A 57,402-nucleotide genomic window follows, 5' to 3' on the forward strand; every position below is an offset into this window, starting at 1 on the left:
GCGGGAATCGGGGGTCGAGGGCGAGCAGGGCAAACGCCGTCGGCGTCGGGCCGGGATCGCGGAGGGCCTGCTCACCTAGTCCGAATCAGCCGGTCAGGCCGAGACCGCGGGCCAGCACCGGCCACGATCGCAGGAACGAATCGCGGAAATAGCCCCATGAGTGGGTTCCGTCCAGGAAGTCGTAGGTGGCCGCGATGCCCAACTCGTCCAGGCGCTCTCGCATGGCGCGGGTGCACTGATCGGTCGCGACCTCGATCGCCCCGCCCACGATCACCTGATTGGCCAGCCCCTCGGATCCGGGCGTCATCAGGAACGGACTGTCGGCCACATCGTGCGGCCCGGGAACACCGCTGCCGGTGGACAGATACAGATTCGTCCCGCGCAGCCGATCGGCATTGACATACGGATCGTTGGCGATCCACATCGGATCCCCGGGCGGCCCATACATATTGTCGGTATTACCGCCCCCGACCTTCACCACGGTCCGAACCATCCGCATACCCGTCTCGTCACTGATCCGCGCGCACCCGCTGTAGGCCGCCACCGACCCGAACAACCCGGGCGCGGCGATCGCCAGCTGCAGCACCGAGGTGGCCGACATCGACATCCCCGAAATCGCCTTGCGCCCATCCGTTCTCAGCGCCGCGTCCATCACCGGCGGCAACTCCACGGTGAGAAACGTCCGCCACTTGTTCACCCCGAGCGCGGGATCGGTTGCGCGCCAATCGGTGTAGTAACTGGACCGCCCGCCCACCGGCTGCACGACATTGATCTCCCGCGTCGCGAGGAAGTCGAGCACATCGGTCTGTTTCCGCCAGGTCGCATCGTCCTCACCGCCCCCGCCGCCATTGAGCAGATACAGCGTCGGCCGCGGCGTCGAGGCATCGACGGGCCGCAGCACATCAATACCGATGACGCGGTCCATCGCGGGGGAGTACACCCGATAGCGGATATTTCGCTCGTCGACGCGCACGGCATCGACGACACGGGCGCGCTCGGGCCCCGCCCCGGCGACGGCCGCTGTCGCGCCGAATACGACGGATACCAGCACGGCGAGGATCGACAGCCGCGTGAGTACGGTCCACTGCTTGGAAGACATACGAATTCCTCGAGATTGCTTTGCTGCGAATATGCAACACAATATAGCAATTTTGCAGCAGCGGCGGCTGCGCCCAAGCGCTGCCGAACGCTCGATCCCGCTCGTGTATCCGCCCTCATGCTGCGGATTCCCGATTTCTCGCCAACTCGAACGATCCGGTAATGTGTCGCAAGTGTCACAGATGCGCCTCATATCCGGCGATCGGTTGACACAACCAATCAGCGGACGACATCCACCGGGCAGCGTCGCCCCGACGGGTGCGCCCGTACGCATCACCGACACTGCGGAGGATCGCTACGTGAGCACGGGGCTGCTCGCCTGTTGCGCGGCATGCGCGCTGGCACTGCTGACGATCGTCCTGCGTGCGAGTCGATGGCATGAGCGCCCGCCGTCGCGGCCCTTCACCGTCACCCTGGCGCTGCTGGTCATCGGTGTGGCCATGCGCAATCCGGAGGTGCTGGCCGGAACCTGGCTCGACAACGGCACCGCCGTCGATCTGCATCTGGCCAACTTCACCGACCTGCTGGGCGATCTGTGTTACGTCGCCGCGGGCTATTTCATCTGCAAACTGGTCGCGCGAGCCTGGGGTATGGCCTGGTCGGTGCGTTGGCTGGCCCGAATCTTCACCGTCGGCGCACTGGTCATGATCGCGCTGTGGGCGCTGTCGGACGCGCCGACCACCCCGGCCGTCTACGTCGGCTATCTGGGCGGCCCGGCGCTCGGATATTCCTATGTCGCGGCCTCGCTGATCCTGATCTCCAACCTGGCCCTGGTCGCCACCGCCGCCATCGCGCAGTCGTCGTGGCGAGTGCGATTGGCGTTGCTGCCGCTCGCACTGGGCGGACTGCTCGGCATGGTCGAGGGCGTACTGCGCATCGGCAGCCATATGTGGCCGCAGCCGTGGGTGGACATCCGCGATCGCATCGGCTGGTATCCCTCGGTGGCGATGATCGTGCTCTACGCGGTATCCGGCCTGATCGGCTACTTCATGTACCCGAGCATCGCGCGCGAACAGCGGCACGCGGTCGCGGCCGAGTAGACGTGCCGGATCGGCTGTCTCAAATGTGAAACAGCTCTCTCCTTCAACCTCGGGCGGGTGCGCCGCCCGCTCGCGTTCTCCCCGCTGGTGAGCCGATTCGCGCGGCACTATGTTGCATTTTTCAATCAATATGATGCAAATCTGGGTTGCAAAGTGTGATGCGCGAGTGCAATAGTTGTTCCCGTAACTGAAACACGGCCCGAACGGGTCACGGCCAGAAGGAGAACGTTGTGAGCACTGCCGCTGTCCTCGGCATCGGAGCCGTCATCGCCGCTGTCGGCGCTGCCCTCGACTTCGTAACCCTGCCGCTGCTCGGCCTTTCGGTCGGCTCGGCGCTCGGCTCGCTGGCACTGCTGGGCTGACCGGCGTGCGCGAGGTCCGCGGGGGATGTCGCCCACCTCTCCGGGCGACCCCCTGCGGGCGCGACGCGGCCCGTTGCATATTCGACCTCATATGATTCGACACTGATGCAGGGATCGGCGGTGAACAACGATGACGGTGGTATCGGCTCACGCGGAACTGGAGAGCTGCGTCGACCGCGCCGTCGCGGGCGAGCGCTCGGCGGTGTGCCGGGTGGTGGAACTCGTGCGCCCGTGGGTGCTGCAGTACTGCCGCGCCCGGGTGGGTTCCGGTGATACGGGCCGCCTTTCGGCCGACGACGTCGCTCAGGAGGTCTGCCTCGCGGTCGTCGACGCACTGCCCCGCTACCGACGCGAGGGCAAACCGTTCATGGCCTTCGTCTACCGCATCACCGCGCACAAACTCTGCGACGCCTTCCGCGCCCTGCGCCGCAACCGGACCTGTCCGACGGCATCGGTCCCCGATGTGATCGATACCGATCGCGGCCCCGAGGCCCACGTCCTGGACCGCGACGCCGCCGACCGGATGCACGCCCTGATCGCCACCCTGTCCCACACCCAGCGCCGCATCGTCTTCCTGCGAGTCGTGGCGGGACTGTCCGCCGAGGAGGTCGCGACCCGCCTCGGCCTGACCCCGGGCGCTGTCCGCACCGCCCAACACCGGGCCCTCGAGCGCCTGCGCGCCCAACTGGCCGACCGTGCCCATCCCCACGCGAAACACTAACCGAGACAACCGATTCGAGCACACCATGCGATTTAGCGCCGGAACCCTGGCGGCCACCCTGGCCGCCGCAGTCACGATCGGCTCACTCGGCCTGCCCAACACCGCCGCCACCGCCGACGCAACCCGATCGATCGTCGACCGTGAGGACGTCGACCGCCCGGGAAACCTCCAACCGCCGGTCGAACCGACGATCCGGTCACCGGCGCGATCCGCATTCGATGTACCGCCGTGACCCCACGACGTGCCGTGGACTCGATAACCGATCGAGTCGCGGTATGCCGCCGCGTTCGCGTGCACCCCGGCCGGCCTCATCCCTCGCCCGGCCGGGGCCGATGATCGCGACGCGGCGGAGACGACCGGATGCGCACGGGCGCCGCCGCCCGGGCCCGCGCGCATCCGGTTTCGTCAGCGCGCCGCCACGCGCAGATCGCCGAAGGTGACGCTGCGGGTCATCGGACGCTCCAGGAAATCGTGCGGGAAGCCGAGCTCGATGGCGCTGGCCGCGCGCAGCCGATCCAGTTGCGCCGCATCGAATTCGACCTCCAGCGCGCCCAGATTGTCCTCCAGCTGCGCCGCGGTGCGAGCGCCGATGATCGGCGCGGTCACACCCGGCGTGCGCAGCGTCCACGCCAGCGCAACCTGTGATGGCGTCCGATCCAGTTCGGCCGCAACCTCTTTCACCACCTCGGCGATCCCGAGCCCGCGTTCGGTGAGCGCCCCGCTGGCCAGCGCGACATTCTTGCGCGTGCCCTCCGGTGAACCCACGGCCTGATCGGCCAGATCGGCGCGGCTGTACTTCCCCGTCAGCACCCCGCTGCCCAGCGGCGACCACGGCACCACGCCCAATCCCAGCTCCCGCGCCATCGGAATCAGATCGCGCTCACCAGTGCGCTCGATGAGGCTGTACTCGATCTGCAAGGCCACCAGCGGAGTCCAGCCTCGCAGATCCGCGATGGCCTGCATGCGCGCGACCTGCCAGGCCGGGGTGTCGGAGATGCCGACATACAGCACCTTGCCCTGCCGCACGAGATCGTCGAGGCCGCGCAGGATCTCCTCGACCGGGGTCCGGAAATCCCAGGCGTGCAGGTACAGCAGATCGATGTAGTCGGTATTCAGCTGCCGCAGACTGTTTTCCACCGAGGCGAACATGCTCTTGCGGTGATTGCCGCCGGAGTTCGGATCGCCCGGCCTGCGCAGCATGGTGTATTTCGTTGCCAGCACCAGGCTTTCACGATTGTCGCGGGTGAATTCGCCCAGCAGCCGCTCCGAACTGCCCGCGGTGTACATATTGGCGGTATCGATGAAGTTCCCGCCCCGCTCGACGTAGGTGTCGAACAGTTTGCGGGCATCATCGGCCTCCGCGCCCCAGCCCCAGTCCGCCCCGAAGGTCATACCGCCCAGCGCGAGCGGGGAGACCCGCAGTCCGGAACGGCCCAGCAGCCGGTAGGTGTCGAGTGTGAGCGACATCGGTCCTCCTGTGTCGTCGTCGCGTTCGAATTCGAGTCTGGGCCGAGGTGAGGGCCGGGGTCAGGGAGGATTCTTCCTGGGATCGCCGATCCCAGGCTGGCCGTAGGATCGAACGATGACGAGTGGCACCGTGGACGCGACCCGGGAACTCGCCGTCTTCCTGCGCACCCGGCGCGAGCGTCTGGACCCCCGCGATTTCGGCCTGCCGCAGCGGCGGCAGTCGCGTCGCACGCCCGGACTGCGCCGAGAGGAGGTCGCCGAGCTGGCCGGGGTGAGCACCGATTACGTCGTCCGTCTCGAACAGGGCCGCGGGCTGCGACCCTCGCCCGAGGTGCTCGAGGCGCTGGCCCGAGCGCTGCGGTTGGCCCCCGACGAGCGGTCCTACCTGTTCGATCTGGCCCGGCAGCGCCCGCCGCAGTTCGACAAGGCCGCGACCTCGGCCGCCCCCGAACTGGTCCGGCTGGTCGGCGATCTGTCCCCGTTGCCCGCGATGCTGGTCAACCATCGCTACGACATCCTGAGTTGGAACCGGGAGATGTCGCTGCTGCTGCTCGACCTCGAGACGTTGCCGTCACCGCAGCGCAACAGCATGTGGTTGTGCGTGCTGCGTCCGCAGATGCGCGAGTTCTTCGTCGATCGCGAGCAGGTGCTGCGCGAGGGCATCGCCGATCTGCGCGCGGCGTGGGCCGCCCATCCGGAGGATGCGACGCTGGCGGAACTCATCACCGAATTCCGCACGCGCGACGCGGAATTCGCGCGCCTGTGGGCCATGCGCGATGTGCGGGTCAACGGGCGCGGGATCAAGGTGATGCGCCATCCCGAGGTCGGCCGGGTGGCGATCCGATTCGAGGTGCTGATGCCGCTGCAGGATCCCGATCAACGGCTGGTGATCTACCGGGCCGCCGACGACGACAGCCAGGCGGCGCTCGACCGTCTGCGCGGGCGCTGAAAAATTCGCCGAAAAATCTTCGCGGGATACGTCGAGCGGGCGTACACGGCTCCGACCAGTGGGTGAAAGCAGGTCATCCGATACCGAGGAGCACATCATGACCACCACCGTCAGCACCTTCTTCTGGTTCGACAATGCCGCCGAGCAGGCCGCCGAGTTCTATGTCTCGCTGCTGCCGGACGCGCGCATCGTCGACATCACCCGCAATCCGAACGGCTCGGCCTTCGTCGTCTCGCTGGAACTGGCCGGACACGCGGTCGTGCTGCTCAACGGCGGTCCCGGCCATCCGTTCAGCGATGCCGCGTCGCTGCAGGTTCTGGTCGACTCTCAGGGAGAGGTCGATCGGCTGTGGCGGGCGCTCACCGCCGACGGCGGCGTGCCCGGACCGTGCGGCTGGCTCACCGATCGCTACGGATTGTCCTGGCAGATCGTCCCGTCCGAGCTGCCGAAGCTGATGAGCGGTGAGCGGGCCGCGGCGGTGGCCGCGGCGCTGCGCACGATGTCCAGGATCGATCTGGCGGCGCTGCGGGACGCGCACGACAACGGGTGACAATCGCGCCTACGCCGTGGTCGTTGCCGCGACCAGTTCCAGATGGCGGGCGAGGATCGGGCCGATGACCGCGACGACCGCTGAGTTGGTCAACTGGGCGTGCGTCGCGTCGACCGGGTGCTCGATGAGTTCACCCGTCACGTACGGTCGCCACAGCTGCGCCCCGAGGGATGCGGTCACGCCGCGGGTCGCCGAGAAGTACAGCAGGTCACCGTCGTAGGCGCCGGGTCGATAGCCGTGTGAAAGCGCGACGCCCGCAACGTATCCGCGATGCAGACGCTCGAGCTGACTGGCCGTCAACCCGGTGCCGAAGGATCGGGGGGCGGCCGCCAGTTCGGCCGCCGCCTCGGCGGAGGTGAGATCGGGGGCGAGGTCGGCGTCCTCGGGCTCGTCGCCGCGCAGATGGGTCAACAGGTCTCGCATGCGTGGTGGCGGCGGCGGTTCCACCCCGGCGGGCACCACGACACTGTCGAGCATGGCCAGCACCGCGACCACGGCCCCGCGAGCCCGCAGCCGAACCGCGACGGCGTGGGCGATCTGCCCCCCGAGCGACCAGCCGAGCAGGTGGTAGGGGCCTTCGGCCTGCACGCCGAGTATGGCGTCGAGGTAGAGCTCGACCAGTTCGTCGATGGAGACATCCTCGGCTCCGGCCGCGAGCATCGGCGCCTGCAACCCGTACACCGGGCGATCGGTGACATAGCGCGCGAGCCCGGCGTAGCACCACGCCAACGGCACTGCCGAATGCACGCAGAACAGCGGGGGGTGGATTCCCTTGCGGCGCAAGGCGAGCAGTACGCCGAGCGCGTCGTCGTCCTCGATTTCGTGACCGTCGTAGGCGGCGATCCGGGCGGCGAGCTCGCCCGCGGTCGGCGTCGCGTAGAGCCAGCGGACGGTCACCGGCACGCCCGTCGACTCGGCCAGATCCGCCGAAACCGCTACGCCGAGTAGCGAATTGCCGCCGAGTTCGAAGAAGTCGGCATCGAGGCCGACCTCGGTATCGAAGGTGGCGGAGAAGCGCTCGGTGACCAGACGTTCCAGATCGGTTTCCGGACTTCGTGAGCTTCGTGCGGTATGGCGGGGCGCGGGTAGTGCGGCGCGGTCGACTTTTCCATTGCCCGCCAGCGGCATTCGCTCCAGCACGGTCAAGGACGAGGGGACCAGTGCGGCGGGCAGTGTCGCGCGCAGCGTGCTCAATGCCGCGGCGGCGTCGAACCGTGCCCGGTCGGCGACCACATAGCCCACGAGCCGCGCGCTGGGCTTTCCCGTGTCCGCGACCGTCACGGCGGCGCAGGCGACCTCGGGTCGGGCGAGCAGGGCCGCCTCGATTTCGGCGGGTTCGATTCGCCGCCCGTGTAATTCGAGCTGACCGTCCAGCCGTCCGAGATACTCCAACGATCCGTCGGGCCCGGTGGTGACCAGATCGCCGGTGCGATAGAGCCGCTGACCGTGACCGAAGGGGCTGGCGACGAATCGAGCCGCCGTGCCCGCCGGGTCGTGCAGATAGCCCTCGGCCAGGGCGGGCCCGCCCAGATACAGCTCGCCCCGGGCTCCGGCGGGCATCGGACGCAGCCTCGAATCCATCACCACCGCAAGCACTCCGGGCAACGCACGACCGATGGTCACGGGCGCGTCGGCGACCATGGGCCCGGTCTCGGTCACCATCACCGTCGCCTCGGTCGGCCCGTAGCCGTTGAACAGCCGCACCCGCGACGCCCACTCCCGCGCCAGCGTCGCCGGGCAGGACTCGCCGCCGATGGCCACGACCTCGAGACTCGGGACCTCGGCGGGGGAGAGGGTCGCGAGTACGGCGGGTGCGGTCTGTAGAACGGTGCTACCGAAAGTCCGAATGAGCCGGGCGAATTCGGGACCAGCCAGCACCTCCGGCGGAGCCACGACCAGCTGCGCGCTCGCGGCGAAGGCGGCCAGCAGTTCCAGCAGATGCGCGTCGAAGATCGAGGTATGTGAATGCAGCAGAACCGAGTTCGGGCCGAGATTATAGTGTTTCACGAGATAGTCGGTCAGCGATCCCAGCCCGTGGTGGGCGACCACGACTCCCTTCGGGATCCCGGTGGTTCCCGAGGTGTGAATGAGGTACGCCGGATGCGACGGCCGCAACGGCTGTGGCCGGTCGGCGTCGGTGATCGGTGTGGCGGCATGTGACCCGCCCGACAGGTCGTCGAGTGCGAGCCAGTCGATCGCATGGTTCGCGGCATCGGGTAGTCCAGCGCGAACGGAGTCGATCGTAATGCCCCAGCGCGCAGCGCAATTCGAGGCGATCGACGCGATACGAGTCGGCGGATCGTCGGGATCGATGGGTACGAAACACGCGCCGGACTTCGCGACCGCGCAGAAGGCCAGGACCGATTCCAGCGACCGGGGGATGACGACGAGGACGAAGGTTCCGGGACCCGCGCCCCGAGCCAGCAGCGCACGCGCCCAACGCGAGGATATTTCGTCCAGCTCCCGGTAGGTCAGCGCGCGGTCGCCGTCTCGTACAGCCGTCGCATCGGATGCCGGGGGCAGCAACTCGGGCAGCATTCGCGCCGGTTCGGGTGGTGACGGTGTGGCCGAAACCTCCCAGTGCAAACCCAAATCTGCGGCAGGACAATCTTTTTCGGCAGCCAAAAACTGGGCGAAGTAATCCAGGAAGAGACGGTGATGCCAGGCCACAATGTCGTACCGGTAGCGCGCCGGATTCGCCTGGAAGTCGATGCGCGCGCAACGCTCGTCCGGCCCGGCCTGATAGCCGTTGATCTGGAGATCCGCGACGGGACCGAGAGCGAGCAGGTGGCCATTGCCGGTGAGCGATCCCAGACGGAGCGGCTCGACGACGCCGAGAACATTGACCACGGGACCGAAATCCACGCGCAGAGTGGAGTGTTCGCGCCGAATGTCCTCGTGGCGATGGCGCTGATGCCGCACCGCGCCGATCACGTTCGCGCGCAACCGGGCGATGACCTCGCCGACGGTGGCGACGTCGAGGCCGGACAGTCGCAACGGGACGACATTCGACATCGACCCCGCCGACCTGCGCAGCGCGGCGGTCGGCCGGGCGGGGACCGGCAGTGTGAGCGTGACCTCGGCACGGCCCGCCACACGCGCGAGATAGCAGGCGAATGCGGCGATGATCAGTTCGGGAAAGGTAGCGCCGTGCCGGGTCTCGGCCTCGGCGAGCAGCCGTGCCGTCGCCTCGTCGAGACCGGCGGTGACGGAATGCGGCCTGGCCTCGGGCGGTGCGTATCTCCCGGCGAGACCGACCGGCTCGACCGATCCGGCGAGCCGGGTGCGCCAGTAGTCCGCATCGGCCTGCGCGCGCGTCGAATTCAGGTAGGCGCGTTCATCTTCCAGTATCTCCGCAATCGACAGCGGCTCGTGCGGATCGTCCGCGTCACCGCGGTAGTGCTCCGCGGTTCGGCGCAGCACAGCGGCCGCGCCGATGCCGTCGAGAACGATGTGATGGCTGCGCAGATACAGCAGATGCCGATCGGAGGCCACCGCGAACAGGACCGCGACGGTCGGTCGATCGGTGCGCGGATCCAGCGGCGCGCTGTGATCGCGTTCCATCCGATCCAGCGCCTCACCGACCGGATCCGACTCATCCGTCAGATCGATCGTCTCGAACGGCAAATGCGTTGTGGTGTCGACATATTGGCGCGGCTCACCGTCGACGACGCATAGGCGCAACAGCGGTGACTGAAGTTCGCGCGCCGCCCGCCGCGCCGACCGCGCCAGCAGATCGATATCGAGAGGGCCCACCAGATCCAGGTACATGGCGACGGTCATGGGCACGCCGGGATGCAGCTGCTGTGCCAGCCACCAGCCCCGCTGGGCCTTCGACAGTGGATGGGTCGGATGTACCGCGGCGTCCGGCGGCACCGTCAACGCGCCTCCCTGAGATTCCGAAATGCTCGGCTGAACGGTTCCCCGAGCAAAGTTACGGCATCGGGTACGGTGGATCCGCGACGTACGCGCGGTTTGTCGGGAAACACGCCCGGCGAGTTCGGTCCCAACCGTTTCTACGTGGTGCGATACTCCACGTTATGCACCGGCTGCTGCATTGTCTGACGGTCCTTCTCAGCACTCTCGCCGCGTTTGCGGCCCTTTTGCCGACGACGGCCACCGCCGATCCCGGCGGCGCGGCGATCCTCGAGGTGCATCCGCTGGGCGGGCGGCAGTATTCGGTGGTGGTGTACTCCGCGGCGATGAACAGGCCCATCACGGTGTGGATTTCGCATCCGGACGGACCCGCGCCCGCGCTGTATCTGCTCAATGCCGTCGACGGTGGCGAGGACGGCGGGCCGTGGACCAATCGCACCGATGTCGCCCGGTTCTTCGCCGACAAACCGGTCAATGTGATCGTGCCGATGGGCGGGCGGGCCAGCTACTACACCGACTGGGTGTCCGATGATCCCGCGCTCGGCCGAAACAAGTGGTCCACCTTCCTGATTCACGAACTGCCGACGGCGCTGCGCGATCGGTTCCAGCTCACCGACCGCAATGCCGTTGCGGGTACGTCGATGTCGGCGACCTCCGCGCTGGACCTGGCGATCGAGGCGCCCGGCATGTATCAGGCGGTCGGCGCGTACAGCGGCTGCCCGCGCACCAGCGATCCGGCCGCCCGCGCGCTGGTCCAGTCACAGCTGAGCATCTTCGGTGCCAATGCCGGGAATATGTGGGGCGCACCGGACAACCCCGCCTGGCCCGCCCATGACCCGATCGTCAATGCCGACCGCCTGCGCGGCTTGGCCCTCTACATCTCCGCGGGCAACGGTCTGCCGGGCGTCCACGACACCCTCGCCGATCCGTCCATCGGCGCGGATCCGGTCAATCTGGCCAATCGGCTCTCGGTCGGCGGCGCGATGGAGTCGTTCGTCAACTCCTGCACCCGCATACTCGTGGATCGCCTTGCGGGACTGGGCATTCCGGCCACCGTCGCGCTGCGTGCGGGCACCCACGCCTGGCCGTACTGGCAGGACGACCTGCACGATTCGTGGCCGGTCTTCGCGGGCGCCCTCGGCGTGTGAGGGCTTACCTGCCCACCTCGCGGCGGTAGGTCACCTTGTCGAATTCACGGCCGTACTCGTCGACCGCGACGACATCCATCTCACTCGAGAAGAAGCCCGGGCGGACGTCTACCCGGATGAAGGAGTAGTTGCGGAAGCGAACGCGCGACCACGGGGCCGCCTCGTCCTGTTTCGTGCCGTCGGGGGTCCAGACATAGCTGTTGGGGACGGTGGTGTCGGGGACCTCGTGGCCTCGATAGGTCTCGGGGGAGCCGGGCTGGAAGCCGTAGCGGGGACGGCCGCCGCCGCCGACGGTGTAGTAGACCGTGCCGTCGTCCTTGGGGTAGACGATCGAGTTGTCGCCCGCGGGCTTGGTCCGCTGGCGGCCGCGGATCGGGTCGGTGCGCTCGAAGATGTGGTTGTGGCCCTGCAGGACCAGATCGACCTGGTGTCGGTCGAACAGTTCGCACCAGGCGTCGCGCACGCCGCCGTCGCTGGCGTGCGAGTCGGTGGTGGAGTAGGCGCAGTGGTGGAAGAAGCAGACGATGAAGTCGATATTCGGATCCGCACGATATGCGCCGAGCGTGCGGTCCACCCAACCCTGTTGGGCGCCACCGGAATAGCCGGTATTGGCCTTGATCTCATAGGAGATGTCGTTGGCATCCAGCGACAGCACCGCGACATTGCCGTAGGTGAACGAGTACGCCGACGGGCAGCCTGCCGGGCCGTTGCCCGGCAGGTCCAGGCGTGCCAGGTGTCCGCCGTACCCGTGGGTGTCGTAGGCGGCCTCCATATCGTGGTTGCCGGTGGCGAACATCCACGGCGTATTCGACGCGCTCAGCTCGATGGCGCCGAAATACACGTCCCACACATAAGGATTGAACTTGTCGAAGCCGCTGGCGGGATCGCCGCCGCCCGAGGCGACGAACTGTGGCTTCTTACCCGCTCCCGAGGGGTCGGCGTAGGCGATATCGCCCGCGAGGACATGGAAGTCCGGTCGGCAGGCCGCGATCTGGTTCAGCACGTTGGCCGTATGCGGCGCGGTCGGATCGTTGTCGGCCTTGTAGTACTTGTCGTCGTAGTCGCCCGGCGTCAGACCCGGTGGCTGCGTGGGCGTTTCGTCCGTGCCCTGATCGCCCATCATCGTGAATCGGAAGGGCAGCACCGCGTTTCGCGCGGTCGGCATGGCCGTGGACGCACTGCGCACATCGCCGACGAAACCGTCGGAGGTTCGCCAGCGGTAGAAGTGCGGCACTCGTCCGGGCAGCCCGTCGACCGGCGCGTGCACGTAGAACTGCTCGGCCGCGAGCACCCCGCCGTCCTTGGCCGGGATCTGAGTGACCAGATTGCGCACCTCGGCCTCGATCGTGCCGCCCAGTGCCGGGGTCGGGCCGTGATCGAGGAAGACCTTGGCGCCCTGCGGATTTCGGGACAGCTGCGCGGCGAAGCGGAGCTGACTGGCCGCATCGGAGCCGAAGCCGACATGGCGGCCCGCGACGGCCAGCTGAGCGTCGTCGGCGTAGGCGCGGGCGGCGAAGGGGGAGGTCCCGACCGCGGCGACCGCGGCCGCGGCCGCCGATCCGCGCAGGAAGTTGCGCCGCGAGACTGCGTGCCGGCGCAGATAGGAGCGATGCCACTCGTACTGCTCGGCCATGGTCATATCGGCGGCCAGCTGCTCGGGAATCCCGGTGTCCGGGACGTCACCGGGAGGATTCAAGCGATTGGACGGCATGAGGTTGGATGCTCGTCCGATCGAGCCCCCGCGGCAACCCGAACGGCCGCAACCCCTGGTAAATCTTGATGAATTCTAGGTGGGCGTGCATATGTGTCGGCGCCACCGTCCACAATGCCCGGTATGGCGTACGACGAGCAGCTGGCCGACCGGATCCGCGACGCGCTGGGCCCCGATCTGCCACAGATGACCGAGAAGAAGATGTTCGGCGGCCTGGCCTTCCTGCTCGGCGGCAACATGACCGTAGCCGCCACCCGAAACGGCGGCATGATGGTCCGAGTCGCCCCCGAGGAGGCCGATTCCATGATCGACGGCGAATACATCACCCCTATGACCATGGGCGGCCGCGAAATGCGCAACTGGCTCCGCATCACCCCCGACCTGCTCACCGACGACAACACCCTCACCGAGTGGATAGCCCGAGCCCTCCGCTTCGCCCGCACCCTCCCAACCAAATAGTCAATCCAACAACTCCCCGTTCCGAATCCGCCCCACCACCGCCTCCCCGGCCAGCTCCCGCCGGGCGTCGGGGTGCTGCCAGTAGAAGCGGACCAGGTGGAGGAACAGCGCGGGATCCATCCCCAATGCCCACGCGGGCAACTCGATCGCGCGCTCCAGAGACCCGCGTTGCATCGAATCGAACCAATTCAGATCCGCGCTCAATTCCACCTTGCGTCCAGGTGCCGGGGCGATGCTGACGATATGGACATTGTTCGCCGTCGCGGGGGAGACACCGCCGATTTCCGACCATGGCAGCCGCCTGCTCGTGCGCCCGAGTCGCTGTACGACTCCGTCGGAGGTCAGCGCCACGAATCCCCTACGCCGCCTGGATGAATACAGATACCAGCCGAGCACGCCGATCATCGCCAGCACGATCACCACGATGACGAGTCCCCCGGCGGACAATCCGGTGCGCGCCGAGCCGCCCGCGCCGTCGATCAGCTGCCGGAGGAACAGCCATCCGCGAATGACGAGGAAGACCGCTCCTGCCGCCAGCCACAGCGCGAGCGTCCTTCGCCATGCGGTCAGATAGGAGATTTTCAGGCCGGACGCGTTGTTCACCGCGACCGCGGTCTCGAGATCGCGCGGCAGACTTCTCCGCCGCACGCGCAGCAGCGGAACGACCACGATGATCGATGACGCCGCCACGAGAACGATCGCCGCGCCGAATGCCGTGCGCACCGGATCGCCCTGATTTGCGGCAGCTATCGAGAAGGGGATGGCGAGGAGGAACAGCAGTACGACGAATGCGAAGACGAAGACGAGGTTTCCGCGTGGTCGCTGCGCACCCCATTCGGTCGCCCACGGTAAGAGCGGGGCCTCGGAGCGGTTGTCGGACAAGGCATCTCCCCTGGGTGATCTCATTTGAACGGTTGTTCGGCAGCCCAGGAGCCGATCGCCCCGCCGCCGAATCCGAGAATGGCCGCGCCGACACCCGCGCAGAACGCCTGGCCGATAACGGGCGCCGGCGAACAGACAGCCATCCCCAGGACCGCACCGGCCTCGGCCCCGGCCCAGCCTCCGAGAGTGCCACCCGCCGCATTGGCTACGGCTTCGTCGCCTGGTTTCCCATGATGCGCCCAATCATCCCAGTTGACGTACGCGTTGACCGCGGTACCGAGCGGTATTCCACCGAGGACTCTGCCCTCGACCTTCAATGCCTGTCCGATTTCTGCCTTGGCGGCCGCGTCGGTGGCGGAATCCATTGCGCCGGTGAAAGCGTGCCCCGCACCCGGGATGCCGGAATCGAGCATCCGCAGGGCCGCGAGCTGCTGGCTGTAGGACTCCGCCATTCGCGACCCCGCCTGTCCGACCATCGATCGGCCGCTCGCGTCGGTCCATTCCGCACCGGCGGCGGTCGCGGCGGAGAAGCCTGTCGCATAAGGATGTTGGTGCGCGGTGTCGGCGGTAGTTCGTACAGGGCCACCCGGGCCAATTCGGACTTCGCCAGATCTATGGCGGCTTTGGTGGCCGTGGCGGTGTTGTCGGCGTTCTGGAGGGCGGTGACCATAGCCAATTGCTGCTGGGCCGCCTCGTATTCGACGTCTAGCAGGGCCTTGGCCAGGTAGCCGGGGTCGCATTTCGGGTTGCGGCCCGCGGCGGCGCGTAGGGCCTGCTGTTTGGCGACGCTGGTGACCGTGCCGTCGTCGGCCACCTCGAATCCCATGTCGACGATGAGGTTTCGTCGGTCGAGGACGAATTGGCGGGCGTGGGTGAGTTGGTCGCGATAGGTGGTCAGGGCGGTTTCCAGGTTGCCTATTCGGGCCATGAGATGGCTGCCCGCGGTTTTCTCCGCGGTGATTCGGGCGGTGGCGGAGTCGGCGCCCGCGCCCTTCCAGGATCGGGCGAGTGCGTCCTGTTCGGTGAGCATCGAGCGGAGCAGTCGATCGCCCTCGGTGACCACCTTGTCGAATTGGGTGGCGTCCGTGCCCAGCACATCGGGACGCCACCTCTCGACCTCGGGAATGCGCAGTGCCGGGCGGCCGTTCGGGCCGGGGCTCACGGCAGCCCGCCCATGGCGCGCAGGTTCGCGGCGAAATCGTCGTCGGTCATCTCGTAGTGATGTCCTGTGCCCGTGGCGATTTCGGACATTTCGCGGGGACGGGCGGCGAAGCAGACCAGGCCCGATCGCACCTGATCGCGCGCGGCGCCGATACTCGCGGCCAAATCCGTGCCGGGAAAGGGATCGCCGATATCGGGCGGTGCGGCCACCCCGTTCCCGAGGCCCTCGATCGCGCCCGACAATCCGTCCAGCCATTTCGCCCACGCGCGCAACGCGTCCGGATCGACCTGGAATGTCACGAGTCCCCCTCCTGATATCTGGACAGCGCGGAGCATTCAGGCAGATATCAATGGTCCTCCCTCCGACGGCGAATCCGGTCGAGGGGGCTTGTCGAGATCGGCTGTGCGCTCAGGCTTCCGGGGGCCGCAGCGCGGGGAACCAGATATCGGTGAGCACCTCCGCGGCCTGCTCGGCGGCGACGTCGATGGTGCCCTGCATGGCCCAGCGGGTGAAGAAGCGTTCCAGTTGGGCGACAAGCAATTCGATGCGCAGCCGGGCCTCGTCGCGGCGCTCGCCGGGCCAGCGCGACAGATAGGAGGTCATGGTGTCGGGCAGGGCCATGATGCCCGCGCGGGCCACCTCGCGGAACTCCGGTTCGATGGCCGTGGCCTCGTCCCAGGCGGGCAGCAGATCCTTGTGCTCGAAGAACCAGCCGATCGCCCGCGTCATCCAGGCCGCGAACTCGGCGCGAGATCCGGTGTCCAGCACCCGATCCAGATCCTCGTAGAAGCGCACGACGCTGGGCAGCGTGCCCTGTTCGGCGATGGCGCGCAGCACCTCGGGCTTACCGGTGAAATGCAGATAGAAGGTGGCCCGGCTACAGCCGACGGCCGCGGCGATGTCGTCGACGCGCACGCCCGAATAGCCCTGGGTCTCGAACAACTGCCGGGCCGCATCGACGATGCGCGCACGGGTCAGCCGCTTCTGTTCGTCACGCAGCGAAGGCATGCCGTCGATACTAGACGATGAGTCATTCACTGGACGCTGTGTCCAGCGAGTGTTACGGTGTGGGCCACATCACCTCCAGGAGAAGTGAGTTGGATACACGCGAACTACCCCGGGTGTGCGTCATCGGCGCCGGTCCGTCGGGAATCACCACCGCAAAGCGCCTAGCCGAGCACGGCATCCCCTTCGACTGTTACGAGGCCTCCGACGAGGTCGGCGGAAACTGGTACTTCCGCAATCCCAACGGCATGTCGGCCTGCTATCAGAGCCTGCACATCGACACCTCCAAATACCGCCTGCAGTTCGAGGATTTCCCGGCGCCCGCCGGGTGGCCGGACTTCCCGCACCACACGCAGCTGTTCCAGTACTTCAGGGACTACGTCGACCATTTCGAACTGCGCGACAGGATCCGATTCGGCACGAAAATAATTGCCGCCGAGCGGGATTCGGTCGGGCTCTGGGTGGTGACCACCAACTCCGGCGAGTCGGCGACCTACGACGTGCTGATCGTGGCCACCGGCCACCACTGGGATCCCAACTTCCCCGACTACCCCGGCGAATTCGACGGTACGCTGCTGCACAGCCACGCCTACAACGATCCGTTCGATCCGATCGATATGCGCGGGAAGCGAATCGTGGTGGTGGGTATGGGCAATTCGGGCCTGGACATCGCCTCGGAGTTGTCGCAGAAGTTCATCGCCGAGCGACTGTTCGTCTCCGCCCGCCGCGGCGTCTGGGTACTGCCGAAATACGTCAACGGCCAGGTCGGCGACCGGCGGTCGATGCCGAGCTGGATGCCGCCCAAACTCGGGCTGCGGCTCAAACAGCGCTTCGTACGCAAATATCGCGGTGAGATGGAGAATTACGGCCTGCCCAAACCCGATCACCTGCCGTTCGAGGCGCATCCGTCGGCCAGCGAGGAATTCCTGCACCGCGCGGGTTGCGGCGATATCACCTGCAAACCGGCGATCACCCGGCTCGACGGCGACCGCGTGCACTTCGCCGACGGCAGCGTCGAGACGGTGGATGTGGTCCTGTGCGCCACCGGCTATCACATCAGCTTCCCGTTCTTCACCGATCCGGAACTGTTGCCGGACAAGCGCAATCGCTTCCCGCTGTTCCAACTCATGATGAAACCCGGCGTGCCCGATCTGTTCTTCATGGGTCTGGCCCAGCCGCTGCCGACCCTGGTGAACTTCGCCGAACAGCAGAGCAAATTCGTTGCCGCGTATCTGACCGGCCGCTACCACCTGCCCGCGCGCGAGGAGATGGATCAGGCCGTGCGCGAACAGGAGATCCGGCGCACGGGCCGCTACTACGACTCCCCGCGCCACACCATCCAGGTCGAATTCCAGCCCTATGTGCAGCGCATGGTCAAGGAACTCGAGCGCGGCGCGAAACGCGCGGCGGCCGCGGGCAATTCCCTGCCCGTCGCGGCCCGCGCCGCACAGGAGGTGCGTCCGTGACCCGATCCTCCGGCTTCTGCCGTGACGAATTCGCCAATGTGCGAGCGGCTTTCGACGAACAGCTCCAATCCGGCGCGGAACTCGGCGCGGCGTTGTGCGTGACCGTCGACGGCGACCCCGTCCTGGATCTGTGGGGTGGCCACGCCGATCCCGAGCGCACCCGCCCGTGGGCCGCGGACACCCTGGTGAACGTCTACTCGGTCACCAAGACCATGACCGCGCTCAGCGCCCTGCTGCTGATCGATCGCGGCGAACTGGACGTGCGCGAGAAGGTGGCGCACTACTGGCCCGAATTCGCCGCGAACGGCAAGGGCGACATCGAGATTCGCCATCTGCTCGCGCACACCTCCGGGGTGTCCGGCTGGGAGCGGCCGATCGAGGTGGCCGATATCTACGACGCCGAACAGGCCGCGTCCCGCCTCGCCGCCCAGGCCCCGTGGTGGGAACCCGGCACCGCCTCCGGCTACCACGCCCTGAACTACGGACATCTGATCGGCGAGGTGATCCGCCGTATCACCGGCCGCACCCTCGGCCGCTTCTTCGCCGAGGAACTGGCCCGCCCGCTCGGCGCGGACTTCCATATCGGCACCGGCCCCGAACATTTCGACCGGATCGCCACCCTGGTGCAGCCGCAACTGCCGAACTTCGATCTGACCGCCCTCGACCAGGACAGCGTCCTGATCAAAACCCTCACCTCCCCGCTGCTGCACGTCTCCGAGACCGCCACAGCCGCCTGGCGGCAGGCCGAGATCGGCGCGGTGAACGGGCACGGCAACGCCCGATCGGTGGCGCGGGTGCAGTCGGTGGTGTCGTGCGGCGGCGAGCTGAGCGGGCGGCGTTTCCTGTCGCCGAAGACCCTGGAGCTGATCTTCGAACAGCAGAGCGACGGTGTGGATCTGGCGCTGCTGGTTCCGCTGCGTTTCGGCATCGGTTACGGACTGCCCCATCCGCAGACCGCTCCCGAGGTGCCGAGCGGGCGGGTGTGCTGGTGGGCCGGGTACGGTGGCTCGATGGTCGTCAACGATCTGGACCGGCGGATCACCTTCGCCTACACCATGAATCGCATGGCCAGCGAGCTGGTGGGCTCCGCGCGCTGCGCGAGCTACCTGAGGGCGACCTTCGCGGCCGTGGCGGGACGGGTGTGATGCGCGCGCTACAACTGACCGGACCCGGCACGCTCGAACTGCGTGAGACGCCCGTCCCCGAGATCGGACCCACCGACCTGCTGCTGCGGGTCGGCGCGGCCGGACTGTGCCACTCCGATCTGCATGTGCTGGCCGTCCCGGTCACGCTGCGCGCGGAGCCGATGACCCTCGGCCACGAGATCGCCGGAACCATCGAGGCGGTCGGCGCGGAGGTCGAGGGCCGCGCGGTCGGCGAGCGCGGCCTGGTCTACCTGTGCTGGTCGTGCGGTGTGTGCCGGGAATGCGTGAGCGGTAACGAGAATGTCTGCCTGGCCGCGGGCCGCGCCGCCATGCCGCCGTGCCCGGGCCTCGGACCCGACGGCGGTATGGCGGAGTACGTTCGGATACCGGCGAATTCGTTCGTCCCGATCGGGGAGATGGAATTCGATCAGGCCGCGCCGCTGGCCGATGCCGCGCTCACCTCCTATCACGCCATTCGCGGCGCGCGCGAGGAACTGCGCCCGGGCGCGACCGCGGTCGTGGTCGGCGTCGGCGGACTCGGACATGTGGCCGTGCAGATTCTGAAGGCCATTACGGCCGTTCGCATCGTCGCCGTCGACATCGCCCCGGACAAGCTGGAATTGGCGGGCGAATGCGGCGCGGATCTCGGCCTGCGGGCCGATGGCGAGACCGCGACGCGAATTCTGGAACTCACCGACGGCCGCGGCGCCGAGGCCGTTTTCGACTTCGTCGGCAATGACGCGACCGCCCGGTTGTCGGTGGAAGCGGTGGCGCCCAACGGCGCCTATCGCATGGTCGGACTGGCCGGTGGCAATCCCGGTATCGATGCCGGTCCCGCCGGGGGACCGGGCCTGCCGTGGGGTGCGACGGTGCGAAAGTCCTACGCGGGCACCAAAAGCGATCTGCTCGCCTGCGTGGCGCTGGCCCGATCCGGCGCGCTGCGGATGTCGGTGGAGCGCTTCGACCTGGCCGACGGGCCCACCGCCGTCGACCGGCTCGAACGCGGCCTTGTCCGCGGTCGCGCCGTGCTGATTCCGTGAGCCCCGATCGACGAGGACGACCATGACCAATGCTGTTGACGCCCAGACGATCGCCGCACAGGCCGCCGCCGCCCTGACCGGCCCCGGCGGCCCGTTCGAGCTGACGGTGGAACCCGTACTGGGCGTGCCGATTCCGGTGCGCCGCGAGCGCCACCGCAGCCTGCTCGAACTGCTCGACGCCGCGCGCGCCTGGGGCGACAAGGATTTCCTGGTCGCCGAGGATCGCCGCCTGAGCTTCGCCGAACACCACGCCGCGGTCGAGGCCCTGGCGCACGCGCTGTCGGAACGATTCGGCGTGGGCCCGGGCGACCGCGTGGGCATTCTCGCCGCGAACACCCCCGAATGGGTCGTGACCTTCTGGGCGGCCCTGCGGCTGGGTGCGATCCCGGTCGGCTACAACGCCTGGTGGGCCCCGCCCGAAATCGCCTACGGCCTGGATCATACGAGCCCGTCGGTGGTCGTCGCCGATGCGAAACGCGCCGCGCTGCTGCCGGATTCGCCGCCCGTTCTCACCATGGAAACCGATCTGCCGGAGCTGATCGCGGCCTACACCGGCCGCCCCGGACTACCGCGCCCGGATATCGCCGAGGACGATCCCGCGGTGATCCTGTACACCAGCGGTACCTCGGGTCGTCCCAAGGGCGTGGTGCATTCGCATCGAAATCTGGTGGCCGTCAGCGACTATCACCGGTTCACCGATGCCATCGCGGCCGCCGTGCGCGGTCAACAGCCGGGAAATGGGCCCAGCGACAAGCGATTCCTGCTCACCTCACCGCTGTTCCACATCGCGAGTCTGCACAATCTGGTGGTGCCCCGGCTGGTGACCGGGGCCACGGTCGTCATCCATCAGGGCTCCTTCGACGCCGACCGGGTGCTGGCCCTGCTGGAACGGGAGCGGATCACCAACTGGGGCGCGGTGCCGACCATGGCCGCGCGCCTGCTCGACGGCGATCTGTCGCGCTACGACCTGTCGGCGCTGACGGCCTTCTCGCTCAATGCCGCACCCTCCTCGCCCGCCTTCCATCGCCGCCTGCGCGAGCGGTTGCCCGCCGCGCAGGTCGCGTTGGCCACCAGCTATGGCCTCACCGAAAGCGGCACCGCCGCAACGGTGGCCGCCCCGGCGGAGTTGGCCGCGTATCCGGAGACGGTGGGGCGGCCCATCATCGGCGTCTCGGTGGAGATCCGCGACCCCGACGGCAAACCCGTGCCCGACGGCGTGGAGGGCGAGATCCACGTCCGCAGCGCGTACGTGATGCTCGGTTACTGGAACGATCCGGCCGCCACGGCCGCCGCGATCGACCCCGAACGTTGGTTGCGCACAGGCGATTTCGGCACCGTGACCGATGGACGACTGCATCTGTCGGGTCGGCGCTCGGATCTGATCCTGCGCGGCGGGGAGAATGTGTACCCCATCGAGATCGAGAACGCCCTGGACGAACATCCGGCCGTGATCGAATCCGCGGTGCTGGGCGTCGCGCACGAGGATCTGGGCCAGGAGGTGGCCGCGGTGGTGGTCGTCGCCGATCCGAATGCGGTGAGCGAGGCCGACCTGCGGGCCTTCGTCGCCGACCGGCTCGCCTACTTCAAGGTCCCCTCTCGCTGGTCGATCACCGCGAAGCCCTTGCCCCGCAATGCGACCGGCAAAGTGATGCGAAGGAATATCGAGATCGACTAGGTTGCTCGCCATGAGTTCACGCTGGGCCGCTGTATTCTCCACCGTCGTCGTCTCCCTGTCCGGGCTGCTGGTAGCCGCGGGTTCGGCCGAGGCGAAACCACCATTGGTGACGTGCGATTTCACCGCGACGCCGGAGAATCCCGCGGCCCGGCCGGTCATGGCCCCGCCCGCGATCGCCCCGGCCGTCGGCACGATCGATGTCACGTTCCGATTCCGCCAGGGCCCGGTCACGGTGCGACTGGATCGGGCGGGCGCGGCGCCGTGCGCGGTGCAGAATATGACCAGCCTTGTGCTGCAACACTTCTACGACCGCAGCCAGTGCTGGCGGCTCACCGACAGTGAGCGCCTCGGCGTGCTGCAGTGCGGCGACATCTACGAGGTGGAGAAGGGCGGGCCCGGTTACGCCTTCCCCGACGAGGTGGATGGCACCGAAACCTATGAGCGCGGCACCCTCGCCATGGGCAATCAGGGACCGGGCACCAACGGCAGCGAATTCTTCATCGTGCACTCGTTCGCGCACATACCCGCCAATTACTCTGTACTGGGCCGCGTCGTGAGCGGGATGGATGTGCTGGACCGCATGGTCGCGGCCGGAATCACCCCGACCGAACGCGGTGCGCGCGATGGCCTGCCCGCCGAACCGGTCCTCATCGACTCCGCTCAGCTGGGCTGAGATATCAGGCGCTCGCGGGCGGCCCGTAGGATTCGCTCCGACAGGTCGTCCCCGGCGCTGGCCCGGGCCAGCATGAGCGCCCCGGCCATCAGGGCGACCTCGACGAGCAGTTCGTCCTCATCGCCCGAACGCTCACCAAGGGTGCCGAGATTGTCGACCAGTTCGCGCAGTCCGTCGAGATAGGCTTGGCGCAGCGGACTTTCGGCCTCGGCGCGCGCGACATCCCCGGCGAGTGCGGCCAGACCGCATCCCTGTCCGGGGTGATCGCGGTGCGCGACCGACAGATACCGCTCGAGGAACAGCCGCCGTGCCGCCTCCGGATCCGGACCGGCCGCGCGAATATCCGCCAGTTCTCGCGACTTCTCCGCGCAGGCGGCCGTGCACGCCTGGGCGACCAGATCCTCCTTGTTGCGGAAATGGCGATAGAAGCCGCCGTGGGTCAATCCCGCCGCGGCCATCAGTTGCGGCACGCTCACCCCGTGCGCACCGTGCGTGCGCACCTGCGCGGCCGCCGCGTCGAGGACCTCGCGGCGATGTGATTCCGCCTGTGCCCGTGATGCCCTCGGCATGTGCTCCCCTTTCGATGGATTCGCTCGGCACAGTCTTGCGCATCGCTTTAGATGATGAGCATAATCTAAAAATGACCAAAGTAGAAGGCGCGGTCGCCCTGGTGACCGGTGGGCAGCGCGGCCTGGGCCGCGCATTCGTCGACGAACTCCTGCTCCGCGGCGCGAGCAAGATCTACGCCACAGCGCGCAGTCCGATCGCGAGCGAGGATCCGCGCGTGGAAACCCTTCGGCTCGAGGTGACCGACCCGGATTCCATTGCGGCCGTGGCGGATCGGGCTACCGATGTGAGCATTGTCGTCAACAACGCCGGGGTCCTGCATCCCGCGCCGTTACTGCTGACCGAGATGGCCGATGTGATCGACACCTTCGAGGTCAATGTCTTCGGCCCGCTGCGCATCGCCCGGACCTTCGCGCCGATCCTCGCGGCCAATGGCGGCGGCGCGCTGGTCGACATTCATTCGGTGCTGTCGTGGAGCGCGGGCGCGGCGGCCTACGGCGCGTCCAAGGCGGCGCTGTGGTCGATGACCAATTCGCTGCGTCTCGAGTTGGCCGGACAGGGGACCCAGGTGGTCGGGGTGCATCTGGGATTCGCCGATACCGAGATGGTCGAGGCGTTCCCGGGGGACAAACTCGTTCCGGAACAGGTCGCGCGAGCGGTGTTCGAGGGCGTCGAGCGGGGCGAGTCCGAGGTGCTGGTCGACGATTTCAGCCGTGACGTCAAGGCGGCCCTGTCCGGTCCGGTCGAGGGCCTGGCCCTGACCATCGATCGCTGAGAGCGAGGCGTAGTCACCATGCCGCTGTGGCAGATCCACCATCCCGTCGGCGCCTACTCCGACGCGGACAAACGTAATCTCGCATCCGATATCACCGCGATCTACACCGCCGTCGGCCTGCCCGCGTTCTACGTGGTCGTGCAGTTCCAGGAGATCGAGGCCGCGAATCTGTATGTCGGCGGGGAGCCCTCCGGCGATACCGTGCGCATCGTCGTGTGGCATCTGGCCCGCCAGGTCGAGGATCCCGATCGCCGCCGGGCGATGACCGAACGCCTCGACGCGACCCTGCGCCCGTATACCGCCGATCGCGGGCTGCACTGGGAATTCCATATCGAGGAGTCCCCGCGCGATCTGTGGATGATCGCCGGGTTCTGGCCGCCCGCCACCGGCTCCGATGCCGAAAAGGCTTGGGCCGCGGCCAACAAGCCCCTGCCGTACTGACAGCGCGGCGCCGCGGATACCGGTGGTATCCGCGGCGTGGCCTGGTCGGAAGGATTCAACGCGCCACCCGAAGCGCCATGGCCAGGAACGCGATCGCTCCGGTATTGGCCAGCGCCCGGGCGATATTCAGCCGCACCCACGGCATTTCGAAGGTGTGCCGGATTCCCGCGAAGTCGTCCCCGGTGAAGGCGGCGAGCTGATTGTTGAGCGGGATATTGCCGCCGAAGGAGATGAAAAGGCTGATCAGATTGAGCGCCAGCGCGGCCAGCACCCACCACAGGATCTGCCGCTGATCCCCACGCAGATGCAGGGCCGCCGCGATTCCGGTCAGCACGACCGAACCCAGGAAGCTCAGCATGAACAGGGGATTGACGATCACGACGTTGATGCGATTCATCACCTCGACGAAGGTGCGATCGTCGACCTGGCGCAGCGCCAGCATGACGGAGGTGCCGTAGGCGTAGTAGACCCCGGCCAGCAGGGCGGTGGAAATGGTCGCGGCCACCAGGGAGATGGTGCCGAGGGTGGAAGAGGCGGTGGCGGAGGCGGTTGTCGCTGTCATGACTAGAAGTACACCGGTTCGCGGGCCGCCCGAACATCGTTGGGACGCTCGCGGACATGCGCCGGAGTCCACGCGTCGGCCTACGATTTCCACCATTGCCGCCATCTACGGCGGGGCCGGGGGTCCGTTTCCCGCGGCTGCCCACTCATCCCGTACGCGTCGACGGCTCGCAACCTTTCGGCCACCGGAGAGTTGGCCCACCAATCTTCCGCGGAATCCCCGTTCTGCTGGCGCAGGTGGAAAGCCTCGTCGTGTCGGCCCACCAATTCGTAGGAGTTCGCGAGGTACTGGCGAGCGTACCGGGTTTTTGGATCGACGAGCCCGTGGACGCGTTCACTTTCGGCGAGCTGCCGTTCCGCGAGATTGATTTCGTCCGCGAGGCGTCCCGCCGATCGGTAAGCGGCGATGAGATGGCTTCGGGCGGAGAAAGTGTCGGAGTGGTCGAGTCCGAGGACGCGTTCGTGGTCGACGAGACTCCGTTCGAAGGATTCGATCGCATCGGTGATTCTGTCCGCCGACCCGTAGGCGATGGCCAGGTTGTGGCGGTTGCGGATGGCGGCGAAAACATCGGATTCCCGGCTGGATTCGTGACCGGCGACGGCCTGCTCGAACTGATGGATCGCCTCGGAGAGTCGCCCCGCGTAGACCAGGGCGGATCGGCTACACCCAGATCGGCCGCGATGCTGGCTAAACCTTCCAACAGTGTGCCGTCGGTTTCGGCGTTGATCCATCCGATCAGACTGTAGGCGCCGCCGGTGAGAGCCGCGCGCGTATACGCGGCGGCCAGCTGGGTTTTCCCCACGCCGCGCATACCGATGACGACCACGGAAACCGTTGCTTCGGTGACGCTTTCGGTCAGCTCGTCCAATTGGTCGCGGGCGACGAAATATGCCGGTTCCGCGGGGATACGTCCGACTACGACACGTTCCGGAGCCGCCCTCCCGGTACCGGATCGGTCGGATTCGAGATGGACGGCGATCTTCTCGGCGCGATTACCGATGAAGGTGAACGAATGTCCCGCGGCAATCGGCGGGTGCGAGACGGGTGGAGGGGCTTACCGCCGCGCCGCCGGAGGGTCCGGCGGATCCTGCCTACCGGCTCGTACGTTCACGATTTCGATGGCGCCGTCGATGGTTCCGTCGACCACCCGGACCCCGGTCCCGGTCGATTCGATCTGTCCGATGCGCAAGGCGTCGGCCTGAATTCGTTCCAGATCCACGCTGACCGCCGCGCCCACCGACGCTTCGTGAGCGCGCACGATCGCGATCAATTCCTGTGCCGCGGAGAACAACTCGGCATCGTCGAGGACTCCGGCATCCTCCAGTTCCTCGGCGAGAACCGCCCGGCGTGGCAGCGAGGCCGGCCGTTCTTCCACCGGAGCCAGATCCACCGCCGGATAGCGGTGCGCGATCATCGTTTTCAGTTTCCGGTAGGCATCGGCGACCACCTGCGTGGCCGTGTCCTTCAACCCCGCCGCGGCGCCGGCCGATACCGCCGCCGCCACGATCGCGGGCAATGACTCCAGCACGCCCAACCCCTCCCGCTCGAACCGCGGACCTCATGCAGACCCACCATGAACAGTACGTCAACGCTACTCGGCCACGAGTTCCGCCCGCGCCTCGACGGTGCGCACAATCGTCTCCGGAACCTTCGTCGAGCCCGGGGTGTAGGTGATCGCCCGCAGAGCGCCGGTGTAGCGGAAGACGCCGCGGCGCTCGCGCAGATCCCAGGAGACCGGGCCGCGGGCGTCGAGGCCGACCGAGATGCCGGTCCAGGGGGCCATGCCGACCAATTGCACCTGATCGAACAGTTCGGCCACCGGCTCGCCGTCGATGTCGAGGGTGAAATCCCACCGCAGTCGCGGGCGCACGGCCGCGGTGACGGTAATGCGTCGCGCGCCGGGCGCGATCGGGGCCGAGGATTCGGCATAGCGGCCGTAGCTGTTGATTCCGAACACGATTCGACCGTTCTCGACATAGAGCAGATAGCCGCCCTGTGGATCGCCATGTGCGACCAGTACGCCCTCGTCGCCCGGGCGGTAACCGTGCAGATCGGCGGTGATCGTGAAGTCGCGGTAGGCGATCAGGCGCTGGGAGCGGTAGCGCTCGAGGGTCGGGGTGCCGGGCAGGATGCGCAGCGGCTCGCCCAGCCGCGCCTCGGCGGGTCGCCGCTGTGCCAGATCCTTGCGGGTCAGCAGTGGGAAGACCGTATTGCGCCAGGCCGCCTCGTCCCAGGCCCGGGCCAGTTCGGCCACCTTCTCCGGATACCGGGCGGCGACGTCGTGCAGTTCGGTGGGATCGCTGCGGACATCGAACAGCTGCCAGTGCGGATCGTCGACATCGTCGCCGCGCTCGTGCAGCGCGAGCAGCTTCCAGCCGTCGCGGTAGAACCCGCGATGGCCGGTCATCTCCGAATACTGCTCGACATGGCGCGACCGCGCGGCCTCGTCGCGTAGCACCTCGGCGGCGGACACGCCGTCGAAGTCCTTGGCGGGCAATCCGTTCCGTACGCCGGGGCGCTCGATGCCCGCCAGTTCCAGCAGGGTCGGCGCGAGATCGGTGACATAGACGTATTCGCGTCGAATCTCGTTCGCGGGCAATCCCTTCGGCCACGATACGATGAACGGCACCCGCACCCCGCCCGCGAAGGTCTGCCCCTTGTAGAACCGGAACGGGGTATTCGACGCTTGGCCCCAGCCGCGCGGATAGTGCACGCCCAGGCGCGCGGTGCCGATCAGATCCTCGTCGTGCGGGACGTCGCCCACCCAGTCCGGATCCTCGACATGGGCGAATTCGGCCAAATAGCTGCGGGTTCCGACCGGGCCGCCCTCGGCGGTGCCACCGTTGTCGGAGGTGAACACGACGATGGTGTTGTCCAGTTCGCCATAGTTCTCGACCACATCGAGCAGCCGTCCGAGATTCTGATCGATATTGTCGACCATGGCCGCGTACACCTCCATGTAGCGGGCGAACCGGCCCTGCTCCTCAGGGGTGAGCGAATCCCATTCCTGCGCTTCGTATCCCGGCTCGGTATTGCGCGGCTTCTGTTCGGTGCCCGCCGGGAACAGGCCCGCGGCCAGTTGTGCGGCGAATCGGCCGCGCCGCAGGCGATCCCAGCCCTCGGCGTAGCGGCCCCGATACTTGTCCAGGTCGACTCGTTTGGCCTGCAGCGGTCCGTGCATGGCGACGTGGGCGAAGTACAGGAAGAACGGTTTGGCCCCGTCGTGGGCGCGCAGCTCCTTCAGATACGAGATGGCCTTGTCGGTGAGGTCGTCGGTGACGTAGTAGTCGCTCGGATACTCCTCGACGTCGACGACCGAACCGTCCGAGATGATCTGATTGGGGTAGTAGAAGGAGTTGAATCCCTCCAGCGATCCGTAATAGCGATCGAAACCGCGCTGTGTCGGCCACGAATTACGATGTGCCGCAGGATTCATCGTCGCGTCTCGCACCAGATGCCATTTGCCCACGGCATAGGTCGCGTAGCCGCCCGCGCGCAGGATCTCCGGCAGCGTCAGCACATCGTCGGCCAGTTCCAGCCGCAGGCCCGGATAGCCCGGATCGGCATTGGCGACGAAGCCGAAACCGGCTCGGTGGGAGTTGATTCCGGTCAGCAGCGCGGCGCGCGACGGCGAGCACAGCGGGGTCGTGTGATAGTTGGTGAGCCGAATACCACGCTGCGCCAGACGATTCAGGGTCGGCGTCTCGATCTCCGATCCGAACGGCCCGATATCGCTGTAACCCATATCGTCCACCAGCACCACGATGATGTTGGGCGCACCCGCGGGCGCGGTCGGCGGCTCGGTCCACGCCGGGGCGGAATCGGCCGTGGTGCGGCCGATCCGTCCGGTGAAGTTCTCGTATCCGCGGGCGTATTCGGGCACAGGCATGTACGTCAGTCAAACCCGCGACATGTCCGATTCGCCAGAATTTCGCGCAGGATGCGCGCAACCGGTGTCGACCCCCGATCCGGCTGTTAGCTTCGCCGCCATGGATTCCGGACGCTGTCGCTGACGCCTGCCCACCGACCGTTCGCATTTCGCAAGGATCTTCGCTTCATGACTCCACCCCTCGGCGGGCTCGACCGTCGGCACTTCCTGCGTGCGGCCCTGGTGACCCTGGGCGCGGGCGCGCTGACCGCCTGCGAATCCGCGGTCGGACAGCAGCGTGCCGCCGGTGACGACAATGCCGCACCCGTGCGCGGCGGCACGCTGAAGATCGGTTCGCCGGTCGATCTGGTGCCCGCCAACCTGCTCACCAATACCGGGGCTACCCCGCTGGTCAACGGCCTGGTGTACGAGACGCTGCTGCGCTATCCACACGATCGACTGGAACCGGCCGCGTCGCTCGCGAAGTCGTGGCAGTTGGCGGCGGACGGGTTGTCGCTGGAACTGGAACTGCGCGACGATGTGGCCTTCCACAGCGGCCGTCCGTTCGCCGCCGCCGATGTCGAATTCTCGCTGCGCACCTACGCCGATCCGAAGTGGTCGGGTCAGCTGAAAAGTACGGCGGCCGCGATCACCGAATTCACCGCGCCCACACCGCATCGCCTGGTTCTGCGCTTCGCCCACCCGCTGGGCAATATCTTCGATCTGCTCGACACCGTGCCGATACTCGACCGCGAGAGCGCCGAACAACTGCCCACCGGCGCGAAATACGTCGGCACCGGGCCGTTCCGATTGGTCGAACGAGATCCCAACACCCGCATCGTCTTCGAGCGCAACGAGCACTACCGCATACCGGAGCGGCCGTATCTGGACCGGGTCGAGGTGCTGGTCATCCCCGACAGCCAGGCGCTGCTCAACTCGCTGCGCTCGGGCCGGGTTGCGCTGGCCAACGGACTCAACTACCGCGACACCGAAAACCTCTCTCGCACAGCGGCGTTCAAAACGATCAACCTCGACGGCGCCGAACTGCAGATGTATGTCGGCGCGAATGTGAGCAATCCGGCGCTGGCCGATGTGCGGCTGCGCCGGGCCGTCGCCTACGCTCTGGACCGCGAACGCGTCGTCGCCGAGGTGTTCCGTGGCGTCGGCTATCCGCTGAACCTGCCGTGGCCGCGGAGCTCACCGGCCTTCGATCAGGCGCGCAACACCCGCTATGCCCGCGATGTGGCCAAGGCGAGGGCACTGGTGGCGGCGGCCGGGAAACCGCCCGTCCTGCCGCTGTCCTACGGCACCGATGTCGGCGCGTACCAGGCGGTCGCGCAGATCGTGCAGGCCAACCTCGCCGAGGTCGGCATCGAGGTCACCCTCGATCCCACCGAACCGTCGGTGGCGGTGAAGAAGCTGATCGGCGGTCAGTATCCGGGCCTGTGGCTGGCCGACCACTCGTGGGCGCAGTTCGTGCCGTCCACGCTGACGGTGAGCGCGTATCCGTTCAACGCGCGCAAGAACTCCTCGCACTACGAATCCGCGGCCTATGTCGGCGCGGCCGACACCGCGTGGAGGATTCCGCCCGGGGCCGATGTCGCGCGGGCCTACGGCGCGCTCAGCGATCAACTGCTCGACGGGCTGTTCCTCATCGAGATCTGCGCCAAACTCCAGCAATTCGCGGCCGCGCGCCGCGTGCACGGGGTGGCTTGGACCAAGCGACGCGAACTCCTACTCACCGAGGCATTTCTGGCATGACCCGATATCTGCTGCGCCGCATACCCTCCGCGGCGCTCGTGCTGTTCGCCGCGTCGGCGCTGATCTTCCTGCTGTTGCGCTGGGTCCCGGGCGATCCGGCGACCGCCCTGGCCGGAGCGGACGCCACGCCCGAAACCGTCGCGGCGATCCGGCATCAGCTCGGCCTGGACCGCTCGATTCCGGCGCAGTATCTGAGCTGGGTAGGGGATCTGTTCCGGCTCGATCTGGGTCGCTCCTATGTGATCGGCGGACGGATCTCGGATCTGGTGACCGACGGCCTGCGCAATACCGCGGTGCTCACGCTGGCGGCGCTGCTGCTGGCGGCGGCGGTCGCGCTGACGGTATCCATCGCGTCCGTCCTGCGACCGAACCGGTGGCTGAACGCCGTTGTGGCGGCGGTCAATACGGTCGCGGTCGCGGTGCCGACCTTTGTCACCAGTGTGCTGCTGGTGCTGGTGTTCGCGATCGCGCTGCCGATCCTGCCCGCCGGGGGTGTTCCGCCGGACGGCTTCATCGCCCGGCCCGATATCGCGGTGCAGTACCTGCTGCTACCCGCGATCTGCCTGGCGCTGCCGGTATCGGCGGCGCTGACCCGATTCCTGACCGAGGCGCTGCGCACCGAATTGGGCAAACCCTATGTGCTGACCGCGACCGCGGCGGGAATTCCGCACGGGCAGATCGTGATTCGCGTCGCGCTGCGCAATGCGCTGCCCTCGGTGGTGACCGCGCTGGGCCTGCAGGCCGGGCAGCTGCTCGGCGGTGCGGTGCTGGTCGAGGCCACCTTCGCCTGGCCGGGGCTGGGGCAGTTGATCGAACAGGGCATCAGCCGCCGCGACTATCCGGTGGTGCAGGTCGTGCTGCTGGTATCGGTCGCGGTATTCGTCGCGATCCAGTTGCTCACCGATCTGGTGCAGGCCTGGTTGGATCCGCGCATCAGGATCGGAGCGCCGTCGTGATTATCGTGGATACCGAACCGGTACAGCGTGATTCGCTGTGGCGTACGTTTCTGCGCGGGCAGGGGCTGCTGGGTGTGGCGCTGGTCGTGGGAATCGCGGCGGCGGGTCTGCTCGCGGGCGTGCTGACGAAATACGATCCGCTGACACAGATCGCGGGCGCGAATCTGGTGGGACCGAGTGCCGACCACTGGCTGGGCACCGATCATCTGAACCGCGATGTGCTGTCACGGGTGCTGCACGGGATCCGAATAGATCTGTTCGTGGCCTTCGTCGGCGTGCCGCTGGGCGCGCTGCTCGGTACGGCGATCGGCGTGCTGGCGGTGGGGCATCCGGCCGCGGATGTGGTGGCGCAGCGGGTATTCGATCTCATCCTCGCGTTTCCGGCGTTGATTCTGGCCATCGCCCTGTCGGCGATCACCGGGCCTGGCGCCCACGCGGTGATCATCGTGATCATCGCCGCCGAGGTTCCGGTGTTCGGGCGGCAGATCCGCACCGCGGTGCTGCGGGTGCGCGAACAGTCCTACGTCGAGGCCGCCACGGTGATCGGCGCGGGACCGTGGTGGACGTTGCGAAAGCATGTGCTGCCCAATGCGATCGAGCCGCTGGCGGTGCAGTTGGCGCTGTCGATGTCGCTGGCGGTATTTCTGGAAGGCGCGATGAGTTTCATCGGTATCGGGGTACGTCCGCCACAGCCGTCGCTGGGGTCCATCATCGCCGAGTCGATTCCGAATCTGGACGCCAATCCGGCGTTCGCCGTGGGGCCGCTGGCGGTGGTCGCCGGGCTGACCCTCGGATTCCTGTTGATCGCACAGGCCCTGGGTCGGGCGAGGAGGATCTCATGAGCGCGACCGATATCGTCCTCGACATCCGGGACCTGTCGGTGCGCTTCGGGGACCGCGCGGTCGTCGACCACATCGCGCTGCGGGTACGGCGCGGGGAAGTGGTTGCGCTGGTGGGGGAGTCGGGGTCGGGGAAGTCGTTGACCGCGCGATCGGTGCTCGGGCTGCTGCCCGAGGGGGCGCGGGCGACCGGCTCGGTGCTACTCGACGGCGTGGAGATCATCGGCGCCGGTGCGGAGCAACTGCGCGCGCTGCGCGGCGCTCGGGCGGCCATGGTGTTCCAGGATCCGCAGACCGCGCTGAACCCGGTGCAGAAGATCGGGACGCAACTGATCCAGGCCCTGCGTGCACGCGGTCGAATTACCAAGGAGCAAGCCAGAACTCGCGCGGTGGAGCTGCTGGAGCTGGTCGATATTCCCGAACCGCGGCGTCGCGTCGACTGGTATCCGCATCAGCTGTCGGGCGGGCAGAAGCAGCGGGTGGTCATCGCGCTGGCGCTGTCGGGCGAGCCGGATCTGCTGATCGCGGACGAGCCGACCACTGCGCTGGATGTCACGGTGCAGGCCGAGATACTCGATCTGCTGCGGGATCTGCGGCGGCGCAAGGGAACCGCGGTGCTGTTCATCACCCACAATCTGGGTGTGGTCGCCGAGATCGCCGATCGGGTGGTGGTATTGCGCGGGGGTCGGGTGGTCGAGCAGCAGCCGGTGCACGGGCTGTTCACCGCGCCGCGGGCGGCCTATACCCGGACGCTGCTGGCGGCCGTGCCGCGATTGCCCGAATCCTGTTCCGGGGCAACGGAGTCGGAGATCGAGGCCAGCGCGGATGCGGCACTCGAGGTTCGCGGACTGGAGGTGGTCTATCGCCAACGCGGGCGGCGGTTCCCGGCGCTGCGCGGGGTGTCGTTGACGTTGGGTCCACGCGAGGTGATCGGACTGGTCGGCGAATCCGGTTCGGGGAAAAGCACCCTGGGTCGGGCCGCGCTCGGGTTGGTGGCCGCCACGGCGGGTGAGGTCGTGCTCGGCGGCACCTCGCTGACCGGGCTGTCCGCGCGAGAACTGCGCGCGATCCGCAAACATGTCGCCCTGGTGCAGCAGGATGTCACCGCGGCGCTGGATCCGCGGCGCACCGTCGAGGAATCCATCGGGGAGCCGCTGGTCGTGCATCGGGTGGCGACGGGTTCGCTGATGCGGGCCAAGGTCGGCGATCTGCTCGAATCGGTGCGCCTGCCAAGAGAATTCGCGCGGCGTCGTCCCGCGGAGCTGTCCGGCGGTCAGCGCCAGCGCGTGGTTCTGGCCCGCGCGCTCGCCCTCGCGCCGCGAGTGCTGGTGGCCGACGAGCCGACCAGCGCCCTCGACGTATCGGTGCAGGCCCAGGTGCTGGAACTGTTCGCCGATCTGCGCGCGGAGTACGGCTTCGCCTGCCTGTTCATCAGTCACGATCTCGCCGTGGTGCACCGGGTGGCCGATCGGGTGGTGGTGCTGCGCGACGGTTCGATCGTCGAATCCGGCACGGCGGCAGCGGTATTCACCACACCGGCCGACGATTACACCCGCGCGCTGCTGGCGGCGGTACCCGATCCGGACGCGGCCCGCCGTCGGGCCGAGCCCTATCCGGCACTCATCGCGTTGAACGGTGCCATATCGAAATAGTCCCGCCAGGCGACGATCTTGCCGTCGCGGACCTCGAAGGCGCCCATCACGGGCAACTCGACCTTGTTGTCGCCGATGACGAAGCGATCGGTGCGCTCGTTGAGCACCATCGCGCCGACCTCGGCCTGATGGTGAACGGTGAAGTCGATATTGCCGAAGTTGCCGAGGAAGCCGTGCAGGAACTCCAGGATCGCCGGTTTCCCGGCCAGCGGGGCCATCGGGACGTTGTGGTAGACGGCGTCGTCACTGAAGTACTCGGCAATGGATTCCGGTGTCCCGCTGCCCCATTCGGCGCAGAATGCGGTGACCAGTTCACCCGGGGTGCTCATGCGTACCTCCATTTCTAGAACGTGTGACAGAATGCCGCCGCACGCGCGCCCGCGCAACCCCGCGTCCCGATGACGGTCACGGGATCGCGCGGTTCACGATCGTGGTCACCAGTTCCGCGGCGCGCTTCTCGTCGAAGATGCCGGGCAGGGTGAGGCGTTCGAGGATGAGCCAGTTCAGGGCCAGGTACATCAGCACGACGGCGTCCTCGTCGCCGGGCATCCGCGATTCGCGGTAGTTGGCGATATTGAAGTCCAGATCGGCGCGGACCCGCTCGGTCAGCAGGGCCTGCAGGTCGGGTCGGCGGGTGGCCTCCAGTCGCAGTTCGAGGATCGCCAGGTAGCCGGTGCGGAAGTGGGAGACGCGGTCGACCACCTCGGTCATGAGTTCGGTCATGGACTCGCGGGTCTGCGGTCCACGCGATTTCGCCATGGCGTCCTCACTGGGGATCAGTCGTTCGTAATAGCGATGCCCCACCTGGACAAGGAGTTCGTCGCGGTTGCGGAAGTAGTTGGAGGTGGTCCCGGCGGGGACCTCGGCCTCCTTGTCGACCGCGCGGAAAGTCAGTCCGCGGGCCCCTTCTCGGGCCAGGACCTCGATCGATGCGTCCAACAGCGCCTGTCGGCGTTCGGGATTCGTGCGCACCACTTGACACCACTCCATCTGTAGTACTACGGTTCAAATCACTTCGCACAGAGTACTACAGATGGGGCGGTAAGAAATGCGAAAGCTCGTCTACTACGTGGGTGTCTCCCTCGACGGTTACATCGCCGGTCCGCAGGGCCAGTTCGACTTCTATCCACTGGCCGACGATATGGTCGCCTGGTTCGGCGAGCGCTACCCCGATTCCGTGCCGACGCATCTGCGCGTGCAACTCGGCCTGCCGGTCGATATGCCGAACAAGGTCTGGGACACGGTGCTCATGGGCCGTGGGTCCTATGAGCCGGGCCTCGCGGTAGGCGCCGAGAGCCCGTTCAACCACCTGAAGCAATACGTCTTCTCCAGCACGTTGAAGCCGGTGGACAATCCGCAGGTCGAGATCGTCGACACCGATCCGGTCGAACTGGTCCGCCAGCTCCGGCAGCGGGAGGGGCTGGATATCTGGCTCTGCGGTGGCGGCAATCTGGCCGGTCAGCTGATCGACGAGATCGACCAGCTGATCATCAAGAGCTATCCGGTGCTCGCGGGTGGCGGCATTCCGGTGTTCTCGGGCGATTTCAAGCCGACGCGGTTCAAGGTCACCGAGCGTCGGGAATTCAGCAGCGGCGCACAGGTTTCCTGGTTCGATCGCGCCTGATCTCGGGCGCGATTCGGCATCCTCACGTTTCACGAAAGGCAGTACCCCTATGCGAAAGCAGCACAGCACCTTCCCGACCCGGGGCAACAAGCAGCGCTTCGTAACTCGGCCCGTGCCGCCGCGCACGGTGACGCCCAAGGGCGGCTGGGCTCGGCACGGCAGGCATGGCGCGCGGTAGCGCCGGACATACCGAATAGTCTGTTGTCGAGGTCGGAAACGGCCGGAGCGGGAGTTACTGGAAATGCGGTTCGATACCGATGTGATCGTCGTGGGCGCGGGCCCAACGGGTTTGATGCTGGCCGCCGAGTTGCGGCTGGCCGGGGTGCGGCCGTTGGTGCTCGAGCGGCAGCCGCGGCCGCGGGACACCCCGAAGGCCGGTGGTCTCGGCGGGCAGATCCTGGAACTGCTGCGGTATCGGGGGCTGCTGGATCGGTTCGAGGCGGCGTGCACGGATCCGATTCCGGCGCCACGGTTTCCGTTCGGCGGTGTGCATGTGGATCTCACGCGGTTGCCGGATTCCCCGATGCACGCGCTGCCGCTGCCGCAGCAGAAGCTCGAGCAGCTGCTCGGTGAGCGCGCGGGTGAACTGGGGATCGATATTCGCCGGGGGCACGAGGTGCTGGGCGTGAGCCAGGATGCCGAGGGCGTCGCCGTGGAGGTGCGCGGGTCGGAAGGCGAATATCGGGTGACCGCTCGCTATCTGGTGGGTTGCGACGGTGCGCGCAGCCGGGTGCGGGAATTCGCCGGAATTCCGTTCTCCGGCACCGTGTATCCGGAGGTGAACCGGCTGGCCCAGATCATCGTGCCCGATTCGGTGACGCGGCTGGACGGCGGTGATCTCGAGGTGCCCGGATTCGGTACGGTCCGTGCGGGTTTCACGCGGACCGAGCGGGGGCTGTTCGGGATGGGGGTGTCGCCGAATTCGGAGGTGTTGTCGGTCTACACGATCGAGGACGAGACGGTCGAATACGACGACGATGTGCCGATGACAGTGGCCGAGCTGCGCGACAGCATCCGCCGTGTGCTCGGCGCGGATCTGCCTGTGGCCCAGACCCATCGGCTGTCCCGCTTCACCTTCAAGGCCCACCACGCGGAACGCTATCGCGACGGCCGCATCCTGCTCGCGGGCGACGCGGCCCACCTGTTCCCCGCCACGGGAGTGGCCCTGAACGCGGGCATGCTCGACGCGGTCAACCTGGCCTGGAAACTGGCCGCCGAGGTCCAGCACCGAGCCCCCGAGGCCCTGCTGGACACCTACCACGCCGAACGCCACTTCGCCGGATCCCGCACCATGCTCCACACCCAGGCCCAGGTGGCCCTGCGCCGTGCCAACGACCCCGCCGGCGAGGCCCTCCGCGCGGTCTTCCAGGAACTGCTCACCGACGAACAGCCCCTACGCCGAATGGGCGCCTTCATCGCGGGCTCCGATATCCGCTACCCCCTCCCCAACCCGACCAACCACCCCCTCACCGGCGCTTTCGCCCCCAACCTCCCCCTACACACCGACGACGGCCCCACAACCATCGCCGACCTCCTCCGCGACGCCCGCCCCCTCCTCCTCATCCCCACCGACCGCCCGGACCTCCACAAGACCGCCCAACCCTGGTTGCCGCACATCGACATCCACCGCATCGAACCCGAAACCCCCGCAGCCGACGCCCTCCTGATCCGCCCCGACGGCCACATAGCCTGGGCCGCAACCGCAGACGACGCCACCGACACAACCGCCACCACCCTGCGAACGGCCCTGTCAACCTGGTTCGGCACCCCGGTCACCACGAAAGCCCCTGCCTGAGAGGGCTTTCCCGCCCGGACGCCACGATCCCGCCGGTCGTTCCTCGGGCTGCCGGGAGGTCCTGCCAATTCCCTCGGTGGTGGCAGACCTTCCCGATTCCGCCGGTGGTGGCAGGGCTTCCGATCCTTTCGGTGGTGGCAGGGCTTTGCGATTCCGCTGGTGGTGGCAGGGCTTCCGATCCTTTCGGTGGTGGCAGGGCTTTGCGATTCCGCTGGTGGTGGCAGGGCTTTCAGATTCCGCCGGTGGTGGCAGGGCTTTCCAATTCCCTCGTCGCCGAGAAGGCTTCGCGGTCTCCCCAGGCCGCCAGGAAGGCTTCTCTTCATAGCCGCTGGGCAGGTTGCCACGTTCCCCGTCGTCCGGCCGTCAGGCCGGGCGGCGGGGTGAATCATTCTGGGAGAGGTAGGAATTCGACCAGGGCGTGGTCCGGGGAGTTGGGTGGGACTATGGCCAGGCCGGTGCGGTGGAGGAGGCCGGCGAGGTGGGCTGTGCGAATGGTGGGGTCGCCGGACCAGGTCCCGTCGGGGAGGGGGTGGACGGGGATGAGGCGGGGGACCGGGCCGGTGATGCTGGCGGCGTTGGCCAAGGGGATGAGGAAGGGATGGGTGGGGGTGCGGGCGGTGCGGCCCTCGACGATGGCGGGGGCGAGGGCGGCGAGGGTGGCTATGGCGGCGTAGGGGTTGCCGGGGAGGCCGAGGACTGCTGTGCCGGTGGGGGTTTCGGCGACGACCGTGGAGCCGCCGGGGCGCAGGTGCAGGCGGTGGACCAGGATGCGGGCGGCGGTGCGGGCCAGGGCGTCGCGGAGCTGATCGGCCGCGCCGCCGCCGGTGGCGCCGACGATGACCAGGAGATCGCAGTCGGAGGCGGCCGCGAGCACCTCGTCGAAACCATTCGGTGTGTCGCGCAGGTGGACTCGCTCCGCGGCGTGAATTCCGTAGCGGGACAGGATCTCCGGCAGCACCGGCCCGATGGAGTCCCGAGTCTGTCCGGTGCGCAGCGGGCCCTCGCTGCGAATCTCGTCGCCGGTCATGACGATTCGCGCCCGCACGGGTCCGCGCACCGCGAGCGCGGCCACCTCGGCCGCCGTCGCCGCCGAGATCAGCGGCGTCGACACCGCCGTCCCGGCCTCGGCAATCAGATCGCCGGGCTGCCAATCCTCGCCGCGGCGGCGCACATCGTCGCGAATCGGGGTGTCGGGCAGCCGGTGCAGCAATTCGCCCTCGAGGCGGACGAATTCGTCGCGGACCACCGTCGTCGTCCCCTCGGGCACATGCGCCCCGGTGGCGATGCGCACCGCCTCCCCGCCGGTCAGCCCCACCGGCCGCTGCCCGCCCGCGAAACCGACATCGTGGCGCAGCCGCCACGGCCCGTCCCCGGCCACGGCGTAACCGTCCATCGCGGAGACGTCGAATCGCGGCAGCGCCTCGGCGGCGGTCAGGGGCATCGCCAGCGTCGCATCTCGCGCCGAACGCAGCGGCGTCTGCCGGACCGGCAGCCGGGAAAGTTTGTCGCGCAGAATGTTCCGGGCCTCGTCGAGTGTCAGCGGCGCGGTCCGGGCGCGCGCCCGGCGCACATCGTCGGGAGTATCGCAATCGGTGACCCCGGGCAGCGCCACCATGACGGTATCCACCGGAACCAGCGCCTTCATCGGCTGATTGACCAGCGAGTCCAACCGATCCAGCCCCGACAGCAGCGCCTCGCGCCGCCACACCCCGACCAGATACTGCGGCCGCCCGGTCTCATCGGCCGCGAATACCGCCGCGGCATCGGCGGCCACGGCCTGCCCGGCCAATTCCTCGATCGCCTCGGCGGTCAGAAACGGCATATCGGCGGCCAGCACCACTATCAACTCGGCCGGAAAATCGCACTCCTCCAGCGCGCGCAGCCCGGCCGCGATCGCCGCCACCGGACCGGCCCCGGCGGGCACCTCCTGCACCTGACGAATCGACGGCGACAGCTCCGGCCGATGCGGCCCGACCACAACCGTGCGCACACTCGAGGCCACCGCGGCCAGCGCCGCCTCCAGCATCGAACGGCCGCCGACCACGATGCCGGGCTTGTCCACCCCACCCATTCGGGTGGCTCGCCCGCCCGCGAGCACGATCGCGTCGACCGTGGTCACGAGCCGTCACCCCGCACGTTGATCATGGCGCCGATGGTAGGCGATGCCGGTCAGTCGCTTCGCGCACGCAGCAGACGGAACTCATAGGTCTCCGGATCGGCCAGCATCACCGACCGGGTGGCGCCCGGATGGGATTCGTTGGGCCGCACCGCGATCGCGCCCGCCGCGCGCAGCAGTTCCAGATCGGCGGCCGGATCGCCCGCGGTGCAGGACATCAGCTCCAGCTGCAGCCTGCCGCGATCACCGGCGTCCGCGACGCGCAGGAATTCCAGCCAGGGACCCTGTCCGGTCGCGGCCCTGATTCCGCTGATCTGCCCGGCGTCGTGGGTCACCGGCCAGCCCGACGCCGCGGACCAGAAACGGGCCAGTCGCGCCGGATCGCGCGTGTCGATGACGATCGCGGCGACCGCGCCGGTATCGACGTACTCCTCCCGCGGTTCCAGCACGCAGAATTCGTTACCCTCGGGATCGGCCAGCACCGTCCACGGCACCGCGCCCTGCCCGATATCGATCGACCGCGCGCCCAGTGACAGCGCCCGATCCACCTGCACCCGTTGATGATCCAGCGAGCGACTGGCCAGATCCAGATGGATGCGATTCTTCCCGGCCTTGGGTCGCCCGCTCGCCCGGAAGGTCAGCGCCACATCGGGCGCGTCCGGATCGGGCGCGGCCACCTCGACCTCGTCGGCACGCTCCAGCGCGACCTCCCACCCCAGCAGTTCCGCCCAGAACCGAGCCACGGACCGCGGCCGGTCCGCCTCGAAGACCACGCACGCCAGACGGGTGGACATACCCCCACCGTAATCGCCCGGCACGCCCTCAGAAGCGAAATCGCGCCGCCGCCAGATCGACCCGATCGCCGCGGATCGGACACCCCTCCTCGGCGAGCCGCTGCAGTTGCCGGTTCATCAGATGCGGGGCGGGGGCGCCGTTGGCGCGCAGCACCCGATGCCAGGGCAGATCGGCGGAGTCGGTGCGCATGATCCAGCCGACCGTGCGCGGGGTGGACAGCCCGGCGGCCGCGGCGATATCGCCGTAGGTGGAGACGCGGCCGGGCGGAATCGCGGCCACCAGTTCGCGGACCCGTTCGATTTCGGCGTCGGTGGTCGCCATCTCAGAGCGCCGCGCGGATGACGGCGGCCGTCTCGGCCGGACGGGCCTGGGAAACCATGTGGTCGCAGTCGAATTCGTGGATCGTCAGCCGATCGCCCAGATGTTCGGCCAGCGCCGCGCGCAGTTGGGGGGTGAGGATCGGCGATTTCGTCGCGTGCACCAGCACGGTCGGCAGCTCGGCGGGCGGCAGCACGATCTCGCGCGCGAGCTGGCCCCAGTAGGAGATGATCGCGGGCAGGCTGATCCGCCAGGCGACCCGGCCCGAGTCGGTCGGCGTCAGATGCTCGGCGAGTTCGGCGTCGAGCAACCGCGATTCGACCTCGGCCCAGGCCGTCTCGAGCTTGTCGTGCCTGGCGGCCTCGACGTCGGCGTAGTCGGGATGATCCAGGATGCTCCGCGCGATCTCGAACATATCCGTGGGATCCATACCCATCGCCGGATCGAGCAGCACCAGGCCCCGCACCAGCTCCGGATGCCGATGGGCGAGGTGCAGCGCGGTCGCGCCGCCGAAGGAATGCCCGACCACCAGGGCGGGCTCGCCGTCGAGCAGCGGCACGAGATCCTCGGCCACCGCCTCGAGCGTCCACGGCGGCAGCGCCGAGGAACGGCCGTGCCCGCGCAGGTCGGGCGCGATGATGCGCAGCTCGGGCAGATGTTCTTCGGCCAGCGCCGCCCAGCGCCGGCCGTGCCCGGTCAGACCGTGCAGTGCGAGGACGAGCGGTCCGTCGGCCGGGCCGAAACGATGGACGTTGACATCGGTCACCCGTTCATTGTGCCGATGGGGTCCGACATTCGCCGTGTTCGTGAGCATGCTCCTGGGTAACGGCGTGATCCTCTGCGGCAATCTCGCTGCGGTGAAGTCGGTTTCGGTGACCTTTGTCAAGAAGGGTGATCCGGAACCGGCCCGTATCGATGTCGCCGCATTGCTGAAAAAGGCCGAGGGGATGGTGCGGAACATGCGTCGGGTGGTGGTGCTCGGCGGGGAGATGTCGGGGCCGTCGGGCATGATTGTCGCCTGAGCCACAACGACTTCGGTGGTCGAGTGCGACTATTTCGAAAGTGTGTTCGAAATGTCGCATTGGTCGAGTCATGTCTTGATCGGGGGCATTGGGCTCCCTATCACAGATCAGCCACTTTCGGTGTCAGCGACACAGTTGAGGGGGCGGGAATGTATTTCTGTCGGAGGCGTCTGTTGAAATAGCCGCCGTGATGCGATCGGATAGCTCGGTGCGACTGGTGCGCCGCGGCGAGACGGCTCCCCGCCTGCGGGAGTGGGGCGCCGATGTCCGGACGTTGTTCGTGGGTGGGGGTATTGATCCCGGTTGGCGGCCGTGGCAGGTGCTCGGCGGGCCGGGGACGGGGAAGACCGCGCTGCTGATCGATGTCGCCGCGGATCGGATCGCCGATGGCGCGGATCCGGAATCGGTGCTGGTGCTGACCCATTCGAAGGGGGCGGCGCTGCGGGTGCGCAATGCGATCGGGCGGCAGTTGGGTGGAGTTCCGGGCGCGACCCGGGAGCCGTTGGTGCGGACCGTGCACTCCTATGCCTTCGCGATCCTGCGCATGCACGCCGCCGCGCACGGCAATCCGCCGCCGCGGCTGCTCACCGGCGCCGAACAGGATGTGGTGCTGCGCGAGATGCTGCGCGGCGAACTGGAGGACATCGCCGCCGGGTCGGAGGATCTGTGGCCGCAGCGGCTGCAGCCCGCCCTGGGCACGCTCGGCTTCGCCGAACAATTACGCGATCTGATGTTGCGATCGACCGAACGCGGCCTGGGCCCGGAGGATCTGGTCGAATTGGGGCGGCTGCACGATCGGCCGGAATGGGAAGCGGCGGGTCGCTTCCTGGAGCGCTACGAACAGGCCATGCTGTTGCGCTGGTCGGTGGGTATCGAAGCGCCCGAGGCCACCGCGCCCGCGCTGGATGCGGCGGAATTGGTCGGGGCGGCGCTGGACGCGCTGGCGATGGATCCGCGCCTGCTCGATGCGGAACGGGAGCGCATTCGCTGTCTACTCGTCGACGATGCCCAGCATCTGGATCCGCTTGCGGCGCAGTTGGTCCGGGCGATCGGCGCCGGTTCGGCCGTGACCGTGGTGGCGGGCGATCCGGACCAGGCGGTATTCACCTTCCGGGGCGCCGAGCCGCGTTTCCTCGCCGATCTCGACGCGCCCGCGGATCGGCGAATCATCCTGCGCGACAATCGGCGTTCGGCCGTGGACGTGCACGAGGCGGTGGCCCGCATCGCGGCCCGCATGTCGGGCAGCGCGCCGCACCGATTCGATCCGCGCGAGACCACCGACTCGCCGACCGCCCCCGGCGACGTGCAGGTGCGCGTACTCACCACCCCGGCCAAAGAGGCGGCCATGATCGCCGACCACCTCCGCCGCGCCCACCTCACCGACGGCATCCCCTGGTCCGATATGGCCGTCATCGTCCGCTCGGTCCCCCTCTCCCTCGCCCCCCTGCGCCGCGCCCTGCTGGCCGCGGGGGTCCCGGTCCTGCAGCCCAAACCGGATGTCCCCCTGGCCCGCCGCCGAGGGGCCACCTGGATGCTGCTGTCCCTGCGCGCCCTCCTCGCGGGCGACCGCAACCCGGACCTGTTCACCGCCGACGACGCGCTGGACCTGCTGACGGGTCCGCTGGGTGGCGCCGATCAGATCAGCCTGCGCCGCCTGCGTCGCGGTATCCGGCGGACCTTGTTGGAACGGGCTCGGTATCACTCGGAGGACCCTCGCGCCTTCGACGGCGGCCCTCGGGCCGGGGACGGTGTGGAAGTCCTTGTCGGGGATCGTGAGCGGCGGGGCAGTGTGGTGGATGAGGAGTTTTCGGTGGAGGGGGAGTGGGTTGGGGATTTGGATCGGTCTTCGGCCGAGGTTTTGCGGGAATTGATTGTGGGGGTGGGGGATCGGGGGGTGTTGGAGCGGTTGAGCGATGTGGAGGGTGCGCCGTTGCGGCGGGTTCTGAAGGCATTGGGGCGGGGGCGGCGGGTGTTGGGGCGGGGAGCCGGGGTCGAGGATGTGCTGTGGGGGGTGTGGACGGGGTCGAACCTCGAGAAGCGGTGGGTGGGGCAGTCCGAGCGTGGGGGTGCGGTCGGGATGCAGGCCGATCGGGATCTCGATGCGGCGGTGGGGCTGTTCGACGCGGCCGCGGCGTATGTGGATCGGTTGCCGGGGGCGACCATCGAGGGTTTCGTGGAATATCTGGAGCAGCAGGAGATTCCGCAGGACACCGCGCCGCTCACCGATCCGGGAGACGCCGTGGCCATCGTCAGCGCGCACGCCGCGGCCGGACGCGAATGGGACGTGGTCGCCGTCGCCGGTGTGCAGGAGGGCATCTGGCCCAATCTGCGTCCGCGCGGCACCCTGCTCGGCATCGAGGATCTGGTGGATCTCGTTGCGGGCGTGTCGGATTCGGGCGAGCGGGTCAGCCGTGCGGCCCCGATCCTCGCCGAGGAGCGCCGCCTGCTGCTGCTGGCCTGCAGCCGCGCCCGGCGGTCGCTGCTGGTGACGGCCGTCGAATCGGTCAGCGGCGACCGCGATCTGGTGCCGTCGCGCTTCCTTGCCGAACTCGATCCGGACGCCACCCCGGGCGAGGCCGGTCGCATCCCGGCCCCGGTCGACCCGGGCCGCGCCCTGGTCATGCAATCGCTGATCGCCGAATTACGCAGTGCCGCCTGCGATCCCGAAGACGACCCGGACCGCCGCGAACGCGCCGCCCGGCAACTGGCCCGCCTGGCCCGCGCCGGAGTCCGCGGCGCGCATCCGGATCACTGGTACGGCACCGCGGAGATGAGCTCACAACTGCCGCTCTGGGACGATGAACAGGGCCCGGTCGCCCTCTCACCCTCGACGGTCGAACTGCTCAAAACCTGCCCCTTGCGCTGGGCCCTGGAACGCCACGGCGGCAGCGACGGCGACAATCCGCACGCGGTGAAGGGCAATCTGGTGCACACCCTGGTCCAGGCGCTCGCGGGTCAGGTCACCGAGATCCAGGTCAAGGCCGCGCTGGTGCGCGCGTGGAAGGCGATCGACCCCACCTCCACCGACACCGGTCCGCACAGCTGGCATTCCCGCCAGGAACTGCGCCGCACCGAGACCATGCTCGATACCTTCCTGGCCTGGCTGCGCAACACTCGCGACGAGCTCACCCAGATGGGCGTCGAGGTCCCGGTGGACTGCGTCCTGCCCGCCCGCGGCCCCGGCGAACATCCGGTGCGCATCCGTGGCCGCGTCGACCGGGTGGAGCGAGATGCCTTCGGCCGCTTCGTGATCGTCGACGTCAAGACCGGTAAGACGCCCATCTCCAAACAGGCCGCCCAGGATCACGCCCAGCTGGCCACCTATCAGGTCGCCGCCGCCACCGGCGCACTCGACGACGGCTCGGCCGATGCCGAGCCGGGCGGCGCGCGCCTGGTGTATGTCGCGAAGCCGAGCAGTAAGGAGGGCGCGACCCAGCGCCTGCAGTCGGCTCTGGACGACGAGGGAATCGACCGGTGGCGCAACACCATCCACGATGCCGCCGCCGCCACCCGCGGCCCGAGCTATCTGGCCATGCGCAACGACGGCTGCCGACACTGCACGGTGTCGGGCGCGTGCCCCGTTCAGGACACCGGCCGCCAGGTGACCGATACGTGAGCGGCGCATGAGGGTCACGCCCTGGCAGTTGGCGGAGGCCTTGGGCCTGCCGCCGCCGACCGATGAGCAGGCCGCCGTCATCGCGGCCCCGCCCGGGCCGACGCTGGTCGTCGCGGGCGCGGGCGCGGGTAAGACCGAGACGATGGCCGCGCGCGTGGTCTGGATGGTGGCCAACGGGCTGGTCGCGCCCGATGAGGTGCTCGGCCTGACGTTCACCCGGAAAGCCGCCCAGCAGTTGACCACTCGTATCCGCACCCGCCTCGCGCGACTGGCCGGGGCCCCGCTGGTACGCGAACTGGATCCGAGCGGACGGCTGCGCGGCCTGCTGGCCGGATCCGAACCGGAGATCAGCACATACCACTCCTACGCGGGTCGCCTGCTGTCCGAACACGGCCTGCTGCTGCCGGTGGAACCCAATGCCACCCTGCTCACCGAGACCCAGCTGTGGCAGCTCGCACATCGCGTGGTCACCGCCTGGGACGGCGATCTGGATACCGAGCGCACCCCGGTCTCGGTGACCGAGGCCGTACTCGCCCTGTCGGGGCAGCTGGCCGAACATCTGGTGGAACCCGAACAGCTCGCCGAGGCGCACACCGAACTCGAGAAGCTCGTCTTCACCCTGCCCGCGGGCCCCCGCCAGCGCGGCGGCCCCAACCAGGAACTGCAGAACATCGTTGCCGCCCAACGCGAACGAGTGGCCCTGCTCCCCCTGGTGCGCCGCCTCGCCGAGGAACTACGCCGCCGCGGCGCCCTGGACTTCGGCTCCCAGATGTCGCTGGCCGCCCGCCTGGCCTCCGAACACGCCGAGGTCGGCCGCGCCGAACGCACCCGCTTCCGGCTGGTCCTGCTCGACGAATACCAGGACACCGGCCACGCCCAGCGCATCCTGCTGGCCGCCCTGTTCGGCGATCTGGACAGCGCGCGCGGCGCGATGAATCCCGCCGCGCCAGAGCCGGATACGAACGAACCGTCGCCATCGCGGGCCGAAGTGCGTGAAGCAGAGGGGAATGTATCAGCGGGTCAGGAGGATCCGAGCGTGGACTCGACGGCGGGTCGCGACGCTGGAGAACCCACGATGCCCGAAGATGCCGTGCGAACTACCGATGCCCAGGACGATTCGGCACCCCCCGAAGGGCCGCGGCAGGCAGAGGCTTGGCGGTCGGGTGCGGAACCGGAGAACGACGGCGAGTCGGTGGTGCGGGATCGGTTGGCGGTGACCGCGGTCGGTGATCCGATGCAGTCGATCTACGGGTGGCGGGGGGCGTCGGCGGCCAATCTGCCTCGGTTCGCCACCGACTTTCCCAGTGCCCCGGGCGTTCCCGCGCCCATACTTCCGTTGCTGACCAGCTGGCGCAATCCGCCCGAGGCGCTGGATCTGGCGAATTTGGTGGCGGAGCCGTTGCGGCATACCGAGGGTGGGGTGAGTGTCGACGCTCTGCGGCCCAGGCCCGATGCGGGGGCGGGTACGGTGGCGCTGGCTCTGACCGAAACCGTTGCGGTGGAGCGGGATTGGGTGGCCGAGCGGATCGCGGCCGAATGGGAGGCGCACGCCGACGCGGGGCTGCCGCCGCCGACCTCCGCGGTGCTGGTGCGGCGCAATGCCGATGCCGCGCCGTTGGCCGAGGCGTTGCGCGAGCGCGGGCTGCCGGTGGAGATCGTCGGGCTGGGCGGGCTGCTGGCCACGCCCGAGGTGGCCGATGTCGTCGCCACGCTGCGCCTGATCGCGGATCCGTCGGCGGGCAGTGCGGCCGTGCGCATTCTCACCGGCGCGCGCTGGCGCATCGGCGTCACCGATCTGGCCGCGCTGGCCCGGCGCGCCCGCGAACTGTCCATCGTGCAGCCGCCCGACCGGACCGATGCCATTACCGACGGCGCGGCGCTGGCCGACGCGCTGCGATCGGTCGCTCCGGAACCCGCCGAGCAGGCAGGGCTGGTCGATGCCATCGCCGATCCCGGTGCGCCGGACAACTATTCGCAGGCCGGATATCAACGCATCGTCGAATTGGGCCGGGAGCTGACCGCCCTGCGCGAACGCGGCGGCCAATCGCTGCCCGAACTGGTCGCCGATGTCGAGCGCACCATCGGGGTTGGCATCGAGACCCAGGCCCGGCGCGCGGCCGCGGGCGGCGGTGCGGGCCGCGAACATCTCGACGCCTTCAGCGAGGTCGTCGCCGGATACGCCGCCGATCACCGCGCGACGCTACCCGCGCTGCTCACCTTCCTGGCCGCGGCCGAGGAGGTCGAAAACGGCTTGGAGCCGGGCGAAGTCGAGGTCGCCCGTGACCGCGTGCAGATTCTGACCGTGCACGCCGCCAAGGGCCTGGAATGGGAGGTGGTGGCCGTCCCGCACGTGGTGCGCGGGGTGTTCCCGTCCGGCACCGCCGCGGGCACCTGGCTCGGCGCGCTCGCCGAACTGCCCACCGCGCTGCGCGGCGACCGTCAGCGCGAGGACGCCCGCGACGGCGTCCCGGTCCTGGACCTGTCGGAACTCTACGACCGCACCGATCTGGAACACGCGATCAAGCAGCACAAAGAGGCCCTCGGCCGCCGTCGCGTCGACGAGGAACGCCGCCTGTTCTACGTCGCGCTCACCAGAACCGAACGCGCCCTGTTCGTTTCAGCGCATCACTGGGCCGAGACGGGTGCGAGCCCCAAGGGTCCGTCGGATTTCCTGTTGGAACTCAAACACGCGGTGGAGGCCCCGGATTCGGCCGCGACCACCACCGTGCGCGTCGACCACTGGTCCGATCCGCCCGCCGCCGACGCGGTCAACCCGTTCACCGACAACCCAGCCTCCGCGCAATGGCCCCGTGATCCGCTCGGCAAACGCCGCGCCGCGGTTGAACAGGGCGCGGAATTCGTGCGCACCCAGCTGCTCGAGCTGGCCCGCGAGCAGAGCGAAACATCCACATCCGGAGAACAATTGGCGCTGTTCGCCGATGCGGACCCGGATGCGGTCGACCCCGACGACCCCGAGGGCTGGGCCGCCGATGTCGACGCCCTGCTCGCGGAATTCCTCGCCGCCGCCGACACCGTGCGCGAAGTCCAACTGCCCGAACAACTTCCGGCGACCGCGCTGGTCGACCTGCGCGCCGATCCGGCGAAACTCGCCGCCCGCCTGCGCCGCCCCCTGCCATATCCGCCGAGCCCGTTCACCCGGCGCGGCACCGCCTTCCACGCCTGGTTGCAGCGCTGGTTCGGCGCGACGCAGCTGCTGGATCTCGACGAATTGGCGGGCGCGCAGGATATTTCGAGCGGAACCGACGCCGAACTGACCCGCCTGCAGGAGGCATTCCTGTCCTCACCGTGGGCCAACCGCAATCCGGTCGAGGTGGAGGTGGCCTTCGAAACCTCGTTGGCGGGCACCCTGATTCGCGGTCGCATGGACGCGGTCTTCGCCGAGCCCGGCGGTCGCTGGCTGGTGGTGGACTGGAAGACCGGCGCCGAACCTACCCGCGCCGAGGAGCGCGCGGTCTCGATGCAGCTGGCCGTCTACCGCCTGGCCTGGGCCCGGCTCATGGCCGCCCGCACGGGCGCCGACGAGACCGAGACGCTCGAGCGGATCGGCGCGGCATTCCATTACGTGCGCACCGGCCGCACCATCGCCCCCGAGGATCTGCCCGGCCCCCGCGAACTCGAGCGGCTCATCGAGAAGGCCGCGCCCGCCTGGACCACGCCACCGGAGGACGACCCCGCCTGAGCGCGGGAGTACGTTGAGGGAAATCGCCGGTCGATGTCAAAGGATGCGAAACGGAGAACTGCGGTGAGTTTCGGTGACGACTACGGCCTGCTGGTCTCGGTGGCAACGGTTTTCGACCGCCGCGCCGCCGAAACCGTGCGCACCATGCTGCGGGCCGACGGCATTCGCGCCACCTTCGGTCCGGTGACGCCCGGGCGGGTTCAGCGCGCGCTGCGCCGCAGCGAGGGGCTGTGCATCCTGGTCTTCCCCGAGGATGCCGAGCGCGCCCGCGACTCCCTGTTCCGTCACACGAACTGACAAGCGCTCAGGCGGCCTCGCGGCTCACCTTCAACGCCTGGGTCACCAGCGGAATCTGTAGCGGCAGCCGCAGCAGAGAACCGATCCTCAACAGCAGCGGCAGCTTCGGATTGCGCACCCAGTCGACGGACATCTGCACATTGGCGGGGAACACCGCGAGGAACAGCAGCGCCGCGAGTCGTCCGCCGAGCCTGCGGGTGCGTGGCACCGCCAGCGCCGCGCCCACACTCAATTCGGCGACCCCGGACGCGTAGGTGTAGGCGCGCGCACGACCGGGCAGCTGCCGCGGCACGATCTGATCGAAGGGTCCCGGCACCGCGAAATGCAGCACCCCCATTCCGAGGAGCATGGCCGACAGCAGGCGGGCTCGGCGCGTGCTCGGCGAAGTCACGGCAGTCATGCCGACACCCTGTCACTCGCGCGCCGCCGCGTCGAGCCCGGGCGGGACCGGTACGCTGCGGGGCGTGTTCGATGATCGGCCCCACGGGCTGCGGCGGTTGACCGATCGCCCCGACTACGCCCTCGTCGGAATTCTGCGGATCCCGGAACTCCAGATCAGCCCATGGGTTTCGCTGGCGCGCCGGGTCGCGTTCGCGCTCGCGCTGCTGGCGGGCGCCACCCTGGTCGTGTACTTCGGCCGCGCGGGCTATCACGACAATCAGGGCGACGAGCTGTCGCTGCTGGACGCGGCCTACTACTCGACGGTCTCGCTGTCGACCACCGGCTACGGCGACATCACGCCGATCAGCCCCGAGGCGCGGCTGATCAATACGATCGTCATCACCCCGCTGCGGATCCTCTTCCTGATCGTTCTGGTCGGCACCACCCTGCAGGTTCTGACCGAGCGGTCCCGGCAGGTTTTCAAGATTCAACGATGGAGGCACAGGGTGCGCAATCACACCGTGGTCGTCGGATACGGCACCAAGGGCCGCACCGCCGTGGACGCGATGCTCGGTGACGGGGTGCAGCCCGCCGATATCGTCGTCGTCGACACCGATCCGGTCGTCCTCGAGGCCGCCGCGAACGCCGCGCTGGTGACCGTGCACGGTTCGGCGACCCAATCCGATGTGCTGCGGCTGGCCGGTGTGCAGCACGCCGCGGCGGTGGTGGTCGCCGCCAATCGCGACGACACCGCGGTGCTGGTCACGTTGACCGCGCGCGAGATCAATCCCAAGGCCAAGATCGTCGCCTCGATCCGCGAGGCGGAGAACACCCATCTGCTGCGGCAGTCCGGCGCGGATTCGGTGGTGGTGTCCTCGGAGACCGCGGGCCGGCTGCTCGGCATCGCGACCACCACGCCGAGCGTGGTGGACATGATCGAGGATCTGCTCACCCCGGAGGCCGGCTTCGCGATCGCCGAGCGGGAGGTGGAATCCGACGAGGTCGGCGGCTCGCCGCGGCATCTGCGCGATATCGTCCTGGGCGTGGTGCGCGGCGGCACGCTGATCCGGGTGGACGAGCCCGAGGTGGACGCCCTCGAGGTCGGCGACAAGCTGCTCTACATCCGCCGCGTGCACAAATAAGATCGCCGGATACGCTCGACGACGTGCCTGAATTTCAGCTGAAACACGTTCCGCTGCTGTCGCGTTCCGTACTCGACCGCGCCGAGGAGCTGCGCTCGGACGAGCAGGCGCTGAAGGAGGGCTGGTCCGCCGCCAAGGTGCTGCGGATGAATCGGCGCGGTCAGGTGCGCGTCGACGGCCTGTCGATCGTGTTCGAACCGGCCGTCGACCTGGCGGCCGAACCGGTGCCCGAGGCGGTATTCCTCGGCGTCGACGCCGGAACCCACCTGTGGGCCGTGCGCGACAACGAGATCGACGGCACCCTGATGGATTTGCGCGCGGTCGGCGTCTCACTGGATCTCGAGGATCTGGCCATGGGTGTGCTCTCCACCGCGCTGGCCCTGCTGAACTGGCATGACCGGGCGAAATTCAGTGCGGTCGACGGCACCCCGACCCATCCCGCCACCGCCGGCTGGACCCGCGTGTCCGAATCCGGGCACGAGGAGTTCCCGCGTATCGATCCGGCCGTCATCTGCCTGGTGCACGACGGCGGCGACCGGGTCCTGCTGGCCCGTCAGCAGAGCTGGCCCGAGGGCATGTTCTCGCTGCTGGCCGGGTTCGTGGAGGCGGGGGAGTCGCTCGAACGCTGTGTCGAACGCGAGATCGCCGAGGAGGTCGGCGTCGATGTGCGCGAGATCCGCTATCTCGGCAGCCAGCCCTGGCCGCTGCCGCGGTCGCTGATGCTCGGCTTCGCCGCGGTCGCCGATCCCGAACAGCCGCTGGTATTCGCCGACGGTGAGATCGCCGAGGGGTACTGGTTCACCCGCGGCGAGGTGCGCGAGGCATTGGCCCGCGGCGCATGGGGTTCCAAGGGTTCCGAGGGCGCGCGGCTGATGCTGCCGGGTTCGATTTCCATCGCGCGCACGATTATCGAATCCTGGGCCGCGATCGACTGATCGGCGAATTCGATATTCCCTCGATTTCGAGGGTGTGTTGGCTGCCATTTCGACGCTCCCGACCGTAATCTGTGACCCCGCCGGGGCATTCCGCCCGACCGATCGACGATTGATTCGAGAGGTGGGTCACGAATATGAATTACGCGCATCGTCTGACGGTCGCCGCTGTCGCGTTGACCTTTCCGCTGGTGATGGCCGCCCCGGCGAATGCGGCACCGGTCGCGACGGGCCCCGATGGCGGCGCGGCCGGTGCCGAATGGGCGGCGATCGAGGATGGGCCACAACAATATCCGAATATCAACATCCAATGGGATGTGCCGATCACGATGAGTGACGGCGTGGTGTTGAAGGCCAATGTGTACCGGCCCGCCGATGCGGCCATGCGGCCGGTGGATGTGCGGACGCCGGTAGTCGTCAACATCACTCCTTACACCAAATTGGTAAGCAATCTCGTCGATCACGCGCTGTCGATTCCGGTCCTGTCGGACGCGGTGGTCGATCTGCTGCGCCAGGTCGACTTCAGCGGTACCGCGCTGTCGGGCGTCACCGATCTGACCAAAGGTATCGGCGGGGATTGGTTGCGCAACTTCGCCATCGACCGTCGTCTGGTGCAGGCCGGGTACGCCCAGGTCGTTGTCGATACCCGCGGCACCGGCTTCTCCGAGGGGGTATGGGACGCCCTGCGCGAACGGGAGCAACAGGATTCGTTCGAGGTGATCGACTGGGCGGCGCGACAGCCCTGGTCCGACGGCAGTATCGGCATGAGCGGCATGTCGTATTCCGCGATCAATCAAATGCAGGCCGCCGAGTTGCGTCCGCCCGCGCTGAAGGCGATCTTCCCCGTACTGCCGGGCAGCGATCTGAATCAGGATGTACTGTCTCCGGGCAGTGGATTCGGCGTCACCTTCATCACCCTCTGGCTCTCCCTGATCAACGGCCTCAAATGGGTGCCGGATGTGCAGTCGATACTGACCGGGACGTTCGACCCGATCTGGCTCTCGGACCGCGTTCACAGTCCGCTGACATTCCTGGATGTCGAGTTCGACGTGTATACCAAGGCCCGGCTGGAGGATTTGAACCCACTGACCAAAGATGTTCTCACCGACTCCTCGCCGACCCGGCAGAGCTGGCTGGGCGATCCGAGCCGGGTGCAGGCGCCGACCTTCGTCGTCGGTGGCTGGCACGATCTGTTCACCTATTCGGAATCCAAGATCTACAACAAGATTCCGTTGCCGCCCGGGCATAAGCAGCTGTTGATGGGCGGCACTTATCACATCACTCCGGGAAATGAATACGGCGATCCCGGCCTGCCGCCGCGCGTCGATGTGCTGCAGCGGGCGTGGTTCGACAAGTGGCTCAAAGGAATAGACAACGGCATCGACACCTATGGTCCGGTCACGCTGCTGCAGCAGGGCGGCGATTGGATCACCCGCGGCGGTTTCGGTTCCTCCGAACAGGCGGACACGCCGACATATCGGCGAATGTATTTGTCCGCCGAGCGCAGTCACACCGCCACGAGCGTCTACGACGGTTCGCTGAACGCCGGGCCCGACAGCGGGGTCGCCCGGCTGACCATAGCGCCGGGCCTGACGACACTGTGCTCCAACGACGCCGCCCAGGCGACCGTGGGCATTCTGTCGATCATCGTCGCGTGCGGTGACGACTCACGTATCGCCGAACTGAACGGCCTGACCTTCACCAGCGCGCCGGTGGTCGAGCCGACCGTCATCTCCGGACCGATCGGGCTGCGGCTCAATACGATTCAGGACGCGAGCGACGGGTACTGGACGGTGACGGTCAACGATGTCGCGCCGGACGGGCGATCGACCGTGTTGTCGTCGGGTCAGCTGTTGGCCTCCGCGCGGCTGATCGACGATTCGCTCAGCACCCGCTCGGCCAACGGTGACTACACCGATCCGCGGCCCTATGCCTCCCTGACGCTGCGACAGCCGACGATGCCAGGCGCCGCGACCACCCTCGATATCGGGCTCACGGCCACCGAGGCCGTGCTCGCGCCCGGCCACCGGCTGCGGGTGGACGTCTTCGGCGGCAATGTGCCCAAGGGTCTTCCGATCCTGGCCGACCTCATCCATACCGAGCTGAAGCCCGAGCACCTCCAGCTCGATCCGGACGCACCGAGTTTCGTCAATATCCCGGTGCGCGGTAATCCGGGCTGGTGATCAGGCGATCTGCGCCAGGGCCTGCTTCACCTGAACCAGGCTGGGATTGGTGGCGGTGGATCCGTCGCGATACTTCACGGTCGGCACCACATGGTTGCCGCCGTTGACGCTGCCGACGAATTCGGCGGCCGTGGGATCTTCCTCGATGTCCACCTCGGTATAGCTGATTCCGGACTCGTCGAGCTGCTTCTTCAGGCGTCGGCAGTAGCCGCACCAGGTGGTCGAGTACATGGTCAGGTCGGTAGCTGTCACGCAGGAGTCAACGCCGGCGCGGTGCCATCTGTTCCGGGGGCTTGCCATGGATTTATTATGCGCGCATACTAAATCTATGGTCCACATCGCCGCTCACGCCACCTCCACCGCCGAACCCGCGGAGTACTCGCATCTGCGGGTGGCGGCATGAGCGCCCGGCACTGGCTGAACGTGGTTTCCCGCGACCATGTCCGTCGCGGTGTCGAACTCGGCATCGTCCAGGCCAACCACGGCAAGCGCACGGCCGTCGAGCGCATGGGTCCCGGCGACGGGCTGGTGTACTACTCGCCGCGCACCGGGATACGCGAGGGCGCGTGGGTCAAGGCGTTCACCGCACTGGGCACGATCGACGACCGGCCCGCGTGGCAGGCCGAGGACCAGGGCGGCTGTTTCCGGCCGTGGCGTCGAGAGGTCACGTATCGGCTGGATGCGCGGGAGGTTTCGATCGATGCGCTGCGCGGGGACCTCGAGCTGACCAGCGTCCCGAACTGGGGCATCGTGCTGCGCCGCGGCCTGATCGAATTGAGCGCCCACGACTTCGCGCTGATCTCCCACGCTATGGTCGGCGCGTGAACGAGGACCGGAACGCCGGGCTGCGCACCGAATTCGCCCATCCCGACGAGAGTCCCGGCCTGTTGCTGTGGCAGGTGACCAACCGCTGGCAGGCCGCCCAGCGTGCGGCCCTCGCGCCCTTCGACCTCACCCACGTCCAGTTCGTGCTGCTGGCCGCCCTGACCTGGCTCGCCGAACCCTGCGGCGGCGAGCCGGTCAGACAGCGCGACCTGGCCGACCGGGCCGTCACCGATCCCATGATGACCTCGCAGGTCTTGCGCGCGCTCGAACAGAAGGGTTTGGTCGAACGCCGCGAGCATCCGAACGACCGGCGGGCGAAATCGCTCGTTCCGACGAAAACCGGTGTCGCCCTGGTCAATCGGGCCATCGTGGCGGTGGAGGCGTGTGATCGCGAATTCTTCGGCCCGCTCGGCGGCTCGACCGGTGAGTTCGCAACGGCCCTGCGTCGGCTGCGCGATCGGTGACCCGCGTCAGACTCGCCCGGGGTGGGCGGGCCGAGACCTCCTGTGCCACAGGCCCGCCGCGCGCGTTTCCACCACCAGTGCCCCGGCGATCAATGCGACGATGCCGTAGACCAGCCAGATCGGTCCGAGATGCGGGCCGAGCGCGCCCAGGATCACCGCGATCACGGCCGCGGGCAGCGGCCACTTCAGGGTCCAGCGCCAACCCAGGCCGCTGCGGGCGCCGGTCACGGCGGTGACCAGGAAATAGGCCGCCGCGCCGCCGCACAGGGCCCAGCCGACGCCCGCCGGGAGATGACCCTGTGGATGAGCCAGGCACAATCCCAGGCCCGCGGCGATCGTCGCGATCGCACCGGTCAGCCAGCAGTGCATGGCCATTCGATGCGGGCCGGGTACGAGATTCGGGGAGACATCGCCGGTCAGCAGGCGCAGCACGGGCCCGAAATTAAGGGTCAGTGCCCACAGACCGGCCAGGATCGTGAAGCCGCCGAAGCCGAGCGCCAGCACCCGCGCACCCCAGCCCGTATCGCCGAGGGCCGTGATCAGCGCGATGACGCCCTCACCGAGCACGATGATCACGTAGAGGCCCAAGCGCTCACCGAGATGTTCCGGATCGACGTGCAGCGCCTCGATTTTCGGCAGTTCGCGGCCGTCGAAGCGGGGATAGCGGCGCAGTCGCCGATCGAGTTCGTGCTGCATCCTGGTCATCATCCGGTCGCCGTTGATCGCGAACATGCCCCAGGTATCGATGGTCAGGCCCAGGGCCCACAGCCAGAACTTCCACGGTTCGGGCACCCACAGCGAGACGATCCAGGGCGTCACGCCCGCGCCCAACTGCGCGATCGGCCAGTCGACCACGATTCGACCGCGGCCCCAGACCTGTGAGAGCACCACGCGCACGATCACGTAGACCGCGGCGAAGGTGGTGGCGTGCCGGGCGGGCATGCCGGGCACCGCGGCGGCCATCAGACCCACGCCCAGCATCGCGGCGAGCATCAGCGGCAGGCGGATGTGGTCGTAGGCGATGTCACCGTAGAGCGTCACACTCGCCCACGCCATCCAGAACGCCAGGTAGAGCAGGACATACAGCGCGAAGTCGCCGAGCGAGGGTCCGTGGTGCAGCACATGGGTGAGCTGACCGATGCCGGCGACCGCGACCAGATCGAAGAACAGCTCGATCCACGTCGCCCGGCGATCGTGTCGGAGGGTGTCGTCACTCGGCGTGTCGGTTGCCACCCGGCGCACATTAGCGGGCGCGGCCCGGACCTGTCGGACCTCGCTGTCATGATGGAGCCCGTGCCCGCTCCGATCACCACCCCTCAGCTTCGGCTCGACGGACTCGATCCCGAGCAGGCCGCCGCCGTGCGCGCACCGCGCGGGCCGGTCTGTGTGCTCGCGGGAGCGGGGACCGGTAAGACGCGCACGATCACTCATCGCATCGCACATCTGGTCTCGGCCGGACATGTGCGCGCCGATCAGGTTCTGGCCGTGACCTTCACCGCGCGCGCCGCGGGGGAGTTGCGCAGTCGGCTGCGCGGGCTGGGCCTGGGTGGTGAGGCGAATACGGTGCAGGCGCGCACCTTTCACGCGGCCGCGCTACGTCAGCTGCGCTATTTCTGGCCGCAGATCGTGGGCGATGTGCCGTGGCGGCTGATCGACAGCAAATTCCCGATCGTCGCGCAGGCCGCGAATCGCGCCGGACTGTCCACCGTCACCGAGAGCGTGCGCGATCTGGCCGGTGAGATCGAATGGGCCAAGGCGTCGCTGGTGGCCCCGGAGGACTACGCGGCCGCGGTGGCGCGGTATCACCGCGAACCTCCCTACGATCCGCGCAGGGTCGCCGACGTCTACAGCGGATACGAGGAGCTCAAGCAGACCCCCGAGGGGCTGCTGCTGGATTTCGACGATCTGCTGCTGCACACCGCGGCCGCCCTCGAGGACTATCCGGGCGTGGCCGAGGAGTTCCGCGGGCGCTATCGCTGTTTCGTGGTCGACGAATATCAGGACGTCACCCCGCTGCAGCAGCGGGTGCTCGACACCTGGCTCGGTGATCGCGACGATCTGACCGTGGTCGGCGACGCCAACCAGACCATCTATTCCTTCACCGGCGCGAGTCCGAGCTTCCTGCTGGACTTCTCGCGCCGCTTCCCGGAGGCCACGGTGGTGCGGCTCGAACGCGACTACCGGTCCACCCCTCAGGTGGTGTCGCTGGCGAACCGGGTGATCGGAGCCGCGCGCGGCCGGATCGCCGGGACCCGGCTGGCCCTGATAGGCCAGCGCGCCGACGGTCCCGAACCGTCGTTCGCCGAATACGACGACGAGCCCGCCGAGGCCGCGGCCGTGGC

At 68.1% G+C, this 57,402-nt stretch carries 56 protein-coding genes (2 of these 56 running past the window's edge); 33 read left to right on the forward strand and 23 right to left on the reverse strand.

Annotated features, from left to right (window positions below; genetic code table 11):
* Window positions 1–79 carry the 3' end of a hypothetical protein gene (locus NP4_RS40560; RefSeq protein WP_156524871.1) on the forward strand. It extends 314 nt beyond the left edge of the window, so 79 of the gene's 393 nt are visible here — the last part of the coding sequence; its start codon lies off the left edge, out of view; its stop codon occupies window positions 77–79.
* A 6-nt stretch (window positions 80–85) separates the two neighbouring features.
* On the opposite strand, the gene NP4_RS00795 is transcribed toward NP4_RS40560, so the two are convergent.
* On the reverse strand, window positions 86–1,099 hold the full coding sequence (locus NP4_RS00795; protein ID WP_067990283.1) for an alpha/beta hydrolase: 1,014 nt from the start codon (window positions 1,097–1,099) through the stop codon (window positions 86–88).
* A gap of 298 nt (window positions 1,100–1,397) precedes the next feature.
* Between NP4_RS00795 and NP4_RS00800 the strand changes: the two genes are divergently transcribed.
* The 4 genes from NP4_RS00800 to NP4_RS00810 all read left to right on the forward strand — a co-directional run bounded on the left by NP4_RS00800 (window position 1,398) and on the right by NP4_RS00810 (window position 3,453).
* Complete coding sequence (locus tag NP4_RS00800) at window positions 1,398–2,138, forward strand: hypothetical protein (RefSeq protein WP_147287806.1); 741 nt, start codon at window positions 1,398–1,400, stop codon at window positions 2,136–2,138.
* A 230-nt stretch (window positions 2,139–2,368) separates the two neighbouring features.
* Entirely contained in the window at window positions 2,369–2,500 is a 132-nt protein-coding gene (locus tag NP4_RS42280; RefSeq protein WP_255285346.1) for a hypothetical protein, read from the forward strand.
* A gap of 130 nt (window positions 2,501–2,630) precedes the next feature.
* Window positions 2,631–3,221: an RNA polymerase sigma factor ShbA gene (gene shbA, locus NP4_RS00805; protein ID WP_067990289.1), complete on the forward strand. Its 591-nt coding sequence runs from the start codon at window positions 2,631–2,633 to the stop codon at window positions 3,219–3,221.
* Between the two features lie 25 nt (window positions 3,222–3,246).
* On the forward strand, window positions 3,247–3,453 hold the full coding sequence (locus NP4_RS00810; RefSeq protein WP_067990294.1) for a hypothetical protein: 207 nt from the start codon (window positions 3,247–3,249) through the stop codon (window positions 3,451–3,453).
* 173 nt (window positions 3,454–3,626) lie between these two features.
* Here the strand turns inward: NP4_RS00810 and NP4_RS00815 are convergent, their stop codons facing one another.
* A complete protein-coding gene (locus tag NP4_RS00815) occupies window positions 3,627–4,688 on the reverse strand; it encodes an aldo/keto reductase (RefSeq protein ID WP_067990297.1) in 1,062 nt (353 codons plus the stop codon).
* 115 nt (window positions 4,689–4,803) lie between these two features.
* Here NP4_RS00815 and NP4_RS00820 point away from each other — a divergent pair, with 115 nt between their 5' ends.
* Complete coding sequence (locus NP4_RS00820; protein WP_067990300.1) at window positions 4,804–5,637, forward strand: helix-turn-helix transcriptional regulator; 834 nt, start codon at window positions 4,804–4,806, stop codon at window positions 5,635–5,637.
* A gap of 97 nt (window positions 5,638–5,734) precedes the next feature.
* Window positions 5,735–6,187: a VOC family protein gene (locus NP4_RS00825; protein ID WP_067990304.1), complete on the forward strand. Its 453-nt coding sequence runs from the start codon at window positions 5,735–5,737 to the stop codon at window positions 6,185–6,187.
* 9 nt (window positions 6,188–6,196) lie between these two features.
* On the opposite strand, the gene NP4_RS00830 is transcribed toward NP4_RS00825, so the two are convergent.
* Window positions 6,197–10,063 carry a non-ribosomal peptide synthetase gene (locus NP4_RS00830; protein ID WP_067990306.1) on the reverse strand — a complete coding sequence of 1,289 codons (3,867 nt, stop codon included), beginning with the start codon at window positions 10,061–10,063 and terminating at the stop codon, window positions 6,197–6,199.
* A gap of 164 nt (window positions 10,064–10,227) precedes the next feature.
* Between NP4_RS00830 and NP4_RS00835 the strand changes: the two genes are divergently transcribed.
* A complete protein-coding gene (locus NP4_RS00835) occupies window positions 10,228–11,211 on the forward strand; it encodes an alpha/beta hydrolase (protein ID WP_067990308.1) in 984 nt (327 codons plus the stop codon).
* Window positions 11,212–11,215: 4 nt separating this feature from the next.
* Here the strand turns inward: NP4_RS00835 and NP4_RS00840 are convergent, their stop codons facing one another.
* A complete protein-coding gene (locus NP4_RS00840; protein WP_067990312.1) occupies window positions 11,216–12,922 on the reverse strand; it encodes a metallophosphoesterase in 1,707 nt (568 codons plus the stop codon).
* Between the two features lie 123 nt (window positions 12,923–13,045).
* Here NP4_RS00840 and NP4_RS00845 point away from each other — a divergent pair, with 123 nt between their 5' ends.
* Entirely contained in the window at window positions 13,046–13,381 is a 336-nt protein-coding gene (locus NP4_RS00845) for a TfoX/Sxy family protein (protein WP_067990314.1), read from the forward strand.
* Here the strand turns inward: NP4_RS00845 and NP4_RS00850 are convergent, their stop codons facing one another.
* The 5 genes from NP4_RS00850 to NP4_RS00870 form a co-directional block, all read right to left on the reverse strand.
* Entirely contained in the window at window positions 13,382–14,263 is an 882-nt protein-coding gene (locus tag NP4_RS00850) for a hypothetical protein (protein ID WP_067990317.1), read from the reverse strand. It lies immediately after the preceding gene.
* 20 nt (window positions 14,264–14,283) lie between these two features.
* Window positions 14,284–14,628, reverse strand: coding sequence for a hypothetical protein (locus NP4_RS00855; RefSeq protein WP_067990320.1), 345 nt, complete (start codon window positions 14,626–14,628; stop codon window positions 14,284–14,286).
* Window positions 14,577–15,425 carry a hypothetical protein gene (locus NP4_RS00860; RefSeq protein WP_067990323.1) on the reverse strand — a complete coding sequence of 283 codons (849 nt, stop codon included), beginning with the start codon at window positions 15,423–15,425 and terminating at the stop codon, window positions 14,577–14,579. Before NP4_RS00860 ends, NP4_RS00855 begins: the two co-directional genes overlap by 52 nt.
* A complete protein-coding gene (locus NP4_RS00865) occupies window positions 15,422–15,724 on the reverse strand; it encodes a hypothetical protein (RefSeq protein ID WP_067990326.1) in 303 nt (100 codons plus the stop codon). Before NP4_RS00865 ends, NP4_RS00860 begins: the two co-directional genes overlap by 4 nt.
* 109 nt (window positions 15,725–15,833) lie before the next feature.
* Window positions 15,834–16,433, reverse strand: a complete 600-nt coding sequence (locus NP4_RS00870) for a TetR/AcrR family transcriptional regulator (RefSeq protein WP_114755439.1) — start codon at window positions 16,431–16,433, stop codon at window positions 15,834–15,836.
* Window positions 16,434–16,522: 89 nt separating this feature from the next.
* Here NP4_RS00870 and NP4_RS00875 point away from each other — a divergent pair, with 89 nt between their 5' ends.
* From NP4_RS00875 to NP4_RS00895, 5 genes are read left to right on the forward strand one after another with little or no spacing between them, the layout of a single operon-like run.
* The gene (locus tag NP4_RS00875; RefSeq protein ID WP_245996874.1) at window positions 16,523–17,896 is read left to right on the forward strand and encodes a flavin-containing monooxygenase; all 1,374 of its coding nucleotides are present in this window, start codon (window positions 16,523–16,525) and stop codon (window positions 17,894–17,896) included.
* Window positions 17,893–19,041: a serine hydrolase domain-containing protein gene (locus tag NP4_RS00880; RefSeq protein ID WP_067990333.1), complete on the forward strand. Its 1,149-nt coding sequence runs from the start codon at window positions 17,893–17,895 to the stop codon at window positions 19,039–19,041. The genes NP4_RS00875 and NP4_RS00880 overlap by 4 nt, the downstream gene beginning before the upstream one ends.
* Window positions 19,041–20,081 (forward strand): alcohol dehydrogenase catalytic domain-containing protein, encoded by a 1,041-nt coding sequence (locus NP4_RS00885; protein ID WP_067990336.1) that lies wholly within the window; start codon window positions 19,041–19,043, stop codon window positions 20,079–20,081. The genes NP4_RS00880 and NP4_RS00885 overlap by 1 nt, the downstream gene beginning before the upstream one ends.
* A gap of 22 nt (window positions 20,082–20,103) precedes the next feature.
* Window positions 20,104–21,756: a steroid-24-oyl-CoA synthetase gene (gene casG / locus NP4_RS00890; protein WP_067990339.1), complete on the forward strand. Its 1,653-nt coding sequence runs from the start codon at window positions 20,104–20,106 to the stop codon at window positions 21,754–21,756.
* 10 nt (window positions 21,757–21,766) lie between these two features.
* Window positions 21,767–22,429, forward strand: a complete 663-nt coding sequence (locus tag NP4_RS00895; RefSeq protein ID WP_067990342.1) for a peptidylprolyl isomerase — start codon at window positions 21,767–21,769, stop codon at window positions 22,427–22,429.
* Here the strand turns inward: NP4_RS00895 and NP4_RS00900 are convergent.
* Window positions 22,417–22,998 (reverse strand): TetR/AcrR family transcriptional regulator, encoded by a 582-nt coding sequence (locus NP4_RS00900; protein ID WP_067990344.1) that lies wholly within the window; start codon window positions 22,996–22,998, stop codon window positions 22,417–22,419. The two genes, NP4_RS00895 and NP4_RS00900, sit on opposite strands and share 13 nt — an antisense overlap.
* Before the next feature lie 71 nt (window positions 22,999–23,069).
* Between NP4_RS00900 and NP4_RS00905 the strand changes: the two genes are divergently transcribed.
* Window positions 23,070–23,771: an SDR family oxidoreductase gene (locus tag NP4_RS00905; protein WP_067990347.1), complete on the forward strand. Its 702-nt coding sequence runs from the start codon at window positions 23,070–23,072 to the stop codon at window positions 23,769–23,771.
* A gap of 18 nt (window positions 23,772–23,789) precedes the next feature.
* A complete protein-coding gene (locus NP4_RS00910) occupies window positions 23,790–24,212 on the forward strand; it encodes a tautomerase family protein (protein ID WP_067990350.1) in 423 nt (140 codons plus the stop codon).
* A 55-nt stretch (window positions 24,213–24,267) separates the two neighbouring features.
* Here the strand turns inward: NP4_RS00910 and NP4_RS00915 are convergent, their stop codons facing one another.
* The 4 genes from NP4_RS00915 to NP4_RS00930 form a co-directional block, all read right to left on the reverse strand.
* Window positions 24,268–24,774: an anthrone oxygenase family protein gene (locus tag NP4_RS00915; RefSeq protein WP_067990352.1), complete on the reverse strand. Its 507-nt coding sequence runs from the start codon at window positions 24,772–24,774 to the stop codon at window positions 24,268–24,270.
* An 80-nt stretch (window positions 24,775–24,854) separates the two neighbouring features.
* A complete protein-coding gene (locus NP4_RS43245) occupies window positions 24,855–25,505 on the reverse strand; it encodes a tetratricopeptide repeat protein (RefSeq protein ID WP_082875399.1) in 651 nt (216 codons plus the stop codon).
* Window positions 25,506–25,828: 323 nt separating this feature from the next.
* Window positions 25,829–26,302 carry a Het-E N-terminal domain-containing protein gene (locus NP4_RS00925; RefSeq protein WP_067990359.1) on the reverse strand — a complete coding sequence of 158 codons (474 nt, stop codon included), beginning with the start codon at window positions 26,300–26,302 and terminating at the stop codon, window positions 25,829–25,831.
* A gap of 63 nt (window positions 26,303–26,365) precedes the next feature.
* Window positions 26,366–28,663, reverse strand: coding sequence for an arylsulfatase (locus tag NP4_RS00930; RefSeq protein WP_067990362.1), 2,298 nt, complete (start codon window positions 28,661–28,663; stop codon window positions 26,366–26,368).
* A 168-nt stretch (window positions 28,664–28,831) separates the two neighbouring features.
* Between NP4_RS00930 and NP4_RS00935 the strand changes: the two genes are divergently transcribed.
* The 4 genes from NP4_RS00935 to NP4_RS00950 are packed head-to-tail and all read left to right on the forward strand — an operon-like array spanning window position 28,832 to window position 33,850.
* Window positions 28,832–30,403, forward strand: coding sequence for an ABC transporter substrate-binding protein (locus tag NP4_RS00935; protein ID WP_067990365.1), 1,572 nt, complete (start codon window positions 28,832–28,834; stop codon window positions 30,401–30,403).
* Window positions 30,400–31,359: an ABC transporter permease gene (locus NP4_RS00940; protein ID WP_067990368.1), complete on the forward strand. Its 960-nt coding sequence runs from the start codon at window positions 30,400–30,402 to the stop codon at window positions 31,357–31,359. Before NP4_RS00935 ends, NP4_RS00940 begins: the two co-directional genes overlap by 4 nt.
* Complete coding sequence (locus NP4_RS00945) at window positions 31,359–32,201, forward strand: ABC transporter permease (RefSeq protein ID WP_067990553.1); 843 nt, start codon at window positions 31,359–31,361, stop codon at window positions 32,199–32,201. Before NP4_RS00940 ends, NP4_RS00945 begins: the two co-directional genes overlap by 1 nt.
* Entirely contained in the window at window positions 32,198–33,850 is a 1,653-nt protein-coding gene (locus NP4_RS00950) for a dipeptide ABC transporter ATP-binding protein (protein ID WP_067990371.1), read from the forward strand. The genes NP4_RS00945 and NP4_RS00950 overlap by 4 nt, the downstream gene beginning before the upstream one ends.
* Here the strand turns inward: NP4_RS00950 and NP4_RS00955 are convergent.
* Window positions 33,808–34,179 (reverse strand): limonene-1,2-epoxide hydrolase family protein, encoded by a 372-nt coding sequence (locus tag NP4_RS00955; RefSeq protein ID WP_067990552.1) that lies wholly within the window; start codon window positions 34,177–34,179, stop codon window positions 33,808–33,810. The two genes, NP4_RS00950 and NP4_RS00955, sit on opposite strands and share 43 nt — an antisense overlap.
* A gap of 76 nt (window positions 34,180–34,255) precedes the next feature.
* Window positions 34,256–34,825, reverse strand: coding sequence for a TetR/AcrR family transcriptional regulator (locus tag NP4_RS00960; protein ID WP_062514636.1), 570 nt, complete (start codon window positions 34,823–34,825; stop codon window positions 34,256–34,258).
* 73 nt (window positions 34,826–34,898) lie between these two features.
* Here NP4_RS00960 and NP4_RS00965 point away from each other — a divergent pair, with 73 nt between their 5' ends.
* The 3 genes from NP4_RS00965 (at window position 34,899) to NP4_RS00970 (ending at window position 37,269) form a co-directional block, all read left to right on the forward strand.
* A complete protein-coding gene (locus NP4_RS00965) occupies window positions 34,899–35,474 on the forward strand; it encodes a dihydrofolate reductase family protein (protein ID WP_067990374.1) in 576 nt (191 codons plus the stop codon).
* A 49-nt stretch (window positions 35,475–35,523) separates the two neighbouring features.
* Window positions 35,524–35,652: a hypothetical protein gene (locus NP4_RS42290; RefSeq protein WP_255285347.1), complete on the forward strand. Its 129-nt coding sequence runs from the start codon at window positions 35,524–35,526 to the stop codon at window positions 35,650–35,652.
* 63 nt (window positions 35,653–35,715) lie between these two features.
* Window positions 35,716–37,269, forward strand: coding sequence for an FAD-dependent monooxygenase (locus NP4_RS00970; protein ID WP_067990377.1), 1,554 nt, complete (start codon window positions 35,716–35,718; stop codon window positions 37,267–37,269).
* 385 nt (window positions 37,270–37,654) lie between these two features.
* Here NP4_RS00970 and NP4_RS00975 read toward each other — a convergent pair whose 3' ends face one another.
* The 4 genes from NP4_RS00975 to NP4_RS00990 are packed head-to-tail and all read right to left on the reverse strand — an operon-like array spanning window position 37,655 to window position 41,264.
* Window positions 37,655–39,388, reverse strand: coding sequence for an NTP transferase domain-containing protein (locus NP4_RS00975; protein WP_082875400.1), 1,734 nt, complete (start codon window positions 39,386–39,388; stop codon window positions 37,655–37,657).
* A gap of 50 nt (window positions 39,389–39,438) precedes the next feature.
* Window positions 39,439–40,179 (reverse strand): VOC family protein, encoded by a 741-nt coding sequence (locus NP4_RS00980; RefSeq protein ID WP_067990380.1) that lies wholly within the window; start codon window positions 40,177–40,179, stop codon window positions 39,439–39,441.
* A 28-nt stretch (window positions 40,180–40,207) separates the two neighbouring features.
* A complete protein-coding gene (locus NP4_RS00985; protein ID WP_067990383.1) occupies window positions 40,208–40,501 on the reverse strand; it encodes an MGMT family protein in 294 nt (97 codons plus the stop codon).
* A 1-nt stretch (window position 40,502) separates the two neighbouring features.
* Complete coding sequence (locus NP4_RS00990) at window positions 40,503–41,264, reverse strand: alpha/beta fold hydrolase (protein ID WP_114755472.1); 762 nt, start codon at window positions 41,262–41,264, stop codon at window positions 40,503–40,505.
* 40 nt (window positions 41,265–41,304) lie between these two features.
* Here NP4_RS00990 and NP4_RS00995 point away from each other — a divergent pair, with 40 nt between their 5' ends.
* From NP4_RS00995 to NP4_RS01010, 4 genes are all read left to right on the forward strand, one after another.
* Window positions 41,305–41,520 carry a hypothetical protein gene (locus tag NP4_RS00995; RefSeq protein WP_147287807.1) on the forward strand — a complete coding sequence of 72 codons (216 nt, stop codon included), beginning with the start codon at window positions 41,305–41,307 and terminating at the stop codon, window positions 41,518–41,520.
* Window positions 41,521–41,710: 190 nt separating this feature from the next.
* A complete protein-coding gene (locus tag NP4_RS01000) occupies window positions 41,711–45,136 on the forward strand; it encodes an ATP-dependent helicase (protein ID WP_082875401.1) in 3,426 nt (1,141 codons plus the stop codon).
* A gap of 7 nt (window positions 45,137–45,143) precedes the next feature.
* Window positions 45,144–48,836 (forward strand): ATP-dependent helicase, encoded by a 3,693-nt coding sequence (locus tag NP4_RS01005; protein ID WP_067990398.1) that lies wholly within the window; start codon window positions 45,144–45,146, stop codon window positions 48,834–48,836.
* 63 nt (window positions 48,837–48,899) lie between these two features.
* Window positions 48,900–49,133 (forward strand): hypothetical protein, encoded by a 234-nt coding sequence (locus tag NP4_RS01010; protein ID WP_067990401.1) that lies wholly within the window; start codon window positions 48,900–48,902, stop codon window positions 49,131–49,133.
* A gap of 7 nt (window positions 49,134–49,140) precedes the next feature.
* Here the strand turns inward: NP4_RS01010 and NP4_RS01015 are convergent, their stop codons facing one another.
* Window positions 49,141–49,533, reverse strand: a complete 393-nt coding sequence (locus NP4_RS01015; RefSeq protein WP_067990404.1) for a DoxX family protein — start codon at window positions 49,531–49,533, stop codon at window positions 49,141–49,143.
* A 64-nt stretch (window positions 49,534–49,597) separates the two neighbouring features.
* Here NP4_RS01015 and NP4_RS01020 point away from each other — a divergent pair, with 64 nt between their 5' ends.
* The 3 genes from NP4_RS01020 to NP4_RS01030 all read left to right on the forward strand — a co-directional run bounded on the left by NP4_RS01020 (window position 49,598) and on the right by NP4_RS01030 (window position 53,771).
* Window positions 49,598–50,656, forward strand: coding sequence for a potassium channel family protein (locus tag NP4_RS01020; protein WP_062513117.1), 1,059 nt, complete (start codon window positions 49,598–49,600; stop codon window positions 50,654–50,656).
* 23 nt (window positions 50,657–50,679) lie between these two features.
* Window positions 50,680–51,591 carry an NAD(+) diphosphatase gene (nudC, locus tag NP4_RS01025; protein ID WP_067990407.1) on the forward strand — a complete coding sequence of 304 codons (912 nt, stop codon included), beginning with the start codon at window positions 50,680–50,682 and terminating at the stop codon, window positions 51,589–51,591.
* 134 nt (window positions 51,592–51,725) lie between these two features.
* A complete protein-coding gene (locus tag NP4_RS01030; protein WP_067990412.1) occupies window positions 51,726–53,771 on the forward strand; it encodes a CocE/NonD family hydrolase in 2,046 nt (681 codons plus the stop codon).
* Here NP4_RS01030 and NP4_RS01035 read toward each other — a convergent pair whose 3' ends face one another.
* Window positions 53,772–54,023, reverse strand: coding sequence for a mycoredoxin (locus tag NP4_RS01035; RefSeq protein WP_062513092.1), 252 nt, complete (start codon window positions 54,021–54,023; stop codon window positions 53,772–53,774).
* Window positions 54,024–54,170: 147 nt separating this feature from the next.
* Here NP4_RS01035 and NP4_RS01040 point away from each other — a divergent pair, with 147 nt between their 5' ends.
* A complete protein-coding gene (locus NP4_RS01040; RefSeq protein WP_067990417.1) occupies window positions 54,171–54,596 on the forward strand; it encodes an EVE domain-containing protein in 426 nt (141 codons plus the stop codon).
* Complete coding sequence (locus tag NP4_RS01045; RefSeq protein WP_067990420.1) at window positions 54,593–55,060, forward strand: MarR family winged helix-turn-helix transcriptional regulator; 468 nt, start codon at window positions 54,593–54,595, stop codon at window positions 55,058–55,060. Before NP4_RS01040 ends, NP4_RS01045 begins: the two co-directional genes overlap by 4 nt.
* Window positions 55,061–55,066: 6 nt before the next feature.
* Here the strand turns inward: NP4_RS01045 and NP4_RS01050 are convergent, their stop codons facing one another.
* Window positions 55,067–56,293, reverse strand: coding sequence for a low temperature requirement protein A (locus NP4_RS01050; RefSeq protein WP_067990558.1), 1,227 nt, complete (start codon window positions 56,291–56,293; stop codon window positions 55,067–55,069).
* 48 nt (window positions 56,294–56,341) lie between these two features.
* On the opposite strand from NP4_RS01050, the gene NP4_RS01055 reads away from it, so the two are divergent.
* On the forward strand, window positions 56,342–57,402 hold the start of the coding sequence (locus tag NP4_RS01055; RefSeq protein ID WP_082875404.1) for an ATP-dependent DNA helicase UvrD2. The gene runs 1,117 nt beyond the window's last position; the window shows 1,061 of its 2,178 coding nt (coding positions 1–1,061); it begins with the start codon at window positions 56,342–56,344; its stop codon lies beyond the right edge, outside the window.

This window comes from Nocardia pseudobrasiliensis NBRC 108224, from assembly GCF_001613105.1.
Lineage (GTDB): Bacteria > Actinomycetota > Actinomycetes > Mycobacteriales > Mycobacteriaceae > Nocardia > Nocardia pseudobrasiliensis.

Coding starts and splice junctions, on each gene's coding strand:
- NP4_RS00795 (WP_067990283.1), bottom strand. CDS start 1,099: ATGTCTTCCAAGCAGTGGACCGTACTCACGCGGCTGTCGATCCTCGCC.
- shbA (WP_067990289.1), top strand. CDS start 2,631: ATGACGGTGGTATCGGCTCACGCGGAACTGGAGAGCTGCGTCGACCGC.
- NP4_RS00810 (WP_067990294.1), top strand. CDS start 3,247: ATGCGATTTAGCGCCGGAACCCTGGCGGCCACCCTGGCCGCCGCAGTC.
- NP4_RS00815 (WP_067990297.1), bottom strand. CDS start 4,688: ATGTCGCTCACACTCGACACCTACCGGCTGCTGGGCCGTTCCGGACTG.
- NP4_RS00820 (WP_067990300.1), top strand. CDS start 4,804: ATGACGAGTGGCACCGTGGACGCGACCCGGGAACTCGCCGTCTTCCTG.
- NP4_RS00825 (WP_067990304.1), top strand. CDS start 5,735: ATGACCACCACCGTCAGCACCTTCTTCTGGTTCGACAATGCCGCCGAG.
- NP4_RS00835 (WP_067990308.1), top strand. CDS start 10,228: ATGCACCGGCTGCTGCATTGTCTGACGGTCCTTCTCAGCACTCTCGCC.
- NP4_RS00840 (WP_067990312.1), bottom strand. CDS start 12,922: ATGCCGTCCAATCGCTTGAATCCTCCCGGTGACGTCCCGGACACCGGG.
- NP4_RS00845 (WP_067990314.1), top strand. CDS start 13,046: ATGGCGTACGACGAGCAGCTGGCCGACCGGATCCGCGACGCGCTGGGC.
- NP4_RS00855 (WP_067990320.1), bottom strand. CDS start 14,628: ATGGATTCCGCCACCGACGCGGCCGCCAAGGCAGAAATCGGACAGGCA.
- NP4_RS00870 (WP_114755439.1), bottom strand. CDS start 16,433: ATGCCTTCGCTGCGTGACGAACAGAAGCGGCTGACCCGTGCGCGCATC.
- NP4_RS00885 (WP_067990336.1), top strand. CDS start 19,041: ATGCGCGCGCTACAACTGACCGGACCCGGCACGCTCGAACTGCGTGAG.
- casG (WP_067990339.1), top strand. CDS start 20,104: ATGACCAATGCTGTTGACGCCCAGACGATCGCCGCACAGGCCGCCGCC.
- NP4_RS00895 (WP_067990342.1), top strand. CDS start 21,767: ATGAGTTCACGCTGGGCCGCTGTATTCTCCACCGTCGTCGTCTCCCTG.
- NP4_RS00900 (WP_067990344.1), bottom strand. CDS start 22,998: ATGCCGAGGGCATCACGGGCACAGGCGGAATCACATCGCCGCGAGGTC.
- NP4_RS00905 (WP_067990347.1), top strand. CDS start 23,070: ATGACCAAAGTAGAAGGCGCGGTCGCCCTGGTGACCGGTGGGCAGCGC.
- NP4_RS00910 (WP_067990350.1), top strand. CDS start 23,790: ATGCCGCTGTGGCAGATCCACCATCCCGTCGGCGCCTACTCCGACGCG.
- NP4_RS00915 (WP_067990352.1), bottom strand. CDS start 24,774: ATGACAGCGACAACCGCCTCCGCCACCGCCTCTTCCACCCTCGGCACC.
- NP4_RS43245 (WP_082875399.1), bottom strand. CDS start 25,505: ATGGATCAACGCCGAAACCGACGGCACACTGTTGGAAGGTTTAGCCAG.
- NP4_RS00930 (WP_067990362.1), bottom strand. CDS start 28,663: ATGCCTGTGCCCGAATACGCCCGCGGATACGAGAACTTCACCGGACGG.
- NP4_RS00935 (WP_067990365.1), top strand. CDS start 28,832: ATGACTCCACCCCTCGGCGGGCTCGACCGTCGGCACTTCCTGCGTGCG.
- NP4_RS00940 (WP_067990368.1), top strand. CDS start 30,400: ATGACCCGATATCTGCTGCGCCGCATACCCTCCGCGGCGCTCGTGCTG.
- NP4_RS00950 (WP_067990371.1), top strand. CDS start 32,198: ATGAGCGCGACCGATATCGTCCTCGACATCCGGGACCTGTCGGTGCGC.
- NP4_RS00955 (WP_067990552.1), bottom strand. CDS start 34,179: ATGAGCACCCCGGGTGAACTGGTCACCGCATTCTGCGCCGAATGGGGC.
- NP4_RS00965 (WP_067990374.1), top strand. CDS start 34,899: ATGCGAAAGCTCGTCTACTACGTGGGTGTCTCCCTCGACGGTTACATC.
- NP4_RS42290 (WP_255285347.1), top strand. CDS start 35,524: ATGCGAAAGCAGCACAGCACCTTCCCGACCCGGGGCAACAAGCAGCGC.
- NP4_RS00970 (WP_067990377.1), top strand. CDS start 35,716: ATGCGGTTCGATACCGATGTGATCGTCGTGGGCGCGGGCCCAACGGGT.
- NP4_RS00980 (WP_067990380.1), bottom strand. CDS start 40,179: ATGTCCACCCGTCTGGCGTGCGTGGTCTTCGAGGCGGACCGGCCGCGG.
- NP4_RS00985 (WP_067990383.1), bottom strand. CDS start 40,501: ATGGCGACCACCGACGCCGAAATCGAACGGGTCCGCGAACTGGTGGCC.
- NP4_RS01000 (WP_082875401.1), top strand. CDS start 41,711: ATGCGATCGGATAGCTCGGTGCGACTGGTGCGCCGCGGCGAGACGGCT.
- NP4_RS01005 (WP_067990398.1), top strand. CDS start 45,144: ATGAGGGTCACGCCCTGGCAGTTGGCGGAGGCCTTGGGCCTGCCGCCG.
- NP4_RS01015 (WP_067990404.1), bottom strand. CDS start 49,533: ATGACTGCCGTGACTTCGCCGAGCACGCGCCGAGCCCGCCTGCTGTCG.
- NP4_RS01030 (WP_067990412.1), top strand. CDS start 51,726: ATGAATTACGCGCATCGTCTGACGGTCGCCGCTGTCGCGTTGACCTTT.
- NP4_RS01040 (WP_067990417.1), top strand. CDS start 54,171: ATGAGCGCCCGGCACTGGCTGAACGTGGTTTCCCGCGACCATGTCCGT.